This window comes from Tetragenococcus solitarius NBRC 100494 (assembly GCF_001544195.1).
In the GTDB taxonomy this organism is placed as follows: Bacteria; Bacillota; Bacilli; order Lactobacillales; family Enterococcaceae; genus Tetragenococcus; species Tetragenococcus solitarius.
In genome coordinates, this window is sequence record NZ_BCPY01000014.1 from 1 (window position 1) to 49,072 (window position 49,072).

Here is a 49,072-nt window from a genome sequence, read left to right on the forward strand (position 1 = left end):
GACAAAGAGCCCAAATCTAAAGGCTAATTCCATTGCCGAAATCATTGAAACATCACTTGCAATACCTTTCCCAGCAATATCAAACGCCGTACCGTGATCCACAGAAGTCCGTATAATCGGTAAACCTAAAGTAACGTTAACTCCTTTGTCAAAAGCCATCAGTTTCATAGGAATGTGTCCTTGATCATGATACATAGCCACCACAATGTCAAATTTTCCTTGTGTGGCTTTTAAAAAGACTGTATCCGGCGGTACTGGACCGCTCACATTCTTACCCTCTTCTTGTTTTTCTTTAACAGCTGGTTCAATTTCTTCAATTTCTTCGTTGCCAAATAAACCAGATTCTCCACTGTGCGGATTCAGTCCAGCTACCGCTATTTTAGGGTCCTGAATTCCTAATTTATGCATTGCGTCTTCTGCCAAATCCACACATTCCATCACTCGTTCTTTTGTCGCCAGATCACAGGCTTTTCTTAGCGGAACATGAGTAGATACATGAACAACACTTAGTTTGTCGCTCCACAACATCATCGTGTATTTTTTTGTATTCGTTAATTCGGCAAAAATTTCTGTGTGGCCATCAAATGGATGACCTCCTTTATGAAGGGCTTCTTTATTTAAGGGTGCTGTTACAACAGGACCTATGTCTCCCTTTAGTGAAAGTTCTATGGCTTTTTCAATATACTTATACGCTGCATCTCCAGCAGCTGCACTCACTTTTCCTATCATATCTTTACTAAAGTCAATATCAACGACATTAAATAAATTGATAGCTCCTGCTTTGAAATCTTGGATGTTATCGATAACGTTCAACTCACTTTTAATAGCCAAAACATCCATATAATACTCAATAATGCTTTTTGTTCCAAAGATAACAGCATTATCTTTATAATGATCTTGTTCAACTGCTTTTAGACTTATCTCAGGTCCGATTCCAGCAAAATCTCCCATTGTTATGCCTATAATTTTATTCAATTTCATCAGCCTTTCTTATTGTTTTAAACTTGAATATAAAGAATCTTTATCACCAAAGGCTCCGGCTTTAGTGACCAATTTCATACCCTCATACTTCCCACCGACTAAACAGCTTTCAACAATCCCAGTAGACAACTCTTTTTGAATTTTACATCCTTTTGCACCTAATTCGTTTATCACTTCAATGGCAGTATCTCCTCCCGTCAAAAATAGGCGTGAAACAGGGGTGTTAGCTAAGACATTTTTGGTGATTTTTGCCAATGTTTCCTTAATCATACGACTGACTTCTTTTTTATCCGAAACCCCCAGATTTTTAAATAATTCAATGGTTTCAAGATAATCTTGTCTTTTTCTTGTGACCGTTATGATCGTATCTTGTTTTCTCATTAAGCTTTCACACACTAATTTTGTATATTTTTCCACTCGATCTTCAATGATTAAATCATTAATTTCAATATTAATCACATGAAAGCCTTTATTTTTAGCGTATTCCATTTGCTGCAGACTGACCTGACTAATACTTCCTACAACTGACAAAGTTGGCCATTCATCTCTTTTAAACAAATATTCAGCTAAGCCAGCAGAACCAACATATAAAATTTTACGCGAATCATTTAAAGTCAATTCTTTGACTTTTTCTAAATCCTGTTCTTCTTCAATATCGAAAACTTGAACCTTATTTTCAGGCAAGCTTGTCAAGTTTTCTAGCTCTCTAGTAGAAATGTTTTTCACTGAGTTTTCAAATTCTTTCTCAAAAAGCTCGTAAATGTTATCGGTCCAAAGAGGTGTTAATGGGTCCTTTGCAATTTCGGTTTCCATAAGGGGTACTCCATCAAGATAATGGACAGCCTTTTTAGTTGTACGCTTAATTTTAGGAAAAGCAGGCGCTACAACAATGATATCTGGTGAATAAACCTCTGTCAGTGCACGGACTTCTTGAGCAATATTTCCTCTGAGAGTAGAATCGATTTTTTTGTATACAATTGAAAATTGGTTTTTTTCAACTAAATCAGCTGTAAGTGTTTTTACCTTTTGATAAGCGTCCTCTTCTGATAAACTTCGAGATTCCGTGTCTAAAACGACAGAGTTTTCGACAAGTTCTTTAGAAGGGAATAGCAAAACATCAACGTCAATGTTATTCTTTTTTAATTGGACCCCTGTATCATTAGAACCTGTAAAGTCATCTGCTACAATTAAATATTTATTTTCCATCTAAGACATCACCCTTTTGCTATATTATTTCTTTTTTTCTCATATTTGTCCAAAAAACTTACTAAAAAGGGACATATAATCGCTGTAACTATAATCGCAGCTGCAACTTGAGCGATTGCTTGGGAAGCAACAACTTTAAGCGATGGATCTATCGCAGCTACTGCAACCGGTGTACCAACTGCATTACCAGCAGTTGCGCCTACTCCAGCCCCCACTTGCGGATATTTAAATTTCAAAATCTTAAAAACAAAATACCCAGCAAAGCCTGTAATAATCACGCATAGTACACCTAATACAATTCCTGAAATTCCAGCCGACACAAGTTGACTCAAATTTAACCCTGCACCTAGAGGAAAAGCAAAAAACGGAATTAATAAGCTAGTTCCTGGCGCTAAAAATGTACGAATATTTTCGTCAAGGTTCCCCAAAATAAATCCGATTAAAATCGGCATAACAGCTGCTAAAAGGGCTGAAATAGGAATTTCTGCTAACCCTGTGGCCCCAAAAGCAATCATTGTAAAAAATGGTCCATCGCTTAAAGCGATAATTGAAGTCGCGCCTACGTCAGTAGAATCCCCATACTCCCCGGCTAGAGCAGCGTATAGACCACCATTTTTATTTGTTAAAGAAGATATAATCGCCAAAGGACTTATCCCTAAAACACCAGCAACACCAAAAAAGTGATTTACCAAAATCCCTAAAACCGCACCAATCCCTACTTTTGTAATCAAAAGAATAATACCTTTGTATACTGAAGTTCCTGCCTGTTTTACATTAATTTGAGCTCCATTACAAAAAAGAAAAGCTCCTAAAAGTGCAGTTGAACCACTTTTAAACAGCGCTTCTGTAAATCCTCCTAACTCGAAAAATTGAGGAAAAAACGTGTTAGTCAAAGCACCTAGTAGTAATGGAACAACCATCATACCACCAGGAATTTTTTTAACTTTTAAAAGAATATCCATCAATAAAACCTCCATAAAATTTATATAATCTAGATTATAAGAAGAATATAATCCGTTTACATAAATCAAACAATTGAATAAAATAAATCAATCGTTTAAAATTAAAACAATTATGATTTTTTCAAAAAATAATTTCTTTTTTAATAAAAAATTGTTCAAAAATAAAACGGAAGGTGTATATATTGTGTTAAAAATTTTAGCCATTGCTCCATATGAAAATTTGAAAAAGAAATTTGATCAGGTAAGTCAAAAATTTGATGGAATTGAATTGACAAGTTACGAAGGTGATTTAGACAATGGAGTTCGATTAGTTAAAGAAGAAGAGGACAAATTTGACATTATTATATCACGTGGTGGAACAGCCAAAGAAATCAAATCGGCCAGTAAACTACCTGTAATAGAAGTTGATATATCCATATTAGACATCTTGCGTATCATAAAAATGATTGAAAACTATACCCAATATTTTGTATTTGTAGGTTATGCTAATATTACCAAACAAGTAGAAATTCTTTCTGAAGTATTAGATAAACAAATCGATGTTATGACGATTACAAAACAATCTGAAGTGCCTGAAATAATAGCTAAAGTAAAAGAAAATAACTATACTTTAGTTATAGGTGACAAAATTACCACACGTATCGCTCAAGAGCATGAATTAAATGCCATCTTGATAGACTCTGGTGAAGAAAGTATCACTAATGCTATCGAAGAAGCAATCACAATGGGAACTATTTTTATTAACCAGTCGAACAAACAACGCTATGAAGAAATGATTTTACAGAATTTAAATTTGACAGTATTTTTATTTGATCCTGATGAAAATCTTATTTATGCCAATCCTAGCGATGAAACTGTGAAACAACTTCCCCTCTTAAAAAAAATTATTTTAAAATTGAAAGAACAGAAAAAAGATAAAATATCTTCCTATGAAGAATACAACCATCATCTTTTTTACATAGAAGCTATCTTGCTTAAAAACGGCTTTCTTATTTATTCTAAAAAAGAAAAGCTGACGTTCAACAAAGACCAATTATTTATAAAAGAAGCGGCTTCTAGTATAGAAAATACGAAAAGAAATAGTTCTATTTTTATTGGGGACGACATGAAAACGCTAAAGAAATTGTTGGATAAAAAGGTAAATTTGGTTTTTTATGGAGAAAAAGGTACTGGGAAAAAAAGTATTAAAAAAATTATAATGAACCGGGAAGAATCCAAGAATTACTGGACCCTTAATCTTAATAATCATTTCACTAAGAATGAGTGGAATAGCCTATTTAATTCTCCCAATTCAATATTTTATGATGAAAATACAACTTTCTTTGTCGAAGGAATATGTGATACAAATATAACTTATTTAAAAGATTTAATATCCTTTATTCAACAAGCCCCTAATCGTTCTAATCGTTGGTTCTTTTCACTTACGATAAATAAAAATACAAAGATAGCACTACGAACATTGTTAGATGCATCAAATATATTGTCTTTTAAAATCAAACCTCTACGCCAACGTACAGAGGAACTTGGTTCGATCGTCAGTCTTTATACTTATGAATTTAAAACACGCCACAATAAAAATATCATTGGATTTGAGCCCAGTGCGCTTGATGAAATGAAAAACTATTCTTGGCCAGGTAATATGGAACAGTTAAAAAAAGCAGTTGAAAAAATGGTTATTCTTACTTCCAATGCTTTTATTTCCAAAAGTACGGTCCAGCATTATATTAAACAATCAGAAGCAATGTATGATGAGGAAAAAGTACTTCAATCTTTTGATATACACGAATTACGTAATAAAAGCTTAGAAGAAATTAAACAATTAATCATAAAAAGACTGCTTGATGACAATAATGGAAATAAAACAAAAACTGCCGACGAATTAGAGATAAGCAGGAGTACTTTGTGGCGCTATCTCAAATAAGAAAGATATTGTCTACAAAATGAAAAGATTGTAATGTAAGCTATTTTAATAACAAAATATCCGAACTATAAAGAGATTGCTCCTATGGTCTGTTAAGCCCGTCGCTCAAACAAATGACGGTCAGCATACCATACTAAATATAGTTCGGATATTTCTGTTTAATTTTTATTATTCTAATTTTTACAAAGCTCTGGCGGCTTGGATAATGGCCGCTAGGTTCGCTGATGTAGCTTTCAAATTTGTTGCGCCATTTTCTAAGGCTGTTTCTAAAGAAGCCAACTGCGGCACAATACTAAATACGGCAGTAATCCCTTCTTCATAGACCGTTTCGTAGCCTTCGTTTAAAGAACCTGTTAAGGCAATCGTAGGAACATGATGCTTTTTTCCTATATGAGAAACGGCTACAGGTGTCTTTCCGAAACGTGTTTGATGGTTAATACTCCCTTCACCCGTTATCAAAAGATCGGCGTCTTTTACCGAATCTTCTAGTTTCAATATTCCAACTAGTAATTCTCCACCTTTTTGCAAATCCGCATTTAAAAAACCTAACAAGCCAGCACCTAAGCCACCAGCTGCTCCTGATCCTGATGGTGAATCAATATCCTGGTTCATTTGCTTTCGAACAATCTTAGCGAAGTGTCTTAAATTCTGATCTAATTGTTCTAAAATAGGTAGCGTGCCGCCTTTTTGTGGGCCATAAATATAAGACGCTCCATTTGGTCCTGTTAAAGGATTATCTACATCGCATGCAACTTTAAATGAAACTTCTTTAATACGGGGATGCATTTGGGAAACATCGATTGTCACTAAATCTCTTAGGCCTTCACCGGTTGGTTCGATCATTTGCTCATCTTTATCAAGCAACCTTCCACCCAAGCTCATGATCATCCCAGCTCCACCATCATTAGTAGCACTGCCGCCAATCCCCAGAAGGATTTCCTCTACATTTTCATCTAAAGCGGATTTTATTAATTCACCAAAGCCATAGGAAGTAGTTTTTAAAGGGTTGCGCTGGTTGACTTTTACTTTATCGAGACCAGATGAAGCTGCCATTTCGATCACTGCCATTTTTTTATCTCCGGATAGACCGTACTGTGCTTTCAATGGCTCTCCAAGAGGCCCTTTTACATTTACCGTTTTAAAGGTGCCTCCCGTTGCATCGATAATTGTTTGGACAGTTCCTTCGCCTCCGTCAGCCATTGGAATTTTTATATACTTTTCAGCTGGCATCACTTCTTTAAACCCACCTTCAATAGCCGTTGCTGCTTCTAAAGCGGTCATACTTTCTTTAAATGAATCTGGTGCAATGACAATTTTCATACTTTCACCCTTTCTAGCACTTAGTGATCTCTCAACCAACTATACCAAATATCAACACAGAAACAACTGTAGTAGTTAGCCCAATTAAAGACTCATACGGAACTAACCTCAACCGATCCCTAAAAGTCATCTGAACGCTTCCTCCAGTGGCGTGAAAGAAACTCCCATGCGGCATATGATCTAATACGGTAGATCCTGCGTGAATCATAGCAGCACCAGAAATACCAGAAATACCAGAATCTAGCAGGGTGGTATTGAACACTTGTCCAGCTACGATGGCACCTGAAGTCGTCGATGCCGTTGCACCTGACATCAAAATACCTGCTAAAGGTGCTAACAAATAGACAGGTATTCCCATATCAGAAATAAAATCAATTAGGACCTCTCCTAAGGTCGAATTTGTAATAACTCCAGCAATCAAACCTGTTCCGATAAGCAGTACTGCAACATTGGTCATTTTACTTAGACCAAATTTGGCTTGATTTACGATGCCTTTCAACTGTCCCATACAAATAGAACCGACTACTCCACCTAGCGGTAATGCGACCATCGGATCAATTTCAATATTAAAGATTGGTCTGAAAGAAAGCAAGACAACGGCGGTCAAAGGACCCGCTAGTGCAGTTATAAAACTGGGTAACTCTGTCTCAATTCTTTCATTCTCACTAGTATTGTTAAAAGCTACTTTTATCCCCTTTTTTGTTAGACGCTTAGATAAGAAATAAGTCATAAATAGTGCAACAATACCTGGGATGACACCAGCAAGCATCACTGAGGTTAAAGGGGTAGCAAAAGCATCAGATAGAGCGATGGTATTTGGATTAGGAGACATCACATTGCCCGCTTTGCCTCCACCGATCATTGCCAGTAAAATCGCAGTCTTACTAAGTTTCGCATCTTTAGCAATAATTAGTGCAATAGGCGCAACCGTGATAACCGCTATATCAACAAACACACCAACTGCGGTTAAAATTAAAGTAGCTAAAGCTAAGGCAAAAAGAGCTTTTGCCTCACCTATTTTATTTATAATGGTTCGAGCAATAGATTCTGCGCCACCAGTTTCAATCAAAACACCCGCTAAAATTCCTGCAGCGAGTATTCTTAAAATAGCTGTCATCATATCCTGAGCTCCACTTATCATCAGTTCAATCGTCTCAGCTAAAGACGCTCCACCTAATATTCCCCCCGCTAATGCTCCTATAAAAAGTCCGTAAACAGCTGGTACCTTTAAAAAAATTAAAATGATCGCGATAAATAAACCTAAAATAGCTCCCAAAGCACTGACTTGTATGTCCATGTTCTCCAGTTCTCCCCCTTTAATTTACTAGAAACTTTTACAGTATGTTCAAAAAATCACTAATATTTCCAAAAAAATACATAATAAAAAACCTAACTTTTCCAATAAACGTTGAAAAAATCAGGTTAAGCCTTGAATGAGTTACTCCCAAATATTTATTTTTTCTATAAAACAACAAACATAAAATCTAGTTAGAATCAAATATCCCCTTATTTTTCTCTTTTAGCTAATATCATCTTCTAATTTAAGCTTTTCTTCCAATTTATAAATACATCCACCCCTTTACTTACTATAAAAAAGCGTTACCAATTCCAAATTCATTGTATCTCAATGTAAAGTGAATCTCAACTGGCTAAATTACTGATTTCTATTAAAATATAATAGCTCATGGAAATGGACGACCTTGCCTCATGAACTATTTATCCAATACATTAGGTGCAATTTACATGAAATTTAGGATTCTATACTTACACTACCTCTTTCATGTTGTATACTAAATAAGTATTCATAAAATCAGATAAAAATATCTGGACTGGTTCGGAAACTTCCCAGGATAAAAAACCAAGAACTTCACAAGGAGGTAGGAAAGTGAATACAAAGAAAAATATTATTATTGACTGTGATCCAGGAATAGATGATAGCTTAGCATTACTCCTGGCTTTACAGTCAAAAGAATTGAACGTACTTGGCATCACTATTGTCAGCGGTAATGTGCCAGCAAGTATTGGCGCACAAAATGCATTAAAAGTTTTGCAACTGGTCAATCGTTTGGATATTCCAGTATATATTGGCGCTGAAAAACCGCTAAAAGTTCCCTTTGAAAGTGCGCAAGACACCCATGGTGAAGATGGTTTAGGTAATAGTCAAATCCCATCTGTCTCATCGGCTTCCCTTCAAGAAAACGCAGTGTTTTTTATAAAAGAGACCCTCCACCAAAATCCCGAAACGATAGTGTTGGCTTTAGGTCCTCTTACAAATATTGCCCTTGCTTTAAACGAAGATCCTAGTTGTTTTGACCAAGTCTCACGTTTTGTTGTAATGGGGGGCAATTACCGCTCACATGGGAATTGTTCACCTGTGGCTGAATATAATTTTTGGTGTGATCCCGATGCGGCAAAATTTGTTTTTGAACAAGAATTCCCGGTTCCAATTGAAATGGTCGGACTGGATGTCACTAGAAAAATTGTCTTAACCCCCACAATTCTAGAATATATGAAACATACGAACAAACAAATTTATTCTTTTATTCAGCAAATTTCTCGGTTTTATTTTGATTATCACTGGGAACATGAAAAAGTTTTAGGTTGCGTAATCAACGATCCTCTAACTGTTGCTTATTTGCTCGATTCATCACTTGCTCAAGGTTTTAATAGTCATGTGGAAGTAGCAACATTGGGGCTCGGCCGCGGACAATCGATCGTAGATGATCACAACTTTTGGCAGTTACCCAATAATTGTTACCTTTTGACCGAGGTGGATCCAGCCATTTTTTGGCACATATTTTTAACACGAGTTTGTAAAGCAGAAGAAATCGAGCTTGCTCAAATTCTTCCTCAGTTATTGGAGGGAAAATTATGAGAAAAAACAAGACCCGATCCGTTGTTCTTATGGCAATCTGTATCGTTTTAAATATTGTTTGTAGTAATTTTATCTTAATGTTAAGAGTACCAATTTATTTAGATGCTGTAGGTACCATTCTCGCCGCTAGCTTTTTAGGCCCGCTCGCTGGAATGATTGTCGGAGGAGCAACCGGTGTACTTATGGGCGTAACTACAGATATCTTCTCTTTATTTTTTATGCCTGTGCAACTAGTTATCGGTCTAACTGCTGGCCTATTATACAAACGAAGACAAGCAACGCAAATAAAAAATAGCTGGTGGTTTGCCTTAGCCATTTCTTTACCAGGAACCATTCTTTCAACCATTATCACTGTCATTTTGTTTAACGGTATTACCTCTTCAGGCTCAAGTATCGTTGTTCAATTATTAACTGGTATAGGAATGAATCAAGCTCTTTCTGTATTTCTAGTTCAAGTTGCTACAGATTATTTAGATAAATTATTGACAGTTATCTTTGTTTCGTTTGCAGGGCGGCTAATTAGAAAACGAACAACAATTATGCGTTAAAAAATATAACTATAAGATCTTTAGACTGAAAAGTCCTCTGTTGAGGACTTTTTTAATGTCTAGCTTTTTTGTATATTTTGTACAGAGCGTAAATTCCTTTTTACATACAATCTCTTTTAAAATTTGCTTCGTTTATAATTAGTAAAGTCAATCTTTTTCTAGATCAATCACTACTTTAATATCATTAGCAGCTATTGAATTTTCAAAACCAATTTTCCAATTGTCCAATGAAATAATGGAAGTAACAATTTGCTCTGGAGAAATGACCTGATCGCTTAAGAGCCTCATTGTTTTTTTCCATGAAGAAGGTTTTTGTGACCTTGACCCAATGTAGTTTATTTCCTTTTGTAATATAGACTGTGTATCTATTTCATTAAAATCTTTAGCAAAAACGCCCATCTGAACGATTGTTCCTCTCTTTTTAGTTAACGTTAATGCTGTATTTAATGCTTTGACCGCTCCGGAACATTCAAAGGAAAAATCAACACCTTTTTCTTGAGTATTTTCATCAATAATTACTTTTAAATCTTCTTTTTGTTGATCAATAGCTATAAAACCTAATGTTTTTGCTAACTCTAATCTTTTTTCATCCTTCGTCACACCTGCCACTATTACTTTAGCACCTTTTGACTTAGCTACCATAGCCAATAATATACCTATTGTGCCAGGTCCAAAAACACAAACAGCATCATCTTTTTGAACTTCCACTTTTTCTAACGAAGCATGTACTCCACATGATAAGGGTTCTGATAAAGCCGCTGATAAGTAAGAAACATTTTCACCCAAAACGTGAATACTTTCTTCTCTACTTAAGACATAAGTTGCCATAGCGCCATTAACTTGTGTTCCTATTCCCTTTCGATTAGAACACAGATTATAATTTTTAGTTTTACATTGTTCGCAATTATTGCATGTTGCAAAGGTTGTTTCACTCGTTACACGATCACCAATATTTATATTTTGAACTTTTGGCCCAATATCTACAACTTCCCCAGCAAATTCATGTCCCAATACTACAGGCGGAATTGTACTTGGATAAGTCCCTTGATAAGCATGTAAATCACTGCCGCAAATCCCACAGTATTTAACCTTAATTTTGACTAGATCATCTTTCACTTCTGGTTCATCGATATCTACAACCTTCATATTGTTGAAACCTTTTTCCAATTTCATTAAAGCTTTCAATTATCTCATCCTTTCAATAATTAAAAAATTGAATTTAATAGTTGTGTTATCTGAAGTATTACCCAATTTAAAAGACTACCGCCGGAAGTGATACTCGACATCTGACTAACTCCTTGTGGGATAGTAAAATTAGCCGCGTTCATCATTTCTGTGTATACAGAGGCAAAATTAGTAGCCATATATAAAGTTAAAATCATCATTACCGTACCTGTAATCACGGTCTTAAAAATATTTCCTTTATTATGAGCGGTTATAAAAGCAACATAAAAAGGAATTGAAGCAAGATCTCCAAAAGGTAACACTCTGTTTCCAGGTAAAATAGATGCTAGAATGATCATTATTGGAACTAGAATTAAAGCAGAAGATATTACAGCAGAATCACCTAAAGAAATGGCAGAATCTAACCCAATAAATAGTTCTCTGTTTTTAAATTTATCACGTAAAAATACTTGAGCAGCATTAGAGATAGGAAGTAACCCTTCCAATAGAATTTTTATCATTCTTGGCAAAATCAACATAACAGCACCCATGTTTATCCCTAATAGCCATGCTTGGCCCACATCATATCCAGCTAGAAAACCAAGTATTATACCAATAACAACACCTATTACCATAGGTTCACCAAAAACTCCAAACTTTTTTTGAATGGTTTCATAATTCACATTAATTTTATTTATACCTGGAATTTTGTCTAATATCCAATCAACAGCAAAACCTAGAGGTACCCACATTAACGAAGAACCGGTCGGTAAAGTAACATTATCAATTTCAAAATAATCTTCAACATAAGGTTGCAGCAAATCTCCCATAACTAAATGAACTATCATTAGTAGAACAGCCGCTATAGAAGCTGCTAATAAATTATTTGTAATCGTATAAACTACGGATCCGGCAAATAAAAAATACCAATAGTTCCAAATATCGACATACATTGTTTTAGTCACTTTAAATATAATTAAAATAACGTTTACTAATAAGCAAACTGCTATCAAAAGTGCTGATATCGGAGAACCCCAAGCAGCTGCTGAAGCGGACGGCCAACCGCCATCAATTACAGTTAGATTCAGACCTATACGTTTAACCATTAACTGAGCCGCTTCACCAACTTCACTCGTTAATAACTCGATAACCAAGTTAATTCCAACAAAGCCAATCCCAACAGTAATTCCTGCTTTAATAGATTTTCCTAAACCTAGTCCAAAAATTAAACCTAAAATTAAAAGCGTTATAGAAAGGATTGCGCTGGCGCCCAATCCAATAACATAATTGACTACATCGGTGATAATCTTCATTTTCATTCTCCCTCATATATTTTTATTTAACTGTTTTGTAAAGCATTAATAATATCATTATCTGTTTGTTCATCATTAATACCAGTAATATATGAAGTAGCTTTTATTGTAACCGCTTTAAATTTTCTGGGACTTTTTCCAGAAGTAACGATTAAATCTGCCTGGTCCTCGTAGCTTCCCACTTCAGGAACTTTACATTGAATTAGCTGATATTCTATATCATTTTTCTTACATAAGTCTTCCACTCTATTAGCAATGACTGTCGAAGTTGCAACCCCTGTTGCACAAGCTATAATAATCGTTTTCTTCATGTAAAACTCACCTCTTGTATTTTCTCTATTATTTTTTCTCTATTATTTTCATTTAATACAGACAATATCAGTTTATGATTCTGTATTAACGAAATTAATTCCACTAAAACTAATGGACTCTTCTTTCCATCTTTTAATCCAATAAAAAAGCATAAATCCACAGGTATATTTTTATCATTATCTTCCATTAAGGAAAACGTTATAGGGAAGCTAGGTCTTACTACAGCAATAAAGTCTTTTTTAACTGTTTCAGGGTCTGTATGCGGGATACTAACGCCGTAGTCTTCCAATTGTAACCCAGTAGGAAAATCTTTTTCACGATTTATTAAACCGTCATGGTATTTTTCATTTACAAACCCTTTGTTTTTAAGATTGTCTGCGATTATCTTAAATAATTCATCTGTGTTAGACGCTTCAATATCTAAAAATACAAGCTCTTTATTAAATAAACTTTTCATACTTCACCTCGTCAACATATAGAGATATAAGGATAATTATCTTATATTAAACTCTATCGTAATCTTCTAAGCGGATAGCTTCCAACTTATCTTCAGTAGCATCAAATTCATCATCTACTAGTTTTTCCACCGCTTTAATTAAAGACAACGCATCTATCCCATACTTCTTCATTAAATAAGGCTTTGCAGCTCCATGAGTCCACTCATCATTAATACCTATTTTTATCAATTCTTTATTAATCCTATTTTCTAGCAATACCTCACCAACTGAAGTACCTAAACCACCAATGACACTATGATTTTCCATAGTTATTACTCCATATTTAACCTTTTCTAGCGTTTCAAGCACTAATGGGTCAGTGAATGGTTTTAATGTAGTAATATGGAGGTGTTGCACTGATAGTCCTTGCTTTTCAAGATAACTGGTAGCTCGCATCGCTTCTTCAGTGCAAATGCTACTAGAGAATAAAGCAATATCTGTTCCTTCACTGAGAAGTCTACCTTTATTAAATTTTGTTGGTTCATTAGGATCAAATAAACGTGGAACCGCTCCTCTTAACATACGCACATAAATTGGAGCGTTTATTTCCCTACAAATTTCCAAAGCAGACTCAACATCAGTAGCATCGCCACAGTCAAAAATATTCATATTAGGAATTGTCCTCATAATTCCTACATCTTCAATTGACTGATGAGTAATACCCCCAGGCGTAGTAATTCCCGGTACAAAACCTAATAATGCTACTGGTAAATTAGGATACGCAATGGACATTTCCAATTGATCGAGTGGTCTCCTATACAAAAAAACAGCAAATGTATGAAGAAACGGACGAAAGCCTTCTTTGGCTAAACCAGCAGCCCAGCCCAACATATTTTGTTCAGCTATTCCCATTGATAAATATCGTTCAGGTAGTTTTTTAGCGAATTCTCCCACTTCACACGAAGTTCCCAAATCGGCGGACATTACCAACACTTCTTTATGATTTTCAGCGAATTGAATGATGTTATTCGAATGTACGTTTTTTTCTATTTGCACACTATTTCCCCCTCACATATTTTGATAAAACTTAAGATATTCATTGGATTCTTCTTCATTAAAACGAATAAAATGCATTTGCCCTTTACGATGCTCTAACAAAGGGATTCCTTGAGTCGGATTGGTGTAGCATAATACAACTAACGGTTTTCCTTTTTCTCTCATTTGACAAGCTTCTTGTAATTCCTTAACATCATGCCCGTCAATTTTGACAGTTTTTGCACCAAATGCTTTAAATTTTTCTTCGAGTGGTTCAATATTCATAATATTTTTGGTAAATCCTTCAACTTGTTGGCCATTAATATCAACTAGTAAAACTAAATTATCTAATTTATAAAAGGCTGCCGCTTGAATAGCTTCCCATAGCTGATCTTCTTCCAATTCACCATCAGACATAAAGACAAATATCCTACCACTTTGTTTTTTTAATTTTCTTGCATAAGCAGTTCCACTTGCAATACTTATTGCTTGGCTTAGTGTCCCTGCAGCATTTTCAAATCCGGGAGTATGATTTGCACCAATCATTTCCATACTATAGCCATCTTTATTGAAAAATTCTAAAGCTTCTTCAGATAATCTACCGACTTCAACAAGAGCTGAATAAACCGGTGCTGCGTAATGAGCTGGTGAAATAAATAACCGATCGTAAGGGGCATCAGAACTACCATTATATGCAGAGCCGGGAATATAATTCATATTATTTTTCGAAGGCGTTCCAGGAAATTTCCCAGGTATTTGTGGTCCTTTACTTTCTGAAAGATTTAGAATACTCATATAAAGAGAAGCTAAAATTTCTGCCGAAGAACAAGCCTGAGCCAAGTAACAACCATTTCTTTCAAGAGTAATTTTTAAAACATGTTTACGAACGTTTTTTGCAGCTTTTTCAATCTGTAATTGTGAATATTTTTCTGACATTTTAACACTCCTTTGTTTTTTATATAAAAACAGCCCGAATCCGATCCATATATTCATAGATCCAAATTCAGGTTAAGCCTCACGTTACCCCCTAATATTTATTTTTTAGCGCTTTCAAAATAGTATGACATGTCAATTCACTATTTTTAAAACCATGCTAGCTAAACACAGTTTTTAAAAAAGCAGCAATAAATCCGAATCCAGGCTTGCTTTATTGAAAACAATAAAAAAAGAGCTACCAGACAAAACTGTCCAATACCTCTGACATAGTTAAATAAGCATACTTCAATCACTTTCAAAAGCCAAAAAATTAACAGAAAACACTAGAAAAATGCTTTCATTTTGACTATAATAAAGGAAGTCGATGCGTTGCATTGACTATGGCAACTTGATCAGTCAGTTCTATAGTTGATGATTGGTCAAGGCTCCTTGTATCAGCGCCAACTGATGCAGGGAGTGCCTTTTTTTATTCGGATTTATTACTACAAGCTTAGTGTAAACGAAACGGTTACAATTTTCAAGATAAAACATGTGATTTAGGGAAAATTTGTTAGCTATATCGGCAACAGAAGAAACCGGGTGAAGCGCTTACAAAATAAAATAACCATCCAACTACTTACCTTATTCCTTCGATATTATATACTAAACAATTGTTCATAAAACCAAATACAAGAGCTTGGACCTATCCAAAAACTTCACAAAAAATAAATACAAAGGAAATTATCATTATTGATTGCGACCCTAGAATAGACAATAGCTTACGATCAGAAAAGCTCAACATTATTATCATTATCATCGTTAGCGATAATATATTCATAGTCATTGGAGCACAAAATACGTTAAAAAACTAAAGATAATTAAAGTAAACTATAAAAATGCAAGAACCAGAAACATATCTGAACTGGTTCTTGCATTTGTTGTTTATTGATAAGAAAGAAAATAGAGTTTCATTTTCAGAAGTTTAGTGTTATTGAATAAAATGCCTTGAGAAAACTCGGAATAGTTTAATAGTTTGTAGGCCTTCAGAAAAAGTTTAAGATCATGTTTTAATAAGTTTTGCTATGAGGCCATATAAGCTTTTTGGATCTTGTACAATATAATCTGCCTTGCATCCTATTGGCTTATTGTGCTCTCTATAATTAACCCAAATTGTATTCCAACCAACAGCTTTTGGTCCGAGGACATCATTCAAATAATTATCTCCAATGTAATAAATCTCGTTCTTTGAAGATAAACTTAATGCTTTTTCAAAGCATTTAAAAATCGACTTTTTAGGTTTTGAAACGCCTATCGATTCTGAGATTAAAATGTTATTTTTAGGAATCCATTTGTGAAGCTTCAATGCTTTAATTTTTTTTACCTGTTTATCTATAGTTCCATTGGTTATAACCCCAACAACTTGTTTTTCTGCAACAAGTAAGTCTAGGAGTTCTTCCATTCTTGGAAATAATTCAATGTCATTTTGATACTCCTCAAAATCTAATTGGAACTGCATGGCTTGTTTGCTATTAATCTTAATTCCATATTCTTGAAGTGTTCGCTTAATACGGAACACGTGCATTTCCCTTAACTTTTCTTTGTCAAAACCCGTTGAAGAAAAAGTTTCATCTCCATATTTTTTCATCAACTGATAAAGCGAAGGTATATCTAAAGCTTTTTGGTTACCTATTTGTAAATTTTCAACTGCTCGTTTAAAAGCACGTAATTGGTCGTATAAAGTATCATCAATATCAAAAACAAAAACTCTCTTCATAATTAGACTTCCTTATCAAAAAAACAATATCTAAGTTCCCAACACAATTTTACGCGAAGTTTCAAATAGCTTATTTTTACTTGTAATTGTATAATCAGAATTCACAGTATTAGGGAGCTTTTTATGATGCCTATGGTTATACCATATAGTCTTCCACCCCGCCTTTTTTGCGCCAATAATATCATTTTTAAATGAATCTCCCACATAATAAATTTGCTCATTCGTTGATTGTACTTTTGATTCTGCCAAGCGAAAAATCCGAGTATCTGGTTTTGCTACGTTTACCTCAGATGAAATAATTATATTTTCTATTGGTATCCAATTTATAATACCCAACTGTTCAATTTTTCTTTTTTGATGAACTAACGGTCCGTTAGTTATAATCCCCATAGCTACTTTATTTTGGCAACAAAGTTCTAATAGATCTATCACATCGGGAAATGGTGTGATTGCTTCTTGAAAATTCTCATAATCTTTTTGAAACATAACAGCTTCTTTATACGAAATGTCTTTGTCAAAATATGCTAAAGCTTGCTTAATTCTATATACATGCATCTCTTGTATATCCATCTGTCCATTTTCTACTAAATGGAAAACTTCATCGCTTAATTTTCGGCTAGTAGTATATAACGGCTCTAAGGGAACATCGTTAAAATCAAAATGCTTTTCAAAGGCTTGCTTGAAAGGTCGTAATTGATCATATAATGTATCGTCAACATCGAAAAATATAGCTTGCATAAATTTGAGTTCCTTATCTTTATAGTTAATATATAGATACAACAACCTATTGTGTAATTGTTACAAATAACAATAACCCTTAAATCTAATCGTTTAAAGAATGATACTACTTCTTACAGCGGTTCTTAAAAGTTAGCCAGTGTTAAATTTTTAGAAATTTATTATACTTTTAAAGTATTTTCAATTCGGGTGGTTACACCTTCTAATTTATAACATTCAACATAATCACGAATTGGACGTTTGATATGATCAACAACGTAGCGCTGCCCGTCAATGTTTTGCTCTTTAAGATTGTGATACATCTTTTCAATTTCCTCTTTAACTTCATCATCATTGAACGTATAATGACCAGCAATATCTAATATTTCCGCTTGTAGTTGATCGTCATTAGAATTTAAAATTTGATCAACTGTTAGATCTTTTTGTTCGCCAACCATCCATTTTCTCCAACGTTCACTATTGATTGCATGAACTAATAATGTTTCACGTATGTTAGATGCTTCTTTAATTAGTCCATTTTCAACTAATCTTGCTTCAACTGCTGCAAGGTTCAAGTAAGCTCGAGTTTCTTCTGTCCCATATTGAGGCGCTACATTAGTGGCTGTAATTTCTGATGGAACATGTTCTAGTAAAGTAACGTCATCTAGATAATCGCCATTATGTTCTTTTAAACCGACGCCATATTTTTTCGCCATTTGAGCCAAATCATAAGCATTTTTAAAATTAAATGTACCTACTTGTTCTGTTTTACGAGTTAACGTCCCTGTTTGTCCTACGATAAACGTTGGCATTGGTAAAGCACGTTTTTCTAATTCGTCTTTTAATCGTAAGATAAATTTTTCATAGGTTTCTGTCGAAGTCAATCCTCCATTTGTTTCTTCTGTCCCTACTTCATAACCAATCTCAGGTAAATGACGCGCCTTACGTTCTTTTTCACAAAACTCAATTAGGTCAACTGTTCTTTCTAAAACAGTATCTAACGGAATAACCTTCCCAACTTCAAATGGATCTTTTGTAGGGTCGATCATTAATAAGTCAAAGCCCGCTTCAATATCAGCCACATAAGATTTTTGTCCAAGCGCCATTGCTTCATCTGTGGGTAAGTGATCATTTCTTTCTTTATCACGTTGCCAAGGACCTCCATGGTCACGACACAGGTAGTATAAATTATCATAATTAATTTTTTCTGCCACTTCTTCAACTGCTTTTGCAAAGGTGAATTGATTCCAGCCGTTAACATATCCGCCACCCAATTCATCTGCATCAACTTGATTTCTGCTAGCGATAAACATCACTGGAAAGTCGTCTTCTTGAGATAATTCTAAAGTTGCTTGAACACAATTTCTAGACATGGGACCTACCCCTAGTATAGTGGCACTTTCCCCTGTTTTTTGTAACTTAAGAAGGCCTTCAACAACTGTTTTGATTGGTAGTTTTTCCATTCTTTTCATCTCCAATTTTTAATTTAATAAAACAAGTCACTTCTGTTTACTCTTATTTTTTCTCAATATCGTCTATATTAAGCTTAGTAAAATGTAAGATAGCAACTGCTACCAATGTTCCAATTAACATAGCCAAGAAATACCATAATTTTCCATTAACTACAGGCAAAATAATCAACCCGCCGTGGGGGACCAAAGCTTCCACCCCGTTAACCATTCCTAAAGCTCCACCAACTGCACTTCCAATGATAATCGCCGGTAGAACTCGTTTAATATCTTTGACAGCAAAAGGAATAGCACCTTCTGTAATTCCAATTAGCCCCATAAAGAAAGCTGAGATACCTAGATCTTTATCTTCAGGTGTATACTTTTTACGATCAATAAAAGTTGAAATTGCTAAAGCTAAAGGAGGAATTGCGACTGCAATTCGATGCGCTCCGTTGGGTGCATAAACACCTTCTGACATCAAAGCTAAAGTAAAAGCTGTTGCTGTTTTGTTAATTGGACCACCCATATCTACTGCAGTCATCGCACCTATCACTAACCCAAGGACAATCGCACTGCTACCTTGCATTTGGCTTAATACTTCCACTAGCCAATCCATTGCAGCTCCAATTGGGACTGCGATTATATAAATATAAATCATTCCTAAAACGAAAGTTGTAAGCACAGGTACGATTAAGATTGGCATAATTGTACGAATTGTTGCTGGCACTTTCCAAGTTTTACACCAACGTACAAAATATCCTACTGCAACACCCATAATCATAGCTCCTAAAAATCCAGTTTGGACTTCCCCTTCTCCAATTGGATTGTTAGCCACATAGCCTAAAATCATAGCTGGTGCTAAAGCGGGTTTCCCCGCTAATGTATTAGCGATATAACCCGAAAGTAATGGGATCATCATGGCAAAACCAGCAGCACCTAAATCGTTTAAATTTTTCATAAAAGGATTTGTAACTTCCATCCCAGCGTCAGTAGCTTCACCTGTTGCCAAAGCAATCGCTAGAAAGATCCCACCTACGACGACAGCCGGTAACATAAAAGAAACCCCAGTGTTGAAAGCTTTTTGTAAATCTTTAAAAAACTTATTCTTTTTTTTCATTTTGTTTTGCTCCTTTAAACAGAATTAGATCTTTTCCGCTTGGTCAATAGTCTCAACAGGATGTTTAATCACTTCTCCTGGATCTACATTGATAACTTTGCCTTCATTTTCTTTTTCTTCAAATCGTTCTTCTCCATCAATTCCTATCCCTATAGCCAAAATCACAATATCTGCTGCATCAACTTCTTCTTGCTCTAATTCATTCTCAATTCCCATACTTCCTTGAGTTTCTACTTTTACTTCATACCCTCTTTTTTGGCATTCTTTTTCGATAGCTTCCTGTGCCATATAAGTATGTGCTATTCCAGTTGGACATGCGGTTACTGCTACTATTTTCATTACGTTTTCCTCCCTATATTTCAATTAAATTTAATTGTTTAAATGTTTTATTTTTATCAACTTGTCTCAATAGCTTCTCCCTAAAATTTTCATCTAGTAATTTTTTACTTAGTTGAGAAATAAACTTTAGATGAAGATTATTTTCACTTTTTTCTGGAACTCCGATAAGAAATACCAACCGTACCGTTCCTTCTGTTTGATTTGTCCACTCTATATCTTTTGTTGTTCGTAAGAAGGCAATGAATGGGTGTGTAACTGCATCGGTCTTACCATGTGGAATTGCAATGGAGTAACCGATAGCAGTAGATATTTCCTGCTCACGCTTTTTTACTGCTTTATAAAGTTTCCCTTCATCTGTTACATAACCGTTCGTTTTAGCTTGCTTTACAACAAAACGAAGGACTTCTTCTTGACTTTCAAAGTTTTTGTCTAAAAATATCATCTCCTCCGAAATTACGCCTCTACCATTCTCTTGAATTTCTCCCATCTTATTCACTCCCTAAATTCCTCAATAAAGCTTTTTTTGAAGATTTCTGTCTGATTTGTTTTAATATATTAGGACTATTTACTATGTTATAAATATCCGACAAGATTCTTCGAGTTTCCAAAGTATCTTGTGGAGCAATACAAATTAAAAATATAATATCTGTATAATATTTATCCCATTTAAACTTTTGTTTATTTTTCACGATTATCACATTCGTCTGATTAACATATCTAGGATTTCCATGAGGCACAGCTGCGCCAGAAGGTAAATCCGTCCCCCCTAATTTTTCTCTATGAAGAAGTCCAGAAATAAACTTCTGCTCTACCACTCCTTTTTTAATTAACTTTTCACCTATAACTTCAAATAATTCTTCTTTAGAAGAAAAAGTCGAATTAACAAAAATAAACTCCAAACTGATAAACTTCTTTAAGTGATGTTGGTCGACCAATGGATTCACTTTACCAATATTGTTTAGTCTATAACCCGAATTTTTTATCCTCTCTATATCTGTATCCGTTAAAAATGGTGAAACAAGTATGATTTTCTTTCCAGGTATATCTACTTTAATTGTCGAAATAATTAGGTCAAATTGATCCGTATCAATGTGTCCCAACTCTGCTACCGAAGCAACTTCTATTGTGTCAAAAGACGGTACAATATTTTTAATTCGATTCATTAAAAGCTCCGATGTTGCAATTCCCATTTGACAAATTATCAATATTTTTCTGTTTATTTTTGCCCTTTCAATTGCTGACTGAAAATAAATTGTAAGAAAAGCAATCTCGTCTTCATTAAATGAAATTTCGAGTTGTCTTTCATATTCACTAAGAACAAGCCAAATTACATTAAAGGTTAATGGAAATTCTGTTTTTATCTGTTCAGTAAAGGGGTTTTCTGTTTTATTATCAGTTTGTAAGCGATAAATCATTGGTGGTATGTGATTTATTAGCTGTTCTTCTAGTTTTTTATCATTAGAAAAATCAATGTTCAATGCTTTTGAGACCTGAGTCAAAAGATTATTAACGAGTGTGCTATCAATATTTTCTTCTGGCAAAGGCTCAAATCTATTAGTTATTAAATGTTGTGAAAAATATGTGACATCTTCATTAGTATAGGAAAAGTCTAATCTTAATGAAGCCTTATGCAAAAGTTTGACTGCACTTTCTTCAAAAAATGAAGTATAATCATAATTTTCTGTTTCTGTATTTTCTTGAATATGATATCCATTCAAATTACGAAAGACTAAAATGATAAAAATATTTAACACATTCTGCACATAGTAATCTGAAATCGCGTTACTATTGTCTCGTACATAGTTATATAAAATATTTGTACATACAGTAATAATCTTTTCACCATAATATGACGTCAGTAAATTTAACTTTTTTGTTACTGTGTTTTCGTAATAAAATGCCGAATTACTTATTATGTAGCGATTAAACTGTAAATATGCTTTTTGAATATCAATTTCACTTCCAGATATTCTTGTGCCATATATATCGCTTTTAAGTTCGATATTAGAACCTGCCTTAAGGATCTTCATAATAAATTCGAAATCTTTTATAATGGAAGTTTTGCTTACCCTATAAATTTCAGACAAAAAATTAAAACTTACCGGTGTTTCTTCAAATAATAGTTTCCTCATTATTTCAGTTCTTCGTGTCACAGTATCATAGACAGCCGACAATTCACCATCTTCTTTTGATAAAGGGGTTTCTTTTAGCTCACTAAGTGCAACTCCAACACCTCTCTTCTTTTCTAAAAATTTACCTAAACTTTGGATGTATCCTTCTAACAATTTTAATTCTGAATGAATCGTTCTTTTTGACACTCCTAGTTTGTTAGCTATGAATTCCACCGTTAGAAAGTCATCTTGAGACTCTAATAATTCAAGTAAATCTTTTTGTCGTTTCGTTAACATATGATACGCACATCCTATCTTAAAAAGCTTCAATTATGTTAGCGTTATCATGAATACATTTTTATTATAGACAGATAACTTATTTTTGAATATTACATTTCTTTGCAACAAGTATTAACAGAGAATTGTTTACTTGTTGCAATTTATGACTTATTTAACGAAAAGAATCAAGTTAAAACCGCTTTAACAAATGAAAAAGACACTGAAAGTTTGTGTATTACAGACTTTCAGCGTCTTTTTATTTTATATCTTAAAAACAATTAATACTATCAAAAAATTTAAGTATATAACTTATCGGTTTTTCTCCTTATTTTATACATAAAAATATTTGCTTCTCATTTTCCTTTGGTTGCAACGTTATGGTTTCAACATCTTCATCTGAGTCATCCATTGGCGTAAAAATCACATTATTATCTTCTTCAGAAACTTCATAAGTATTTTTTTCATCTTCATTATCTGTGTCTTGCAGCGTAATTTGACCATCGTCTAGTATATATTCAAATTTAAAATTCATTTCACTAGATAGCTCTTTAGCAAATTCTTCTCCCATTTGTTCCCATTCGTCCGTAGCCGTTGACTCTATACTATCCACATCAACTTTTAACGACATGACATGATCAGAAAAAGAGGTAACCATATTAGGAACATCTTCTTCCTCAGGTTCGTTAGACCAATCGTTAGCTTTTAAGTCCTCTTCTGAAATACTTGCACTACATCTAAAAACGATAAACTTAACGTTCCTAATAATCGCCCTTTAGTAAACTTTTTCATTGTAAATCTCTTTTCTGTATTACTCAATATTAATCCATTCTCTATTTAAAAAGTCCTCTTGTCGTCTTGTTATAAATCTTATTTTTTGTAGAACGAGAAGGTTTTTTCAAAGTACCTGTACCTTTTTTACTGTATGTAGGTGAAAGAGATTTTTTTATTTTACGCTTTGATTTACCAACGGTTCTTGAAGAAATCGATTTTTTAATACTCGGCTTTCTTATACCAAATTTCATATTAACACCCCTGATATTTGTTTAGTAGCAAACCTTGCAAGGCTCCAATCCCATTGATTGTGCATTTTCTAAAGTAGTTTGAGAAAAATCACCGTTTCCATGAGGATGAGTATGATACTTTTCTCCAGTTGGAGTCACATAAACCATCTCCCCAACATCATCCTGCTGTTGAGCTTGTTGAAATTGTTCCTCCTCGCGTTGTCGCGCTTCAATTCGTTGCTTCTCTTCCTCTTTTTTCTTCTTCTCTTTAGCTAGTTTCTTCTGTTTTTCTTCTTCCTCTTTTTTCTTCTCCTCCTTCTCTTTTGAAGCCTGTACTTCTGAAGAAGACTGGGTACTTATTGTTGTAGTTTCTATTGCTTTTTCAGCGGAACTAGTTTCCATCTCTTCGGGAGCAGTAATTCCGACTCCAGTAAAAGCAATAACACCAGCTAATAAAGAACAAACAATTAATCGTTTATTATTAGGATACTTTCCATCTTTTTTATAATCCCTCTTACTACACGGTAGCACCCTAGTAACAAACAAATAAAACTTACCAACAATAACAACATAAACAAATCATCCATTTTAACTCCCACTTTCTCATTAAAATTTTATATGACTTCTTTCAACATTTTGTAAGTTGTTCATTATTTTATTATTAAATACACTAGTTACAAAGCTATAACTCTGTATATTTGTCATTTTTATCTTTGGCTTTATTGATTGGATATTTTTCTTCATTCAGTTTTAATTTTTCAGCAATAATTTCTTCTACATTTAAGTCTAAGTTATCTGCCATCATATATGAATAAATCAATACGTCTGCTAATTCCTCTTTTATTCTGCCTAACTTTTTTTCTTTTACTTCAGTAGAAGTTTTCCATTGAAAAAGTTCTAACAATTCAGAAGCCTCTAAAGAAATAGAAATTGCTAAGTCCTTTTCATTATGAAATTGACGCCAATTCCTTTCATCTCTAAATTTATTTATTTTTTTAATCAGTTCATTCAGTTCATTCATTTTTCAGCTCTCCTCTCTGAGCTTTCAGCAACATATTTTGAAGTTCATCATCAACTGCATAAATATATAGACCGTTGACACCCCTGGTTAACAAAACGTTCAGTTCATTTTTTAATAAATCTTCTGCTACATCTTTTTTGCCACCCCGTTTTTGGGTAGCCTTTTTATTTTTACTAGCCTTTTTGTCAAAAATAACTTTTCCATCTCTATATTTTACAGATGGTCCAATAATGATTGCTGCATAATTTAAATCGAAGCCTTGAATTGTATATGTTGATCCTACTTCGTTAATTGTCTGACTTTGTTCAGCCCATGAAAGTTGTTTATTTACCCGGGTTCTCTTAGGAGGTTTTAATTGCAAATTCCAAGGCAAACTCCATTTTCCAATCTTTACCCGCCAATACTCATCATTTTTAGGTTTATTTTGATTAGAATAGGGCCAATCAAAAGTAGCTAGGATACGAGAAATACCAAAGTCTTCATTTTCGGCTTTTTTTCGTATAGCTTCGTACATCTTTTTTACATCTGCAAAGACTTCTAAATCATAACCTGTAGTATCAGTTGGAATATTAGTAATCTGTTGATTGTCAACAATATTTCTTATCCAGCCAACGGTTTCTTTACCTGCATTAATCCTCAGTTGGTTGCCAAGATTTATCAAATTTCCTTGTAAATTTACCTTGTGTACAATCGAAAGTAATTCATTACTTTCCCAATACTGTTCCGTGGTAAGAATTTGATTTTTATCAAAAACAGCAACAACCACCTTAGCTCTATCTAAAATATCTTTAAGATGGTTTTTCCCTCTATAAGATTGCTTTCCCTGCGTAAGGAGTAAATGAGCTTCATCAATAAGTACCACATCAATTTTTTCTTCAGGATCGTTCACATTAATAAAATGAGTAGGTTTTGAAACTACGTCTTTATTTGACTTGGTTCGAATACCTAGCTTAGTTGCAATTTGTTCATAAACCTTCACCTGTTCTTCATGATTCACCAAAAGATAACAACTTAACCCTTGCAAAATAACATTATCATTTTCTTTTGAAATATTTTGCAGTTCATAAAATAGACTACTCATCAATACCGTTTTGCCAGATCCAGCTTCTCCTTGTACTAAAATTAACTGGCTATCTTCTTGGCGATTCAGTGCCTGTTCAATTTTCATAATAATCAATTCTTTGGCATCCATCTGTTCTTGTGTCAGTTTATGAAAAGGTGAAGCTTTAAAAATCGCTGAGTCTCTTATGACACTTTCTACTGGGAACAGTTCTTTATTTTTATTATGTAATTTCCGCCAGATTTTCGAAAAGATGCTATCAAGTTCATCAGACGTATAATACTGATTTTGCTGATTATAACGGCGATTATACACAGAATCAACTATCCCTACACTTGACATGTACTGCATCAGTTTATTTTCTATATCTAAAGTCAATGACTTATTAAAGTGATTATGGCCAATCACAAACATTTTTGCAGTAGACGAATCAGCTAACTTTCTCCAATCACTTCTAGCTATCGGATCACTTTGAAGATGCTCAAAAGACCGACGCTTTATGTTCGTTGTCTCGCCAATATAAACCGAAAAACGTTGAGTACCAACTTTATCATTTACAATGTATACTGTGGGGTATTCTAAAATATATTTTAATTGCTTTTCATTCAGATTCTTTTCCATATTGTAAATAGCATCTGTTTTATAATCTAATTCACATACAATTGGCGAAGGTAAATTTTCCAAACCTATTTCCTCCAATAAATAAAAATATTTATTTTATTGTAACATAGAAATTAATTTGTGCCGGAATAAATAAGTCTAATCGTATCTTTGAAAAAAACAGTTTATGGGCTGGATCTATAAAATTAGTATCAAACTTTACAGGTCAACAATTATTCTATTTCTTGAGATGTCTAGATAGCATTAACAATTGAATTCCGACCACCTTAGCAACTCACTACCGACTACTTATAATATTTAATGGAAAGTAAACTATGTTATGAATTTTATCATTCTTAGAAAATAGACAGTAGTTCCTATTAAATATCTTCGTAGTTTTTAGGTCGTATTTTCCAGTTACTTTTAAATAGAAGTCTCATTCTTTATTTCGCATAAATACTATGATTTAAACTATTTAAAAAAACGCAAGGAACAATAATTATTCATTGCTCCTTACGATATATTTTTTATATAATATTAGATTAGCTTAACTCTCATCTTCCCCAAAAAAGAACAATGCAACATCTATCTCTTTTTGTTTGATAATTCCTTGCCATTTGTTTACTTCCCTCATTAATTCAGCCTTTTCATAAGGTACTTGTTTAAATTGGATATCGCCATCTTCCAATATCATATAATGAGCTTCTTTTGTAGGATCGTCTGGTCTTCTATAAGAAATACTCCCTGGGTTCAACCATAGCTTATCTTTTGCCACATAATGTATCCCTTGTCTGTGGGTGTGTCCGAAGATAATTCTTTTTTCAAAATTCCCTTGTAATTCTCCTGTGTAATGTTCGTTCCAAAACTGATCAAAATGATATTCACTTTGGATCGTTTCATAGGAATTTTCTTTCCATTGATGCTGGAGTATATATCCAATATTACCTAAATCAAATGATATTGTTTTAGGCAGAGCTTTCAAATAATCAATATCTTCCTTATTTAAAAGGTCCGCGTTGTGATGAACCCATTTAAATTCATCTTGCTTTACACCTTGTTCTATTTGTTCCCAAATTTTGATCATATGATCATCGTGATTTCCTCTAACACTGATAATATTATAGGCTTTAACCAACTCTAGTACTTCTTTAGGATACAGGCCATAATCTACATGATCCCCTGCACATAATATTTTGTCTACATCTTTTTCGTTCTCTAAAATTTTACGCAAAGATACAGCATTACTATGAATGTCTGATATCAAAAGTATTTTCATATTGCACCTCTAACAAATTAATCAATTTTATTTACTTTCATCTTCAACAATTTCCTCAAAGAAATCTCTTACTTTTGGCACATCTAAACCTACAATTACTTGGATAGCGGTTCCGTTACGAACGATTCCATGGGCACCGCCACTTTTGAAGAAAGCATCATCCGAAACGCTGTACTTTTTGCATCATTTGATTTAACCTCTTTTTACTTCATTTTTTCACTATTAAGCGAAAGCGTTTTAAATATTTATACTATACCTCATTACTATTGTCAAAGGTTTATCAAAAATAAATATTCAATACCTAAGATTCCGTATTTAACAATATATTTTAAATGGTTTACGTTTGACATATTTGCTATATTGCACTATCTTTAAATTGCATTGAGGTTATAAAATTTGTTGTTGCACTATTAAATTAATTTAATGAGAATCCTTACGTTTAAAAATAAAAAGGAGAATAAAAATTGACAATCAAGCTCACAGACGTAGCTAAAAAAGCTGGTGTCTCTTCAACCACGGTTTCACGAGTAATTAACAATTATGGTTCACTAAGTCAAAAAACAATTGATAAAGTTCATGCTGCAATGGAAGAATTAAATTACCAGCCTAATTCCCTTGCTCGTTCTTTACAAGGGAAACATACTCAATTAATCGGACTTATTTTCCCAACGATTGCTCATCCTTTTTTTGGTGAACTTGTGGAACAATTAGAGACAAAACTTTTTGCGCATGGATATAAATCTATTCTTTGTGACAGTGCCCAAAATAAAGAAAAAGAACGTAATTACTTAAAAATGTTAGCTGCAAATAAAGTAGATGGGATTATCGCTGGAGCGCACAATTTAGGGATTAAAGAATATCAAACCATTGAATCTCCTATTATTTCATTTGACCGTTACCTAGCTGATGGTATCCCTATTGTAGGAAGTGATAATTATCAAGGTGGATATAAAGCAACAAAAACACTTTATAAAAATGGAGGAAGAAAAATCGGCATCATTACAGGTAGCCACGGATCGAATTCTCCAACGAATGATCGCTTAAATGGTTATTTTGCTTTTTTAAAAGAAGTTGAATTAACGCCGCTTGTTTTTCACTTTGCTCCTTTTGAAAGTTCTCTAACGTTGAAAAACTTAAAAATTAGACAAATTTTGGAAAGAGAAACTATTGATAGCTTATTCTGTACAGATGATTTAACTGCTATTTTAGTAATTAATAATTGTCGCGAATTAGGGATTGATGTACCTGATCAATTAAAGGTTATTGGTTATGACGGTACTCAATTTATGCAAAACTATTTTCCTGATTTAACAACGATTGCACAACCTATTCAGGAATTCAGTGATCTTTTAGTTGACTTACTAATACAACGAATCAATCAACCTGATATCTTTCTAGAAGAGACCTATAAATTGCCTGTTAAAGTTTTAAGTGGCAAAACGGTTTAGAAAGATTTTTATTAAGTAAAATATACGCAATCCGTAAGAAAAATCCTTCTTTTACGGATTGCGTATATCATTTGAAAACTACTTTTGAACAACATAAATATAAAATTTCTCTTCATACTTAATTGCGATACTTCTTTACTGCGTCACGCAGCTCAAAAAGCTTAGGTGTAACTTCTTCATCAAACTTTTCATAAAGATTCATATACAATACGTCAACAACCACCAACTGAGAAATTCTAGTAGCTAAGTTAGCCACACGAAAGTATTCTTCCAAAACAGGTGTACTTAATAGTATGTCTGACTGTTTTACTAATTTTGATTTTTGCAAAGTTGTTATCGAAATAACTGTTCCTTTTCTCTTCTTTGCAAGTTCTGATAATTCCAATACTTCTTGTGTTTGGCCTGTGGTTGAGATTGCAATAAAAGTATCCCCTTCTTGCATGTTCAGCACAATAGACAACATATAATGAAAATCACGATTAAAAAAAGTTGATAATCCTAATTTGGTAAATTTGTGAGTTAAATCTTCTGCCACCATCGATGAGGCTCCGGCACCATATACAACAACTATATTACTTTTAGCAATTCTCTTTACCGCTTGTTCCACGCTTTTTGTATCCAGCGTGTTAAATAATTGATCAACAGCTAAACGATCTAATTCAAGCGTATTAAATAAAATATCTTGACTGGTTAATTCTTCTTTACGATGTTTCTTTACAATGTTAAAATCACTGTCCTTACCCCTTAAAACTAACTCTTGATTTAAAACCAGTTTAAATTCCCGAAAACCTTTAACCCCTATATTTTTACAAAAACGGACTACACTTGCCTCACTCACCCCAGCAGCATTCGCAAACTCTTTAATAGTCATGCGCGAAACTTTTTTCATATTATTTAACGCATAATCGGCAATATTTCGTTCGATCTCTGTAAAATTGCTTTGCGATCTCAGGTTTTCTGTTAAAGACAAATCTATTCCTCCAGTAATGAGTCCACTAATTTTTTTGTTATAATTTCCGGTCTAGTAATAGCCGAGCCTATTACTACGGAATCTGCACCACTTTGATAGGCAGCGTGTAATTCTTCTATATTACTAATATGCCCTTCAGCAATAATAGGGATTGACAGGTTCTCTTTTAATTTTTTAACTAGATCTGGATTAAACGACTGTTGTTCATTTGTAGCTTCAGTATAACCTGCCATCGTGGTGGAAACAATATCTGCGCCACATTCTTGTGCATATTTTCCATTTTCGAGATGATCACAATCTGCCATAACTAAAATTTTTGGATACCCTTTGTGTATTCTTTCGATGATCGTTTCTAGTGCTTCATCTTGTGGTCGTTTTCTTTGCGTTCCATCCATAGCAACAATATCGGCACCAGCTTCTATTACGGCAGCAGCACTTTCATAAGTGGGCGTAATGTAGACTTCATAATCGTTATACCACTGCTTAAAAATTCCAATCATAGGTAAATCAACTGCTTTTTTAATCGCTTGGATATTTTGCGGTTCAGTTGCACGTATCCCACATGCACCACCTTGTTTGGCTGCTTTAGCAAAAGCCACCATGATTTCTGTTCCATACATCGGCCAACCTTTACGTGCTTGACAAGACACGATCAGTCCGCCTTTTATTTTTTCTAATACATTATTTTGTGACATAAATCTATCTCCCTCAAAGAATTCCAAAAAACTTACCTGCTAAACCAATTACAAAACAAACCAACATCAACCAATAAATGGCTTTTTTATTTTTGATCAAGGCTTGATAGAACAACAATGTAATAATTAAAGGCAACAAACTAGGAAAAATTTGTTCTAATAAATCTTGTAGTACGATTTCTTTTCCTGCGCTTACCCATTTTGCTGTAAGTTCAATTTTTACAAAATTAACTACCATAGAGCCCGTAACCATCATTCCAACAATGGTTGCTCCTTGGACAAAATTTTGGATCAAATCAGAATTTTTCATTTTAGTAATTAATTTGACACCAAATTTGTAACCCCAAAAAATCCCCAAATAACGAGAGATAACATTTAATAGTACATTGGGAACAATGAAAACAACAGGACCTAAAATGTTCCCATTTAACGCTAAACCTGCCCCAATCGCTGCAAAAATTGTCATAAATGTGGCTTTAAAAACAGAATCTCCAATCCCGGATAAAGGTCCCATAAGAGCCGTTTTGGTAGATGCGATTGTTTCATCAGTAATCGCGCTTCCCTTTGCTTTTTGCTCTTCCAAAGCTGCGGAGACGCCTAAAACAATGTTAGCCGTATAAGGGTGGCAATTGAAAAATTCATTATGTCGGTTCAAGGCATCAATATATTCTTCCTTATCCGTGTATAGACGTTTTAATATAGGAACCATTGCATAATCAAAACCTAGGCTGATATACCTTTCGTAATTAATAGTCGCCATCGAGAAAAACGAACGGCCATACATTTTCCAAAGGTCTTTCTTTTGAATTAATTTTTCTCCATTATCATTTTCTTCTTGATCAGGTGTTAATGAATTATCATTATCTCGATTTCTGATCGCAGATATCCCCGCTGCAATTCCTAAACCTAACAACGATACCGCTAAAACATCTAACTCTAAGTAAACTGATAAGACAAAACCAACTAAAAAGAAGGACCAATACTTTTTAAAGTCCATCATCTTAAGCAACATGGCCATCCCAATAGCAGGAAGTAATCCTGAAGCAATCTCCAAGCCACCTGAAATCCAACTTGGTAAAGCATCATTAATGCTTTTTACAAATCCACTACCAAAATAAATAGCCAAAAATGAGGAGATAAAAAAGACGAAGAAAAAGACTAAAATACCGGCTAAATGCAAGCCTTCTATTTTTCTAGTATTTCCTTCTTTAATTGATTTATCCGCTTTATGAACTAAGTAAATATTAATATTCCAAGCGAGCATAATTAAAAATTGAGCCAAAATGCCAATAGGTAAAGCTAAAGAAATACCTAAGGAAGTTGAATTAGCTTCAATAGCATAAACCGTCCCAATAATACCAGCGATTTGAGCATTAGGCGGCACGGAACCTCCGATAGGAAGAACGCCCATAAACATCAACTCGACACTTGCCCCCACTGTTAAACCTGTTTGTACATCACCTAAAATTAAGCCAATTAAAGGTCCGGCAAATATTGGACGACTAATCATCCATAGTCCATAGCCATAATTTTCAGTGATCAATAAGGCTACAAAAATACTTAATAAGATTGAAGCTGTTATACCCATTTTTCCTCCCCCTTAAATTTATTACATCCATATATTAAAAATCTTAATCGCTTACAATTTAGATTTTAGTCGTTAAATCAATTGATTTATCTCCAGGAGCCGTCCGCACGTCCAGTAAAACACCCTTTGAAGCTAGTTCTTTAAAAATTTGTTTTTCACTATCATCCACGTATACTGTTTTTGTAATCTGTTCTTTTCCTTCTTTATAGTACATTCCACCAATATTGATAGAATCAAAATGGACACCTTTATTAACCAAATCTAAAATGGTCTGAGGTGTTCTTACTACAAGAAACACTGTTTTATTTTCAGAACCTTTTAAATAATCAGCAGCTTGTTCTACGGATAGTATTTGCAAGCTCTTTCCTTTTGGCGCAGCCATTTCTAGCAACATTTTTTGCATGTCGTCATGAACGATCTCGTCATCGACAACGACGATTTCATTCACTTGGTATTCAACTGACCAAGAATAAGCCACTTGTCCGTGAATTAATCTTTCATCAATTCTAGTAATTGCAATATTCATTTTACAAAATCCTCCTCATTCTAAATAATTTTTTGAATCATCTGATTAGACTCTTCCAGCAAATCATGTCCACTTATTTGGTTATTAATACACGCTGTTAATATCATAGCTAAATGATAACCAGCAATAACATGAATATATTCATGTTGTTTACCTAACAAAGTTGCTACATTTCCAGGTGTGCCGCCCTTAATATCGGCCAACAAAAGTAGTTCGTCATAACCTTCTTTTTTATACTCATCAACACTTGTTTGCACTTTTTTTAAATAATCGTTCAAGCTTTCGCTTTCTTTTAAAGCAATCGCTACTAAGTGATCTTGCTTGCCCAATATCATTTCTGCAGACTTTTTCATTCCAATGCAGCCATCGCCATGTCCAACTAAAATAATTTTCCTCATTTTCTCGCTCCCTTCAACAAAATTATTAACCTCCTAATATAAATATTTTTCTGAAACTGATGATGCAAACAAATTTTAGTTAAATCTAGTATATTCTTTATTAAATTCAATTTCAATATAATTTAATAATTTAATGAAATTAAATTTAATCAAAGGCAAAAAAATAATTAATAACTTGATCGATAATATTACTTGAAGTAAGGAGATAGATATTTCCGTAACTAAAAAATATCTTTATAAAGTTAACTACAGCTTTAGTCATTCTGATCAAACCTATTAGTTGGATTATCTAAGGATACATACCAGAAAAATCAACCTTCATTAGTAGGAATACAAAAGGAAGCCCCCTTTATCTTTAATGTGGGTCGCACTAAAAGACTAAGAGAGTACCTATTCTGTAGTTTTTCTTTAATCAACAGTTCAATTTAGCTTAAATACTTAATTATCTTATGTTATACAATCATGAGCCTACTTTTATTTTTATAAATGAAACAAAATTTATTGGAAGTTACTTTCAAACTTTGTTTTTTCCAATATCCTAGTGGCAACGTATATTACCTTTGATTACTATTGTGCTACCAAAAAAATTGTCCTCATTCGAGAAAAATAAGACACTTGCGAGTTTTCTTATTTTTCACCCAAAAGCCATTGGATAACATTAATTTGCTAAACACTTTCGTCATTTGCATAGCCTGAGTCAGCTGTTAATAAAATTTTTCGGTAATCATCTTTGATTTTCTTCAATGCAGAAACTTCTCGCTTATACGTCTCATCGTCAGTCACAGTATAGGAAACTTGATAATACTCCTTAATGCCTTGTTTAATTGCCACGAAATCAACTTCAGCATTTTCAATCGTTCCTACATAAATTTCATAATCTCGACGTAATAACTCTAAAAATACAACAGCCTCTAACCGACTACCAATGTTTACACGTTTTGTTTCTAAAATTAACAATACCATCGACATAATCTTCAAATGTTTTTTCATCTTCTAATTGAACAGCAAAAGGGAAATCTTCAAAATTAAGGTAACTATTTTTTGTCTCATATCTAAATCTTTTTTCGAATTAATTCGATTCTTTAGTACCTTTTACCATATCATTCGAATTAATTCAAATCTTTTCTAGTTTTGTGATTCCAAAAATTGAAAAAATATACTAAATAAACATAAACCTAACAACATCTTTGAAAATAGTAAGAGGAGGAGCTAGAAAACCAACCCTTATTATTAAAAAGATGAAGGAAATTTGGTTGATGTTTCTTTTATTTATAAAAAATAGAGGGAAGTTTCCTAACTCTCCCTCTATTTTTGCCTTTTCTATATATTTATTTCAAATAACTCAATATAAATACTGAATATCGCTTGCTGTTGTTGGATAATTAAAGAGCGTTTGGCTAACTTCTTTGGCTGAATAACCATGTTTAATCAACAGCGCTAGATAATTAATCATCTCGTCAGCTTCCATACTCAAACAAGACGCACCGACTACTTTATCTTGCTTTTGGTCGATAACCAGTTGGACTAAAACTTGTTTTTCATGTTGTCTTTTATAAGTAATCCAATCCTTCATATCGACAGTTTTTACTTCATACCGCTCTATATCTTCTCGCGCTTGATTTACCGTTATACCCACTTGAGCCATTTTTGGCAAAGAAAAGACAATGGTTGGGATGTATGGATATTCAATCTCTGTACGATCTCCTAAAATTTGTCCAACCACATAGTTTGCTTCATATCCTGCAGCAGGTGTCAATTTAGGTGCTGGAGAAGCTGCTGAATCACCGACTGCATAAATATGAGAGACATCTGATTGCAAATGATTGTTCACCTTAACACCCTTAGTTGAATAGTCAACTCCTATTTGATCTAGCCCTAATTGATCCACATTAGCTATTCGACCAACTGCCGCAAAGACCGCATCCGTTTGTCTGTTAAAATCGTTACCTATCACGCGATAGCCTTCAGTGTCCTTTTGTATTTCCGTGATTTCCTGATTAAAAACGATCTCCACGCCATTCTCAGACAACTGATCACAAAGTTTCTTCACTAATTTTTCTGGAAAAGCCTTCAATGGACGATTGTTGTGATGAATCAAAGTGACCTTAGCTCCGGCAGAAGCAGCGATTCCAGCAAGTTCAAAAGCCACATATCCGCCTCCTAAAATTGTAATGCTTGCTGGCATTTCGTCTAAATCTAAAAAGTCTGTGCTTGTTTGTAAAAATTCTTTGCCCTTGATATCTAACATTCGTGGACGCAAGCCAGTGGCGATAACGACATTTTGAGCTTCAATTGTTTGTTGCCCAACTTTTATTGTATGTGGATCGACAAAATGTGCATGACCAGTGAGGGTTTCAATGCCATTATTTTTCAAGCTTTTATGCGTCCCTGGACTGATCTGCTGCGTATAAGCCCGCTTATTGGCCATTAAATCTGCCCAATTGATTGAATTTTGCGTATTTAACCCTTGGTCTGCTAAAAGATCTGCGCGCTCTTTTGCTTCTACTGCTGTATACAAGATTTTTTTAGGATCACAACCACGATTAGGGCAAGTGCCGCCCCATAGGTCTTCTTCCACAATAGCTACCTTTTGTCCTTGCGCTTTTAAAGAAGAAGCCGCTGCTGTTCCAGCCGGACCCGCTCCAATTACAACAGTATCATATTTTTCTACCACCAATCTCACTCCTTATAGAATAATAGTTGCCCTTTACTTTTTCGTCACTTTCTTTTTTGTATCCCTTCTTTCCAACATAAAGGTGTCGTAACGCTTTCAATTACTTATAGCGTTTTACGAATTTTTCAATACCACGGCTCACTCGCATTCATTTTATCATAATTTTTCAAATTCGTTTATTCTCACCTATTAGCTATTTTTCTTTAAACTCTATTGTAAAATTTTCTAAATAAAGGAAACTTTGTCAAACCTCCCCTCTTTTTTAAAATAATGAAGGTTTCTTTCTCAATCTTCCCTTCTTTTTAGTTAGAAAAAGGGGAAGTCCGCTTGACCTCCCTTTATTTTTCGTAAAATGAAGGGACCTTTGCTTGACTTACCTTGATTATCCCCGCACAAAGCTTGGAAGCTTTGTTAAATGAAGGAAAAAAGTCGAAAAAAATAGGACATTAACTAGCTGTAAGCCGTTAATAGTCCTCTATTATCGCTTATAAACGTCATTACTTTTAGCTGTTTTTATAACTAAGACAACAAAAGATGAATCTTGTATATCTACAATTATTCGATATCCACCCACCTTATACCGCCAAAATGTGCCTAATTCTCCTTCTAAAGCTTTCCCCCAAGAACGAGAATTATTAGACCCTTCTATATGCTCATCAAGCCATTTAACTAACCGTCGTTGGATTTGTGGATCTAACTTATTAAATTCTTTATCTGCTTTTTTAGCAAATTTCCAAGTATATGTCTTCAAACTATCCCCAACCGGCGTCTAATCTCGTCTCTAGATACTGTTTCGCCATTACTTTCTTCTAAATTTTGTGCTGCCTCATAATAATCATCCTCATCTTGTAACCGATCTAAAATTGTTTGTCTCATAAAAGTTGTTACAGAAACGCCTTCAAATTCAGCTAATTCTTTAATTTCTCGATATTGTTCATCTTTAAAACGTAAAGAAGTTACAGTCATAACTAACACCTCCTAAACAGTTTATAACACAGAATAGGCTTCGATTGAAGTCTACTGTTTATCTTAACTAAACCTTTCGCAAAATATAACTAAAATAATATGCTTTATTCGAATGATCGCACACTCTAAAAAACATATTATTTAAACTTATAAATTAATTCTTCAGGTGTATAAACGACTAATCCACTGTTAAGATAGTCATCAATATTTCTAGTAACAATGCTTTCTACACCGTTACGATTTGCCGTGGCTATAATCAAAGTTATCTTCGAAAAGTACATCCAATATTACTTTAATATCAATAGTACCGCACATTTTTCACCTGTTGTTCCTGCTTTCTCTCCGCTCTCTCCATTTTTACATCTAGATCCCAGGTAAACTAACAATACCTACTAGGTCTTCTAACAAGTCTTTTTTATCTTCTACCACATCTTCAATAGTGATCCTTTTAGTATCTCCCTGTTTTTTAGTTTCTCTGTGCTTTCCCATAACTCCCATGATTGCTCACCTCTTTTAATTATTATGTCATGAATTATACATAAAGTATAATTTTCTTTTTTAGGCGAAAAAATAAACTCACTTCACAAAAAACAAAGTGAGTTTGTCCATATTAAACTGCTTCAACTGTTTCTTCCTTTTTCACAGGAACATCCTCAAACCCAATGACCCAAGTAGCGATAAAGGTAACAACAGCAGCAATAATCATCGCGATAACCGCATTCCAAAGGTTAGCTAAATTTCCAGTATCAGCTGGATTGATCCACATTGGTAAAGAAACCAAACCTGGCGTTAAAAATATATACGCATTAACTCCTGTAATTCCAGCGTAAAGCCCGCCGCTAAATCCACCAATCATACACGCGTACATAGGTTTACGTAATTTCAATGTAACCCCATATAAGCATGGTTCAGTAATACCAGCAAGTAAAGCCGTCAAGCTAGCAGAAACTGCTGTCCCTTTAAAAACAGGATTTTTTGTTCTTAATGCAATCGCAAAAGTAGCAGACGCTTGGGTAATATTGTGCATCAAAGTCAATACACGTGTAAATGGGTCAAATCCATTTTTATTGATTAAATCTAATCCTGCCACAGCAAGAGCAGAATGCATTCCTGTAGTAACAATCCAAGGATAAATCAAAGAAAAGATGGCTATGGACAAGAAGCCGAGCTTATCACTCAAATAAAATATGACTTCTGAAATTCCTTGAGAAACATACATCATAGCAGGACCGATAATGACAATCGTTAAAGGAACCACAATAAAAATACTTAACAATGGAGCTAAAAAACGTCGCACCGAGACCCAAAGATGTTTGTTGAAAAAACGATCAACATAAGACAAGATCCAAATAGCCACAATCGAAGGGATGATTGTACTGGCATAAGAAAAGCCTAAGACAGGAACAGCAAGAAAGCTAATATCTGTTCCACTTTCCACCATCTCTATAAAGCTAGGATTAATTAAAGTACACCCTACAAGCGCGGCTAAGTAAATATTGGTTTCAAAATGCCTTGCAGCTGACATTGCCACAAATACAGGCAAAAAATAAAAAGCTGAGTCAAAAACAAAGAAAAGAATCTGATAAGTAGTCGAAGCTTCGGGCAAGATCCCCGCCATATTGAGAAGTAATACAACACATTTTCCCATTCCGCCAGCAACCAGCACTGGAATCATAGGTGTAATACTGCCAACAATTGCATTAAGAATCTTAGAGATAATATTAACCTTCTGTTTTTTGCTTCCCTGTTCTGCGTTTATGTTATCATTATCCGACTTGCTTTCTTGTCGATCCAGCAATTTTTGAAAAGCTTCATAGACAATATTGACGGAATTACCGATCACAATTTGATATTGTTCTCCCTGATGAACAAGGCCCATCACACCTTCTATATTTTTAATCGCCTTTTCATCAATCTTATTTTCATCATAAGGAATTATTCGTAAACGGGTGGCGCAATTCCAGGATTGTTTTACATTTTCTGCACCGCCCACCGCTTGTAAAATTTGTTCTGCCAAAGTTTGTTCTTTCATATTATGAACCTCTTTCTCCATTGGTTAAATTTTTTCCTTGTGTGGCAATGACTTCTTTATACCAATAAAAGCTTTTTTTACGGGTTCTCTTTAATGTTCCTTGTCCTTCGTTATCTAAATCCACATGAATAAAACCATATCTTTTCTCCATTTCTGCTGAAGAAGAACTAACGATATCAATCAAGCCCCAAGTTAGGTAACCTATAACTTCAACATGGTCTTCCTGAATAGATTTCGCCAGTTGGTATAAATGCTTTTCATGATAATCAATACGATAATCATCGTCAATTTGACCTTTTTTAGTTAATGTATCTTTTGCACCAAAACCGTTTTCCACAATCATCAATGGAACTTCGAAGCGGTTACAAAGATCTTGACACAAAATCCGCAGTCCCAGAGGGTCAATTTGCCAGCCCCATTCACTTGATTCTAGATAGGGATTTTTCATGCTCGTAATGGTGTTCCCGGCTGTTTTCTCTGTTCCGTCTTCTATTCCTTGTGTGATTGACATGTAGTAGCTAAAAGCTAAGAAATCACAATGACTATCCGCTAAAATTCGCTCATCTTCTTCAGAAAAATCGATTTGTAATTCTTCCTTTAATTTTTTTGAAAAAGGTTTAGGATAATGTCCCCTGATCTGGACATCGCCAGATAAATACATATAATGCCGCATTTGCTGTGCGAGATAGTTATCTTCTGGACGACAAGAATAAGGATACACTGTCAACCCAGTCAACATACATCCCATCTGCAAATGTTCATCCAATCGATGAGCAAAACTAACAACTTTAGCGCTAGCCACATATTGATAATGCATTGCTTGCAACATCTGTTTTTGACTACGATTTTCTTCTGTTAGCCCTGCACTAACAAAAGGATGGCGCAACACACTATCAATTTCATTAAAGGTAATCCAATAAGGAACTAATTCATGAAATTCTTTAATAACGGTTTTTGAAAATTTAACAAAAAGGTCCCCTACTTTACGACTTTGCCAACCGCCATAATTTTCAACTAGTCCTAATGGCATTTCATAGTGAGATAGAGTCACTAAGGGTTGAATGTTGTGTTTTTGACATTCTTCAAAAACTGATCGGTAAAAATCTAACCCTTCTTGGTTCGGCTTTTCTTCGTCTCCTTTAGGAAAAATTCGTGCCCAAGAAATCGAAGTACGAAATACACGAATGCCCATTTCCGCTAAAAGTTGAATATCCTCTTTATAATGATGATAAAAATCGATTCCTTGTCGTTTTGGAAATAGCGTATCTTCAGGATTTTTTACATCTTTTACGATTTGCTTCCACGTTTTAGCATCTGTGTATTCTTTTAAATTCAATTGACTTCGGCATTTCATAACATCTGCGACAGAAGGCCCTTTACCATATTGATTCCAAGCTCCTTCCGATTGGTTGGCAGAAATTGCTCCACCCCACAAAAAATTGGTTGGAAATAGTTTATCCATATTCAATTTATATCCCCCTTCTATCAAAATAATAGCAATGCCTTATTAAAATCATGTAAATTTGTTAAATAGATTTGTAAATTTTTTAATTGCGCTTTCATTGTGTCTTATTATAGCTTTTTCTTTCCTTCTGTGCAACAGACCAAAAAATAATTATGGTTTTGTGCAATTGCTTATTTAACATCTATTTTTAGAAAATTATGCTATACTGTTAACAATAAAATCACAAAGGAGGCTTATTTTTGTTTGATTTTCGCCAATTAGTTCGAACACATTATGATGAATTCACACCGCAAGAAAAAACTGTCGCCGACAACTTTCTAGAATTCCCTAACCATATTTTAGAAAAAAATATCACAAATTTAGCTGCCAGCTTTAATGTTTCACGCAATTCTATTACACGATTTTGTCAGCGACTAGGTTTTGATGGTTATACAGAATTAAAATACGAATTCAAAAAATATTTAGCTTCGACTCACACAATCGACTCGCAAAAAACAAGTTTGTTATCAAATATGACAAGCGCTTATCAAGAGAAGCTCGACGAAATGGTTTCTCTAAACACCTTTTCAGATGCTGATATCTATAAATTTGCTCAAAAAATAATCACAAATCCTTCCATAAAAATCGTTGGAACAGGAAAATCACTACCAGTCGCTTTACAATTAAAATACCACCTGCAAGACTTAGGAATTTATGGGCAATTCATAGATTATATCTATTTATCAAAAGAACTTGATTTTGCTTTTAATGAACAAGACCTTGTCATTGTCTATTCTGTTAGTGGCAAAAGTTACGCTACCAATGCAATATTACAAAGCGCAATAAATAAAAAATCCCACGTTATTTTAATTACAACTGCAAGAAACCTAAACCTCAAAGTGGAACAACAATTTATTTTGCCTAACGTAAGTCACTATAATCCTTATTATCTTAGCAATCACATGTTATTATTTGTCTTTAACGACCTATTGTATAATGCTGTCTCCTATCAACAAAATCAATAAAAAATAGAATATTTATAGATAAAAAAGTTCTGTGAAATGATGAAATTCCACCATCTCACAGAACTTTATTAGTAACAAAAATACCAAAGCCGATAATAAATACTTCCATATCCTATCTACCTTTTAAATACAGAAAAAGCCAGTACGATATGAAGTGACCCCTAAAAGTTAGATTTTTGGTTTAACCTTTGGGGGTCGGTTCAATATCTAGCTGCTTTTATTCATCTCATTTATCTCCTTTTTTCCCTGCTAAACCAGAAGCCGCGATATCTTTATCTCCGTAGCCTTCATCTAGTGCACGTTGGAATCTTCGTAATCCTGCAGGGGTAATATCAATTTGTAGGTCTTCATCTTCGATAGCATCTACAATTAACTGCGCGTCTTTGACAGCGTTTTTTATCGCAAAGCTAGCAGTGTAATCATCGTTTAAAATGGCCTTTCCTTTTTGCTGAAAATAAGGTGTATCCATTGGTCCACCGGTAATCACGTCCATGACAAGTTGTGGATCTACCCCTAGTTCTTTTGCAATTGTTAAGCTTTCTGCTACGCCATGAGTTAAAGCAAATACCCAACTATTTAAAGCAAGCTTTAAACGGCTACTTTTTCCGGGCTCTTCAGACACCCAAATCGCTTTTTTACCAATAGTGTCAAAAATAGGCGCAAGTACCTCTTTATAATCACTAGATCCTGAAGGCATAATCGTAAGTTCGCCACTTTCCGCCGGTGCCTTGGTTCCTTGCACAGGTGCGTCAAAAAAAGTAAGCGCATGATCATTCGCAAATTGAATAATGACATCTATTTTTTTACCTACAGTGGTCATTTGTATCCAAATCGTTCCTTTTGCAAGTTCTTCTTGAGCTGATTGCATCGTTTCTAATACAGCAGCTGCATCTTTTAAAACTGTAATGACAGCATCTACGTCTTTAACTGCTTCTTGGGGTGTGTCATACACCGTAACGCCATCTGATTGCAGAGCTTCTGCTTTTGCTCGAGTTCGATTCCATGCATGGACTTCAAAACCATTTTTCTGCAAGTTTCTAGCCATTGGTGCACCCATAATCCCTGTACCTAATACTGCAACTGTTTTGATATTCCTTGTTTCAGCCATTTAAATACCTCCTATACAAAATTTTTCTACAATTTTACGTTATAATAAATAGCACTTAAAACGCAAGCATTGCGTTTATTATAAATGTTCTTACGTCTCATCATCTGTAATATGTAATTTCGTCCCCACTAATTCAACCTCAGATTCATCTCTAAAACGTTGTAGTACTTGCTTATTTAACATCGTTTTTATAGCCGTTCCTTCAGTATAATAAACTGGAAAACGTACTTTTAAAGTAATTCCTATTGGATTTACCTCAACAATACTTACCGGATTTACTTTACCATCAAATAAATCCATTTTACGTTTTATTTCTTCTTTTCTATTTGCAAATCGTCCGTTCATTAATTCATAAACGTATGCATCTGAAATTTCCGTTAAAATCTGTTCTGCTTTTTCCCAATCACTATCGGGACGAATGGTGTATTCTACCTCTCTCCAATTAATTTTTAAAAGACCATTATAATTAAATAAAGGCTTGTCTAATAATAAACGATTTGGCAACCGAACCACTCTTCCTGTTGGAGCGTCCGCTTCAAACCAGTTTGATAATTCCATCATTTGAAAATAAAGAGGCGTAACTTTTGTAACAATGCCTTTGTTATTATCAATTTCAATGCGATCGTAAATTTTAAAATATTTTTTCCGTAATAGCATTGTCCATACGATAATATTTGAAAACAAGCCCTTAATAGAAAACAGCGCTAAAGCTCCTATTAATAATAAAAATAAGATTACTGAATCAGCTACTGACATCCAAATGATAGAAAACAACACTAAAAATACAAGTCCAAAAAAGTAATTGGAGGTACTTATAAGAACATTAACAACCTTTGTGCTACTAATTTTACGATCGTATAATTTATTTAATTCATGTGTTAGCCAATACCACACACATATCGCTACAATAGAAAAAACGATTTTTTCCGTCAAAACTTGTGAATCGTTAATATTCGCACGAACATCGGAAAAAATTGATTGAATTATTTCCTTTATTTGTTCCAATACTATCCCCTCAATTTTTACTATATTTAAATATGGCTACTCATGAACACTTTATTTTGTTCTTATCTTTATATCTCAAAAACAAAATAATTGATATCTCCTCTATATTTGGAAATAGAATATTCTATAGCGATTTTATCGTGTGTAAAACCTTGTGTATGAAAATAGAATATTGGATCATTTTCTTCAATGTTTAATAAATCGCTTGTTGTTTCGTCTGCCTTTATTACCTCAAGTTTACGTGACACGGATTGAATTGGGTAATTAAATTCTTTAAACACGTTATATAACAGTTGCGTTGAAAAATCTACTTCTTCTAATTTGGGAAACATTTCCTTTGGAATATAAGTGGTAACTGTAACCAAAGGGTCTTCACCGGCGTAACGTAAACGAACCAATTTATATACCTCTTTATTTGGCTCAATATTTAAGTTTTCTGAGACTTCTTCGTTAGCATGCTCGATTGAAAAATTCAGAACATTGGTCTTAGGCGAAATACCTTTACGGTTCATTTCAGAATCAAAACTTTCGATTACATGAGTGAATTCTTGCTTGATTTTAGTCTTTTTAACAATTGTTCCTCTTTTTTTTCGTCGCTCTAAATACCCTTCGTTAACTAATGCTTGAACTGCTTGTCGCACAGTGGGTCTACTGACACCATATTGTTCTGATAATTCTAATTCAGTTGGAATAGTGTCATTTTCTTGATAAAAACCGTTATTGATTTTTTCTAGTAAGTCCATACGAATTTTTTTATGTAGTGGAATCTTCATATCGTTAACTCCCTTGAATGTTTATTCATACTCATAGTATACGCTAGATTTGTTGAACAGGTAAAGGTTCTCTTTGTCTAAAATAAAAAAGTCAGAAGAATACATTGCTATAGTATTCTTCTGACCAAAAAATTATGGTTAGTTATTAAAATAAACCAATAACAACGCCTGCTGCTGAAATAACAGTTAATACCAAAATAACCTTGGTTGCGCTAAAACGTTTTGAAGTAAGTAGATACCAAGCTAATAAAACCATCAATAATGGTAATAGATGTGGAAAGACGTCATCTAAAATATCTTGTAACGCTTGTGCTTCATCGCCCATAGGAACATCCACTTTTGTATCTAAGACAATGGTTGAAGCAGCTAAGCCACCAACAACCATTACACCAAGAATATTAAACGCATCTGTAATCCTTCTTGTATTTTCCCCAATAATTACATCTACTGCTTTTACCCCCAGTTTATATCCATTCATAAAACTTAAATAAGAGATCATAGGACCGATAATCCCATATGCAACAATGTAAAATAATGGACCTAAGGCACTACCGCCTGTAGCCAGCCCCATACCAATAGATAGTAGGATTGGGACAATAATTCCTTGAATAATGGAATCGCCAACTCCAGCTAAGGGCCCCATCAAAGTTGCCTTGATATTCACTGGCATTTCTTCCGGAATATCATTATCGACAGCGATCTTTTCTTCTAGTGAGGCAACAATTCCATTAATTAACTGGCCCGTTTGAGGTTCAGTATTATAAAACATAGAATGACGAGTAAGTAAACGTTTCTTTTTTTCTGGATCATCTGCATAGTATTTATTAGCTAAGGGTAAATAAGTATATGCCCAAGAATGTCCTTGTATTTTTTCATAACTCATTGAAGATAGATGGGTAAACCCCCAACGGAGCCATATTTGGCGTAATTCTTTTTTGGTTAAACCTTTATTATTTCCTGTATTTTCCACCTTTAACCCTCCTTAAAATAAGTCATCATCTTCATAGGCAGCAGAATCATTTTCAGAGTAAGTATTTTGTTCTTCATTAGAAGACGGATTGCCCTTATTATTTGTTGCAATGTAATAGATATAACATACAAGGGCAGCGATAAACACTAAAGCAATCATATTTAAATCTGTAAATGCCATTAATACAAAACCGGCAAAAAAGAAGATAAGGTGGGCTTTTTCTTTAATTACAATCCCCATCAGCATTGCAATACCCAAGGCAGGTAAAACACCGCCTAGAACGGAAATCGTATCAGTAACAACTTGCGGTACACTAGAAAGCAACCAATCAACGAGACCTTTTCCATAATAAATTGCTAAAAAGACAGGAACTGCGCGAATCAAAAAAGTTGTAATTTGTGGATAAACTAAGTGATTAAGAACAATCCCACGATCATCGATTCGCTCAGCGGCATCATCGGCCCTTTTATTCCAAAATGAATATAACGCCATACGTGTATTATAAAAGATTAATCCAAAGGTCTGGCCAATTAAAACAGATAAGGTTACGGCTACTGCCGGATCTTTTGTCGTTGCCAAAGCTAAACCAATTCCACCATAAGAAGCATAGGTAATTTCGCTATTTGTAGCTCCTCCTGTAGATAGATTTGCAATAAATACTCCTTGTACTGCTAATCCGCATAAAACACCTGCTCGGATGTCCCCAAATGCAATTCCGGTCAAAAGTCCTGCAACAAGAGGTCTTCCCACGACATAAAAGCCACCGCTCATACCAAGTAACCAGGGGGTTTCAATTGCCCCTAAGTAACAAAAAAGACCCGTAAGCAAAGCTGGAACAAATAAGTTTAATCCCATATTCGTTTCTCCTCTCCTAATCCAACGAATCGTATTTACTTTTCATTGATTTCCACGATTTTTTATCATCATCAGGCAATAATTGAAAATAAATTTCTATCCCATTTTGATCCATATATTCTAGAGCATCGTGATCTTTTTGATCGATGGCAACTGTCCGGCCTAAAACCTTAGCTCCCTCTCTTGTATTCATTGGCCCGATGTTTAAAGAGTCACCGAAATCAACCCCCATTTCTAAGAGTTTAGCAAAGGTTTGTGGGGAATCGCTAATTAAGAAAAATTTTTTATTCGAATTCATTCCCTTTGGTATACTGTCTTTTGCTTGCTCAGTTGTATAAATACCTAATCCCAAATTTCCTGCAGCAGCTTTTAAAACTTTTCTTCTTAAGTCATCGTTTGCTATCTTATCACCTACTACTAAAATTCCTTGGGTTGGACGATATTTTGTCCACCTTGTCATAGTTTGTCCATGGATCACCCGATCATCTACTCTTGCTAAAATAATTGACATAAATTATCTCTCCATTTCTTTTAAAATTCTAAATTATTTTCCGCTGCTTCTTCTTCATATTCAATCCGTTCAATTGCTATTTTTCCTGCATCTAAAGCGATATCATAAAGTTTATCTAAGCTTTCATTTGTTTCTAATTGCATACCTATTTCAATCAGCATTGGTAGATTCATTCCGGGGATAATTCGGATCCTTTCTGGATTATTCAAAAAATGATTATAGGCTTCGTTAAATGGGGTTCCTCCTTTAATATCACAAAATATAAGTAGATCATCTGTTTGTAAATTAACTTCTACTTCCCTTTTTAAACGTTTTGAAAAATCTCCTATCCCTTCATCTGACAAAGAAACAGTTTTAATCTTTTTCGTTTCGCCGGCGATCATTTTATAACTATTTAATAGTCCAATACAGAAATCACCGTGAGAAACTAATAATATCTGTGTCATATACATCCTCCTTTTTATGTAATTACATTATATTTTTATAGTTATAATACACTAACAAGAAAACGTTGTCAATCAGAAAGATAGCTAATAAAAAGACGTTGACAGTAAAACAAAAATACTTTATTATTTATTATGTAATTACATAATAAAAAGGAGAGAAATTTATGGAGTTTACAATTGACGAACTATCACGAATGATCGACCATACGAATTTACACGCTGATGCAACAAAAGATGATATAAAAAAGCTCTGTGATGAAGCGAAAGAACTGCATTTCAAGATGGTAGCCATTAACCAGGTACAAACTGCACTTTGCGCCGATCTATTAGCTAATACGGACATAGGCATTGGCGCTGCTATTGGTTTTCCCTTGGGACAAACCACGATTGAAGCAAAAGAGTTTGAAACGAAAAATGCCATAGAAAACGGTGCAACAGAAATTGACTACGTTATTAATATCACGGAAGTAAAAGAAAGAAATTGGAAATATATAGAAAAAGAGATGCAAACGATTGTAGAGATTTGTCAGAGAAACTCAGTTATCTCTAAAGTAATTTTTGAAAACGTTTATTTAAATGAAGATGAAAAAATCCAATTATGTAAGATTGCAAAAAAAGTGCAGCCAGATTTTGTTAAAACGGCTACAGGTTTTGCTTCTGGTGGCGCAACTTATGAAGATGTCCAATTAATGAAAGAAAACGCGGGAGATATTGTTAAAGTGAAAGCAGCTGGCGGCATACGCGATGCAAAGACATTCAAAGAAATGATTGCTGCTGGAGCCGAACGTATTGGTGCAAGCTCTGGAATTAAAATTATTGAAGAATTAAAAAATGAAATGAAAGAAAACAACTCAAAAGTAATAACAATTGAATAAAATAAATAAATGCTAACGAAGATCCCTGATAAAGACGCCGAGCTTCTCCTTCTACCTTTGGAATGAAGCTCAGCGTTATTTTTTTCCTTCCTTTTTATAGATCTCGATAATCTAAACAATCGATTTCTTTATCGATTAGAAAATTACTGACCTCAGGATCTGTTAAAAAAGTGACTTCTTTTGTTCGAGGAAATAACAAAGATGAATGTTGAATAATATAATCGTCCAAATATCCTGGATGGAATATCATCATTTCCACTCCATCTTCACGAGAGTTATTCACCATTTTATAAAACGTATTGTAAGGATCATAACTTTCATTCATGCTTTCCATAGTCATATAAACTTTATGTTCATTAATTAAAATATAGGAATCCTCCCCTAAGTTATTGGGATCTTTTCCTTTTGGCAGTCCAGAATACTTCAGCTCATGTTCTTGTGCAAAATCTTCTAACGCTTGAAAGAAATTCGCGCTTGCAACAGCATGTCCTTCAAAGTAATCAGGCTTTTTATTGAAAAGCATTAAAAATCGATTATATTGCGCTTCAATTTCAATCAATGCTTCATCATAATGAACAAAATCCTTTTCTGCTTTACGATAGACGCTTGATGTTTTGAACATCCCTTTGCCATCTACTAACGAAGGAATAAGTTTTGGATCAGAAATTGGTTGCCCAGCACAAAAGTTCGTATGCTGGCCAAATGCAATCGATTCATCTTTTAATAAATGAACGCCGTGCTCGGTTGCAGGCATATTGACCATTACACCTACACTACGAATCAGCCCTTCTTTTACAGCTTTTTCAATACCATAATTTATTGCTTCTGAATAGCCTAAATCATCAGCTCTTAACAAGATTTTCTTCAACTTCAATCGCCTCTTTTTGGTTATCTTTTGTCCTTAAATCTATAATAATTACTAGCGTAAACTTAGTGTTCACTTGTTCACCAGTTTACCTCTTCTTTCACCAAAAAAATAGAGCGAAAACCGCTCTATAAAAATTATTTTTTTAAGAACCTACCATAAA

Annotated in this window: 51 protein-coding genes and 1 riboswitch; of the genes, 6 read left to right on the top strand and 45 right to left on the bottom strand. The window is 34.1% G+C overall.

Annotated features, from left to right (window positions below):
- The 3 genes from pdxA to TS1_RS05735 all read right to left on the bottom strand — a co-directional run.
- A partial coding sequence (gene pdxA / locus TS1_RS05725) for a 4-hydroxythreonine-4-phosphate dehydrogenase PdxA (RefSeq protein WP_174519326.1) occupies positions 1–975 on the bottom strand: 975 nt, incomplete at its 3' end.
- A gap of 15 nt (positions 976–990) precedes the next feature.
- The gene (locus TS1_RS05730; RefSeq protein WP_068708716.1) at positions 991–2,187 is read right to left on the bottom strand and encodes a four-carbon acid sugar kinase family protein; all 1,197 of its coding nucleotides are present in this window, start codon (positions 2,185–2,187) and stop codon (positions 991–993) included.
- A gap of 8 nt (positions 2,188–2,195) precedes the next feature.
- Positions 2,196–3,149: a 2-keto-3-deoxygluconate permease gene (locus tag TS1_RS05735; protein WP_068708718.1), complete on the bottom strand. Its 954-nt coding sequence runs from the start codon at positions 3,147–3,149 to the stop codon at positions 2,196–2,198.
- A 184-nt stretch (positions 3,150–3,333) separates the two neighbouring features.
- Between TS1_RS05735 and TS1_RS05740 the strand changes: the two genes are divergently transcribed.
- Positions 3,334–5,070 (top strand): sigma-54-dependent Fis family transcriptional regulator, encoded by a 1,737-nt coding sequence (locus TS1_RS05740; protein ID WP_169792360.1) that lies wholly within the window; start codon positions 3,334–3,336, stop codon positions 5,068–5,070.
- A gap of 180 nt (positions 5,071–5,250) precedes the next feature.
- Here TS1_RS05740 and TS1_RS05745 read toward each other — a convergent pair whose 3' ends face one another.
- Positions 5,251–6,390 (bottom strand): glycerate kinase, encoded by a 1,140-nt coding sequence (locus TS1_RS05745; RefSeq protein WP_068708722.1) that lies wholly within the window; start codon positions 6,388–6,390, stop codon positions 5,251–5,253.
- Between the two features lie 31 nt (positions 6,391–6,421).
- Positions 6,422–7,687, bottom strand: a complete 1,266-nt coding sequence (locus TS1_RS05750; RefSeq protein WP_068708724.1) for a GntP family permease — start codon at positions 7,685–7,687, stop codon at positions 6,422–6,424.
- A gap of 526 nt (positions 7,688–8,213) precedes the next feature.
- Positions 8,214–8,258: riboswitch (PreQ1 riboswitch) on the top strand.
- A 17-nt stretch (positions 8,259–8,275) separates the two neighbouring features.
- Here TS1_RS05750 and TS1_RS05755 point away from each other — a divergent pair.
- Positions 8,276–9,265, top strand: a complete 990-nt coding sequence (locus tag TS1_RS05755) for a nucleoside hydrolase (RefSeq protein ID WP_068708726.1) — start codon at positions 8,276–8,278, stop codon at positions 9,263–9,265.
- Complete coding sequence (locus tag TS1_RS05760; RefSeq protein WP_068708727.1) at positions 9,262–9,813, top strand: ECF transporter S component; 552 nt, start codon at positions 9,262–9,264, stop codon at positions 9,811–9,813. The genes TS1_RS05755 and TS1_RS05760 overlap by 4 nt, the downstream gene beginning before the upstream one ends.
- Positions 9,814–9,960: 147 nt before the next feature.
- Here the strand turns inward: TS1_RS05760 and TS1_RS05765 are convergent, their stop codons facing one another.
- The 19 genes from TS1_RS05765 to TS1_RS05855 form a co-directional block, all read right to left on the bottom strand.
- Entirely contained in the window at positions 9,961–10,998 is a 1,038-nt protein-coding gene (locus TS1_RS05765) for a zinc-binding dehydrogenase (RefSeq protein WP_068708728.1), read from the bottom strand.
- 20 nt (positions 10,999–11,018) lie between these two features.
- On the bottom strand, positions 11,019–12,290 hold the full coding sequence (locus tag TS1_RS05770) for a PTS galactitol transporter subunit IIC (RefSeq protein ID WP_068708731.1): 1,272 nt from the start codon (positions 12,288–12,290) through the stop codon (positions 11,019–11,021).
- A gap of 26 nt (positions 12,291–12,316) precedes the next feature.
- Positions 12,317–12,601, bottom strand: a complete 285-nt coding sequence (locus TS1_RS05775; protein ID WP_068708733.1) for a PTS sugar transporter subunit IIB — start codon at positions 12,599–12,601, stop codon at positions 12,317–12,319.
- Positions 12,598–13,059, bottom strand: coding sequence for a PTS sugar transporter subunit IIA (locus tag TS1_RS05780; protein WP_068708735.1), 462 nt, complete (start codon positions 13,057–13,059; stop codon positions 12,598–12,600). The genes TS1_RS05775 and TS1_RS05780 overlap by 4 nt, the downstream gene beginning before the upstream one ends.
- Before the next feature lie 46 nt (positions 13,060–13,105).
- A complete protein-coding gene (locus TS1_RS05785) occupies positions 13,106–14,095 on the bottom strand; it encodes a transketolase family protein (protein WP_068708737.1) in 990 nt (329 codons plus the stop codon).
- Between the two features lie 12 nt (positions 14,096–14,107).
- Entirely contained in the window at positions 14,108–15,010 is a 903-nt protein-coding gene (locus tag TS1_RS05790) for a transketolase (protein ID WP_068708739.1), read from the bottom strand.
- A gap of 1,039 nt (positions 15,011–16,049) precedes the next feature.
- A complete protein-coding gene (locus tag TS1_RS05795) occupies positions 16,050–16,763 on the bottom strand; it encodes an HAD family hydrolase (RefSeq protein ID WP_068708741.1) in 714 nt (237 codons plus the stop codon).
- Between the two features lie 30 nt (positions 16,764–16,793).
- Positions 16,794–17,501, bottom strand: a complete 708-nt coding sequence (locus TS1_RS05800) for an HAD family hydrolase (RefSeq protein WP_068708743.1) — start codon at positions 17,499–17,501, stop codon at positions 16,794–16,796.
- A gap of 161 nt (positions 17,502–17,662) precedes the next feature.
- Entirely contained in the window at positions 17,663–18,943 is a 1,281-nt protein-coding gene (locus TS1_RS05805; protein ID WP_068708745.1) for a class II D-tagatose-bisphosphate aldolase non-catalytic subunit, read from the bottom strand.
- Between the two features lie 52 nt (positions 18,944–18,995).
- Positions 18,996–20,048 carry a PTS fructose transporter subunit IIC gene (locus TS1_RS05810; RefSeq protein ID WP_068708747.1) on the bottom strand — a complete coding sequence of 351 codons (1,053 nt, stop codon included), beginning with the start codon at positions 20,046–20,048 and terminating at the stop codon, positions 18,996–18,998.
- A 24-nt stretch (positions 20,049–20,072) separates the two neighbouring features.
- Positions 20,073–20,387 (bottom strand): PTS fructose transporter subunit IIB, encoded by a 315-nt coding sequence (locus TS1_RS05815; protein ID WP_068708749.1) that lies wholly within the window; start codon positions 20,385–20,387, stop codon positions 20,073–20,075.
- 13 nt (positions 20,388–20,400) lie between these two features.
- On the bottom strand, positions 20,401–20,874 hold the full coding sequence (locus TS1_RS05820) for a fructose PTS transporter subunit IIA (RefSeq protein WP_068708751.1): 474 nt from the start codon (positions 20,872–20,874) through the stop codon (positions 20,401–20,403).
- A 1-nt stretch (position 20,875) separates the two neighbouring features.
- The gene (locus TS1_RS05825; protein WP_068708752.1) at positions 20,876–22,795 is read right to left on the bottom strand and encodes a BglG family transcription antiterminator; all 1,920 of its coding nucleotides are present in this window, start codon (positions 22,793–22,795) and stop codon (positions 20,876–20,878) included.
- A gap of 307 nt (positions 22,796–23,102) precedes the next feature.
- Positions 23,103–23,432 carry a hypothetical protein gene (locus TS1_RS05830; RefSeq protein ID WP_068708753.1) on the bottom strand — a complete coding sequence of 110 codons (330 nt, stop codon included), beginning with the start codon at positions 23,430–23,432 and terminating at the stop codon, positions 23,103–23,105.
- A gap of 175 nt (positions 23,433–23,607) precedes the next feature.
- Positions 23,608–23,799, bottom strand: coding sequence for a hypothetical protein (locus tag TS1_RS05835; protein ID WP_068708754.1), 192 nt, complete (start codon positions 23,797–23,799; stop codon positions 23,608–23,610).
- Positions 23,800–23,820: 21 nt separating this feature from the next.
- On the bottom strand, positions 23,821–24,324 hold the full coding sequence (locus TS1_RS05840) for a hypothetical protein (RefSeq protein WP_068708755.1): 504 nt from the start codon (positions 24,322–24,324) through the stop codon (positions 23,821–23,823).
- Between the two features lie 136 nt (positions 24,325–24,460).
- Complete coding sequence (locus tag TS1_RS05845; RefSeq protein ID WP_068708757.1) at positions 24,461–24,799, bottom strand: nucleotide pyrophosphohydrolase; 339 nt, start codon at positions 24,797–24,799, stop codon at positions 24,461–24,463.
- Positions 24,792–26,543 (bottom strand): DUF2075 domain-containing protein, encoded by a 1,752-nt coding sequence (locus tag TS1_RS05850; protein WP_068708759.1) that lies wholly within the window; start codon positions 26,541–26,543, stop codon positions 24,792–24,794. The genes TS1_RS05845 and TS1_RS05850 overlap by 8 nt, the downstream gene beginning before the upstream one ends.
- A gap of 463 nt (positions 26,544–27,006) precedes the next feature.
- Positions 27,007–27,735 (bottom strand): metallophosphoesterase family protein, encoded by a 729-nt coding sequence (locus TS1_RS05855; RefSeq protein ID WP_068708762.1) that lies wholly within the window; start codon positions 27,733–27,735, stop codon positions 27,007–27,009.
- A 464-nt stretch (positions 27,736–28,199) separates the two neighbouring features.
- On the opposite strand from TS1_RS05855, the gene TS1_RS05860 reads away from it, so the two are divergent.
- Positions 28,200–29,183 carry a LacI family DNA-binding transcriptional regulator gene (locus TS1_RS05860; protein WP_068708763.1) on the top strand — a complete coding sequence of 328 codons (984 nt, stop codon included), beginning with the start codon at positions 28,200–28,202 and terminating at the stop codon, positions 29,181–29,183.
- 118 nt (positions 29,184–29,301) lie between these two features.
- On the opposite strand, the gene TS1_RS05865 is transcribed toward TS1_RS05860, so the two are convergent.
- The 13 genes from TS1_RS05865 to TS1_RS05915 all read right to left on the bottom strand — a co-directional run bounded on the left by TS1_RS05865 (position 29,302) and on the right by TS1_RS05915 (position 40,494).
- A complete protein-coding gene (locus TS1_RS05865; protein WP_068708765.1) occupies positions 29,302–30,153 on the bottom strand; it encodes a MurR/RpiR family transcriptional regulator in 852 nt (283 codons plus the stop codon).
- A gap of 2 nt (positions 30,154–30,155) precedes the next feature.
- On the bottom strand, positions 30,156–30,848 hold the full coding sequence (locus TS1_RS05870) for an N-acetylmannosamine-6-phosphate 2-epimerase (RefSeq protein WP_068708766.1): 693 nt from the start codon (positions 30,846–30,848) through the stop codon (positions 30,156–30,158).
- Positions 30,849–30,861: 13 nt separating this feature from the next.
- Entirely contained in the window at positions 30,862–32,436 is a 1,575-nt protein-coding gene (locus TS1_RS05875) for a PTS system mannose/fructose/sorbose family transporter subunit IID (protein WP_068708768.1), read from the bottom strand.
- Positions 32,437–32,494: 58 nt separating this feature from the next.
- Positions 32,495–32,962, bottom strand: a complete 468-nt coding sequence (locus TS1_RS05880) for a PTS system mannose/fructose/N-acetylgalactosamine-transporter subunit IIB (RefSeq protein WP_068708770.1) — start codon at positions 32,960–32,962, stop codon at positions 32,495–32,497.
- Positions 32,963–32,982: 20 nt separating this feature from the next.
- Entirely contained in the window at positions 32,983–33,360 is a 378-nt protein-coding gene (locus tag TS1_RS05885) for a PTS sugar transporter subunit IIA (protein ID WP_068708772.1), read from the bottom strand.
- Between the two features lie 666 nt (positions 33,361–34,026).
- Positions 34,027–34,323: an ATP-binding protein gene (locus tag TS1_RS05890; protein WP_068708774.1), complete on the bottom strand. Its 297-nt coding sequence runs from the start codon at positions 34,321–34,323 to the stop codon at positions 34,027–34,029.
- 379 nt (positions 34,324–34,702) lie between these two features.
- Complete coding sequence (locus TS1_RS05895; RefSeq protein WP_068708776.1) at positions 34,703–36,034, bottom strand: dihydrolipoyl dehydrogenase family protein; 1,332 nt, start codon at positions 36,032–36,034, stop codon at positions 34,703–34,705.
- A 478-nt stretch (positions 36,035–36,512) separates the two neighbouring features.
- Positions 36,513–36,785 (bottom strand): type II toxin-antitoxin system RelE family toxin, encoded by a 273-nt coding sequence (locus TS1_RS05900; RefSeq protein WP_068708778.1) that lies wholly within the window; start codon positions 36,783–36,785, stop codon positions 36,513–36,515.
- A complete protein-coding gene (gene relB / locus TS1_RS05905) occupies positions 36,782–37,000 on the bottom strand; it encodes a type II toxin-antitoxin system RelB family antitoxin (protein WP_068708780.1) in 219 nt (72 codons plus the stop codon). The genes TS1_RS05900 and relB overlap by 4 nt, the downstream gene beginning before the upstream one ends.
- A 137-nt stretch (positions 37,001–37,137) precedes the next feature.
- Positions 37,138–37,260, bottom strand: a complete 123-nt coding sequence (locus TS1_RS12795; protein WP_281177361.1) for a hypothetical protein — start codon at positions 37,258–37,260, stop codon at positions 37,138–37,140.
- Between the two features lie 103 nt (positions 37,261–37,363).
- The gene (locus TS1_RS12800; RefSeq protein ID WP_281177362.1) at positions 37,364–37,498 is read right to left on the bottom strand and encodes a hypothetical protein; all 135 of its coding nucleotides are present in this window, start codon (positions 37,496–37,498) and stop codon (positions 37,364–37,366) included.
- 112 nt (positions 37,499–37,610) lie between these two features.
- Positions 37,611–39,032 carry a PTS transporter subunit EIIC gene (locus TS1_RS05910; RefSeq protein ID WP_068708782.1) on the bottom strand — a complete coding sequence of 474 codons (1,422 nt, stop codon included), beginning with the start codon at positions 39,030–39,032 and terminating at the stop codon, positions 37,611–37,613.
- A 1-nt stretch (position 39,033) separates the two neighbouring features.
- Positions 39,034–40,494: a glycoside hydrolase family 1 protein gene (locus TS1_RS05915; protein ID WP_068708805.1), complete on the bottom strand. Its 1,461-nt coding sequence runs from the start codon at positions 40,492–40,494 to the stop codon at positions 39,034–39,036.
- Positions 40,495–40,736: 242 nt separating this feature from the next.
- Between TS1_RS05915 and TS1_RS05920 the strand changes: the two genes are divergently transcribed.
- Positions 40,737–41,501 (top strand): MurR/RpiR family transcriptional regulator, encoded by a 765-nt coding sequence (locus TS1_RS05920; RefSeq protein WP_068708784.1) that lies wholly within the window; start codon positions 40,737–40,739, stop codon positions 41,499–41,501.
- A gap of 226 nt (positions 41,502–41,727) precedes the next feature.
- Here the strand turns inward: TS1_RS05920 and TS1_RS05925 are convergent, their stop codons facing one another.
- The 7 genes from TS1_RS05925 to TS1_RS05955 all read right to left on the bottom strand — a co-directional run bounded on the left by TS1_RS05925 (position 41,728) and on the right by TS1_RS05955 (position 47,169).
- Positions 41,728–42,609, bottom strand: a complete 882-nt coding sequence (locus TS1_RS05925; RefSeq protein ID WP_068708786.1) for an NAD(P)-dependent oxidoreductase — start codon at positions 42,607–42,609, stop codon at positions 41,728–41,730.
- A gap of 90 nt (positions 42,610–42,699) precedes the next feature.
- Positions 42,700–43,614, bottom strand: coding sequence for a mechanosensitive ion channel family protein (locus tag TS1_RS05930; RefSeq protein ID WP_068708788.1), 915 nt, complete (start codon positions 43,612–43,614; stop codon positions 42,700–42,702).
- A gap of 68 nt (positions 43,615–43,682) precedes the next feature.
- Positions 43,683–44,387, bottom strand: a complete 705-nt coding sequence (locus TS1_RS05935; RefSeq protein ID WP_068708790.1) for a GntR family transcriptional regulator — start codon at positions 44,385–44,387, stop codon at positions 43,683–43,685.
- Positions 44,388–44,532: 145 nt separating this feature from the next.
- Positions 44,533–45,357 (bottom strand): PTS system mannose/fructose/sorbose family transporter subunit IID, encoded by an 825-nt coding sequence (locus TS1_RS05940; protein WP_068708792.1) that lies wholly within the window; start codon positions 45,355–45,357, stop codon positions 44,533–44,535.
- A gap of 12 nt (positions 45,358–45,369) precedes the next feature.
- Positions 45,370–46,212: a PTS mannose/fructose/sorbose/N-acetylgalactosamine transporter subunit IIC gene (locus tag TS1_RS05945; RefSeq protein ID WP_068708796.1), complete on the bottom strand. Its 843-nt coding sequence runs from the start codon at positions 46,210–46,212 to the stop codon at positions 45,370–45,372.
- A gap of 16 nt (positions 46,213–46,228) precedes the next feature.
- Positions 46,229–46,723: a PTS system mannose/fructose/N-acetylgalactosamine-transporter subunit IIB gene (locus tag TS1_RS05950; RefSeq protein ID WP_068708797.1), complete on the bottom strand. Its 495-nt coding sequence runs from the start codon at positions 46,721–46,723 to the stop codon at positions 46,229–46,231.
- Between the two features lie 20 nt (positions 46,724–46,743).
- On the bottom strand, positions 46,744–47,169 hold the full coding sequence (locus TS1_RS05955; protein ID WP_068708799.1) for a PTS sugar transporter subunit IIA: 426 nt from the start codon (positions 47,167–47,169) through the stop codon (positions 46,744–46,746).
- 164 nt (positions 47,170–47,333) lie between these two features.
- On the opposite strand from TS1_RS05955, the gene deoC reads away from it, so the two are divergent.
- The gene (deoC, locus tag TS1_RS05960) at positions 47,334–48,044 is read left to right on the top strand and encodes a deoxyribose-phosphate aldolase (RefSeq protein ID WP_068708801.1); all 711 of its coding nucleotides are present in this window, start codon (positions 47,334–47,336) and stop codon (positions 48,042–48,044) included.
- A gap of 94 nt (positions 48,045–48,138) precedes the next feature.
- On the opposite strand, the gene TS1_RS05965 is transcribed toward deoC, so the two are convergent.
- Positions 48,139–48,912: a ChbG/HpnK family deacetylase gene (locus tag TS1_RS05965; protein ID WP_068708803.1), complete on the bottom strand. Its 774-nt coding sequence runs from the start codon at positions 48,910–48,912 to the stop codon at positions 48,139–48,141.
- Positions 48,913–49,072: the final 160 nt, after the last annotated feature.

Excerpts from the sequence above, each read along its gene's own strand:
- TS1_RS05730 (WP_068708716.1), bottom strand. The coding sequence starts at position 2,187 with ATGGAAAATAAATATTTAATTGTAGCAGATGACTTTACAGGTTCTAAT.
- TS1_RS05735 (WP_068708718.1), bottom strand. The coding sequence starts at position 3,149 with ATGGATATTCTTTTAAAAGTTAAAAAAATTCCTGGTGGTATGATGGTT.
- TS1_RS05745 (WP_068708722.1), bottom strand. The coding sequence starts at position 6,390 with ATGAAAATTGTCATTGCACCAGATTCATTTAAAGAAAGTATGACCGCT.
- TS1_RS05750 (WP_068708724.1), bottom strand. The coding sequence starts at position 7,687 with ATGGACATACAAGTCAGTGCTTTGGGAGCTATTTTAGGTTTATTTATC.
- TS1_RS05760 (WP_068708727.1), top strand. The coding sequence starts at position 9,262 with ATGAGAAAAAACAAGACCCGATCCGTTGTTCTTATGGCAATCTGTATC.
- TS1_RS05770 (WP_068708731.1), bottom strand. The coding sequence starts at position 12,290 with ATGAAGATTATCACCGATGTAGTCAATTATGTTATTGGATTGGGCGCC.
- TS1_RS05775 (WP_068708733.1), bottom strand. The coding sequence starts at position 12,601 with ATGAAGAAAACGATTATTATAGCTTGTGCAACAGGGGTTGCAACTTCG.
- TS1_RS05780 (WP_068708735.1), bottom strand. The coding sequence starts at position 13,059 with ATGAAAAGTTTATTTAATAAAGAGCTTGTATTTTTAGATATTGAAGCG.
- TS1_RS05790 (WP_068708739.1), bottom strand. The coding sequence starts at position 15,010 with ATGTCAGAAAAATATTCACAATTACAGATTGAAAAAGCTGCAAAAAAC.
- TS1_RS05795 (WP_068708741.1), bottom strand. The coding sequence starts at position 16,763 with ATGAAGAGAGTTTTTGTTTTTGATATTGATGATACTTTATACGACCAA.
- TS1_RS05800 (WP_068708743.1), bottom strand. The coding sequence starts at position 17,501 with ATGCAAGCTATATTTTTCGATGTTGACGATACATTATATGATCAATTA.
- TS1_RS05805 (WP_068708745.1), bottom strand. The coding sequence starts at position 18,943 with ATGGAAAAACTACCAATCAAAACAGTTGTTGAAGGCCTTCTTAAGTTA.
- TS1_RS05810 (WP_068708747.1), bottom strand. The coding sequence starts at position 20,048 with ATGAAAAAAAAGAATAAGTTTTTTAAAGATTTACAAAAAGCTTTCAAC.
- TS1_RS05815 (WP_068708749.1), bottom strand. The coding sequence starts at position 20,387 with ATGAAAATAGTAGCAGTAACCGCATGTCCAACTGGAATAGCACATACT.
- TS1_RS05820 (WP_068708751.1), bottom strand. The coding sequence starts at position 20,874 with ATGGGAGAAATTCAAGAGAATGGTAGAGGCGTAATTTCGGAGGAGATG.
- TS1_RS05825 (WP_068708752.1), bottom strand. The coding sequence starts at position 22,795 with ATGTTAACGAAACGACAAAAAGATTTACTTGAATTATTAGAGTCTCAA.
- TS1_RS05830 (WP_068708753.1), bottom strand. The coding sequence starts at position 23,432 with ATGGTTACCTCTTTTTCTGATCATGTCATGTCGTTAAAAGTTGATGTG.
- TS1_RS05835 (WP_068708754.1), bottom strand. The coding sequence starts at position 23,799 with ATGAAATTTGGTATAAGAAAGCCGAGTATTAAAAAATCGATTTCTTCA.
- TS1_RS05845 (WP_068708757.1), bottom strand. The coding sequence starts at position 24,799 with ATGAATGAACTGAATGAACTGATTAAAAAAATAAATAAATTTAGAGAT.
- TS1_RS05855 (WP_068708762.1), bottom strand. The coding sequence starts at position 27,735 with ATGAAAATACTTTTGATATCAGACATTCATAGTAATGCTGTATCTTTG.
- TS1_RS05870 (WP_068708766.1), bottom strand. The coding sequence starts at position 30,848 with ATGTCACAAAATAATGTATTAGAAAAAATAAAAGGCGGACTGATCGTG.
- TS1_RS05875 (WP_068708768.1), bottom strand. The coding sequence starts at position 32,436 with ATGGGTATAACAGCTTCAATCTTATTAAGTATTTTTGTAGCCTTATTG.
- TS1_RS05880 (WP_068708770.1), bottom strand. The coding sequence starts at position 32,962 with ATGAATATTGCAATTACTAGAATTGATGAAAGATTAATTCACGGACAA.
- TS1_RS05885 (WP_068708772.1), bottom strand. The coding sequence starts at position 33,360 with ATGAGGAAAATTATTTTAGTTGGACATGGCGATGGCTGCATTGGAATG.
- TS1_RS05890 (WP_068708774.1), bottom strand. The coding sequence starts at position 34,323 with ATGGTATTGTTAATTTTAGAAACAAAACGTGTAAACATTGGTAGTCGG.
- relB (WP_068708780.1), bottom strand. The coding sequence starts at position 37,000 with ATGACTGTAACTTCTTTACGTTTTAAAGATGAACAATATCGAGAAATT.
- TS1_RS12800 (WP_281177362.1), bottom strand. The coding sequence starts at position 37,498 with ATGGGAGTTATGGGAAAGCACAGAGAAACTAAAAAACAGGGAGATACT.
- TS1_RS05910 (WP_068708782.1), bottom strand. The coding sequence starts at position 39,032 with ATGAAAGAACAAACTTTGGCAGAACAAATTTTACAAGCGGTGGGCGGT.
- TS1_RS05915 (WP_068708805.1), bottom strand. The coding sequence starts at position 40,494 with ATGGATAAACTATTTCCAACCAATTTTTTGTGGGGTGGAGCAATTTCT.
- TS1_RS05925 (WP_068708786.1), bottom strand. The coding sequence starts at position 42,609 with ATGGCTGAAACAAGGAATATCAAAACAGTTGCAGTATTAGGTACAGGG.
- TS1_RS05935 (WP_068708790.1), bottom strand. The coding sequence starts at position 44,387 with ATGAAGATTCCACTACATAAAAAAATTCGTATGGACTTACTAGAAAAA.
- TS1_RS05945 (WP_068708796.1), bottom strand. The coding sequence starts at position 46,212 with ATGGGATTAAACTTATTTGTTCCAGCTTTGCTTACGGGTCTTTTTTGT.
- TS1_RS05950 (WP_068708797.1), bottom strand. The coding sequence starts at position 46,723 with ATGTCAATTATTTTAGCAAGAGTAGATGATCGGGTGATCCATGGACAA.
- TS1_RS05955 (WP_068708799.1), bottom strand. The coding sequence starts at position 47,169 with ATGACACAGATATTATTAGTTTCTCACGGTGATTTCTGTATTGGACTA.
- deoC (WP_068708801.1), top strand. The coding sequence starts at position 47,334 with ATGGAGTTTACAATTGACGAACTATCACGAATGATCGACCATACGAAT.